Origin of the sequence: Stenotrophomonas sp. LM091 (assembly GCF_001806305.1) — a bacterium.
In the GTDB taxonomy this organism is placed as follows: domain Bacteria; phylum Pseudomonadota; class Gammaproteobacteria; order Xanthomonadales; family Xanthomonadaceae; genus Stenotrophomonas; species Stenotrophomonas bentonitica_A.
On record NZ_CP017483.1, the window covers coordinates 2,407,634 to 2,462,975 of the forward strand.

Consider the following 55,342-nt stretch of genomic DNA (forward strand, 5'->3'; position numbering starts at 1 on the left):
GAACAGGATATTGCCGAAGTTGAGCAGGCCCAGCAGGGCGCCGCCAACCCCGTTGCGCCACTGCAGGCGGGCGATGCCGCGCAGGTGGCGCCACAACTGCAGCAGGAACATCAGCACGAAGGCCAGGCTGAAACTGGCCAGCAGTGCCGCCATCGAGGGCGTGCCTGACAACGCCACCTTCTTGAGCAGGATGTCGACCAGGGCATAGCCCACCCACACCGCCAGCAGCCATGGCCAGGCCCGCCCACCGGAGGGCTCGGCCGCACCGGCGCGCGGACGCACGCTGATGCCCAGGATCGCCAGCAGGCCCAGCCCCAGGCCGGCCAGCTTCCAGCCGTTGGCGCTCTCCCCGAACACCAGGAACGCGGCCAGCAGCGAAAGCAGGAGTGACAACCGCTGGGCCACGTCACTGCGCACGATCCCGGCGCGGGTCACCGCGCGGGCCATCATCAGGAAGATCGCCGGCAGCGCCACGGCCAGGCAGAGCAGGGCCGCCCACGGTGCATGCGGGGCCTGCAGCGAAGCCAGCGAGGGCTGCAGCAGCACCGCGCTGAGCACGCTGGCGACCAGGTAATTCCAGGTCACCACCTGCGGCATGTCCAAGCGCTGGCGCGGCGCCAGCTTCAGCAGGACCGAGACCAGCACGCTGCAGAGAACGCTGAAAACCAGAAAGTGCATGTACGGATCCGGCGGAGGCGGCGGTGAAGCACGCGGAGGGACGGTATTATGACGCCATGCACAATCCCCCATTTCCCCAAGAAAGCGGTGCGCTGACGCTGGACGGTCCGGTCGGTCCGCTGGATGTCGTGGTTGATCTGCCCGAGGCCGGTGTCGCGGTGCAGCCGGTGGTGGCGATCGTCTGCCATCCGCTGTCCACCGAGGGCGGCAGCATGCACAACAAGGTGGTGACCATGGCCGCGCGCTCGCTGCGCGACCTGGGCATCGCCACCGTGCGCTTCAACTTCCGCAGCGTCGGCGACTCGGTCGGCACGTTCGACAATGGCGTGGGCGAGCAGGACGACCTCAAGGCCGTCGCCGCCTGGGTCCGTGCGCAGCGGCCGGGCCAGGACCTGTGGCTGGCCGGTTTCAGCTTCGGCGCCTACGTCTCGCTGCGCGCGGCGGGCGACCTGCAGCCGACCACCCTGATCTCGATCGCGCCGCCGGCCGGGCGCTGGGATTTCGAGGGCATGCAGCCGCCGGCCCAGTGGCTGGTGATCCAGGGCGAGGAAGACGAGATCGTCGATCCGCAGGCGGTCTATGACTGGCTGGACGGCCTGGATGCACCGCACGAACTGGTGCGCATGCCCGATACCAGCCACTTCTTCCACCGCAAGATCGTCGACCTGCGCGGCGCGCTCATCCATGGCGTCAAGCAGTGGCTGCCGGTTCCCGCGCCCGACGCGGCCCCCGACGCGGCATGAGCGACACCGTGATGACCCCGTCGCAGCGCTACGCCGATGGCGTGGCCCGGGGCGAATGGCAGAACGACCCGGCCCAGCACGCCGCCCTGGCCGAGCTGGACCGCATCCATATCGCGCTGGTCGACAGCGCGCAGGATGGCTGGCTGGATCGCCTTTCCGCATTCTGGAAGAAGCCCGAACCGGTCAAGGGCCTGTACTTCTGGGGCGGGGTGGGGCGCGGCAAGACCTTCCTGGTCGACCTGTTCTATGACGGCCTGCCGATCGAGCAGAAGTACCGCACCCACTTCCATCGCTTCATGCGCGGCATCCACGAGCGCCTGCGCGAGCACCAGGGGCAAAGCGATCCGCTGGCGAAGATCGCCCAGGAATGGCGCAGCAAACTGCGCGTGCTGGTGCTGGACGAGTTCTTCGTCACCGATATCGGCGATGCGATGCTGCTGGCGCGCCTGCTCGAGCGCATGTTCGCCGAGGGCGTGACCCTGGTGACCACCTCCAACACCGCGGTGGAGAACCTGTACCTCAACGGCCTGCAGCGCGACAGCTTCCTGCCCGCGATCGGGCTGCTGCAGACCTACTGCGTGGAACTGTACGCCGAAGGTACCGAGGACTACCGCATGCGCGCGCTGACCCGCTCGCCGGTGTACCAGGCCCCGATCGATGCCGGCAGCGATGCCTGGCTGGCCGGCCGCTGGGCCGAGCTCAGCGGTGGGCAACCGGCCAAGGCGGGCAACATCGAGATCGAAGCGCGCAAGATTCCGGTGCGCGGCCGCGGCAAGAGCATCGTCTGGTTCGATTTCAAGGCGCTGTGCGAGGGCCCGCGCGGCCCGTCGGACTACATCGAGATCGCGCACGAGTTCAACACCGTGCTGCTGGGCGACATCCCGCATTTCGACAAGCTGAATGAAGATGCTGCGCGCCGCTTCGTCAACCTGATCGACGAGCTCTACGACCGCCACGTCAACCTGGTCTGCACCGCCACCGATTCACCAGTCGGGCTGTATTCGGGCGTCCGGCTGCAGGGCGCGTTCGAACGTACCGCCTCGCGCCTGATTGAAATGCAGAGCGCCGAATACCTGGGCACCCCGCACCGCGCGTAATCCCACGCCGGGCCCGGACAGGCCGTGATGTAGATCCACGCCATGCGTGGATGTTCTCTACAACGGCGGTAACACCAGCGCGTCCCCGCGCGGCTGTTCGTGCGCGATCGGCGCGGCCGCGTCCTCGTCGCGGTCCATCACCATCATCGCCAGCGGCTTGCCCTGGTAGCGCACCTCCAGCGACTGCTGGATCGCATCCAGTGCCAGCACCTGGGTGCACAGCGACCGGGCCTGCGCCTCAAGCGCCTGCCCGCGCGCCTCCATGCGGCGCTCCAGGTCGGCCTCCATCTTCTCGGCGCGCGCCTCGATCCGATCCGAGCCGCCGGTCAGCATCGTCCACATCACCCCGCGGGCAAGCGAGGCCGACATCGACTCGGCCGCCTGCTCGATGCGCGCCTCGAACTGTTCGCCGAACAGATCCTGCTCCCAGATCCCGCGGCCCAGCGTACGGCCAACGTAATCGTGGGCATCCCTGCGCAGCCCCTCCACCTCGCGCGCCTTCCGGCGGCTGCCGGTCATGATCTCCACCGTGGCCCCCAGCGCATCGAAGGCGATGTCCGTGGCCTCCCCGGCGACTCCGGCCACCGCAGGCACCAGCTGGCGGGTGCCCCACTCGAGCTGGCGCAGGCGCTGGGCATCGGCGTCGCTGACCGGGATCGGCTGGCGGTCGATGTTCAGTTCGCCATCGTGGAAGAAGATCTCCGCCGGCACCTGCTCGCGGTTGCGCAGCCAGATCCCACCGCTGTCCACCAGCACGTTGTAAGGGGTGCTTACCCCGCACTGGCGCGAAGACAGTTCCGGCCTCTTGCTCTCGCCGGCAGCGGTGGTGCCAGCCAAGGTCAGGCCCAACATCAGACAGCCGATCAGGGGCAGGCGCATGGTCGCGTTCATATAAAGGAGACGCATCGCAGCGTGGCACCCCCGGGGCGTCCCCGGCGCGGGTCGGAAGTCACCCTGACCGGCGGCGATTCGTTAGGGTCGCGTGAGGTCCGCTGTTCCGTTTTTCGTGACCCTGCGTCGCATCCCGGATCGGCGTTTCGGCCTTGACTGCGCACTCGCTTTCGACAGGTCCAGACCGTTCGTCGGACGCCTTCCCGGCCCGGTCCTTGCGCCGCAAGGGATTGGGGAAATTCACTACATTTGGCGTTGACGACACCTGGTACCCCCACTATCTTGTGGCCGTCGGTACCGCCGACCACAAGTCGACGGGCGTATCGCCTTCACGCCGATGGCCTGAAGACCTACTGACAACCGCACGGAGTACAGCGTGTGGTGCCGGTCGCAGGATTCTCCGGGGGGAGAGGACCGGTGACGCAGGGGAACCGCCCGCAGGCTTGCCTGCCCGGGTCGCGGCTCCTGCGACGCCGTTAGTCCACCCTGAGCATCTCTGCATCGGTTCCGGCGCCTGCCAGGCAGACCCACGCTGTACCACCCCAAATCACGCCAAGAGGAAAACGCCGTGAGCACCGAAACCAGCGCAGCTATCGATAAGGAAAGCGAATTCCTGCTGACCTCGCCGCCCACGGCGACCGCCATGAGCGTGACCAAGCGCAATGGCACGACCGAACTGGTGGACCTGAACAAGATCGTGCGCGCGGTACAGCGCTGCTGCGAAGGTCTGCATGCGGTGGATCCGATGCGCGTTGCGACCCGCACCATCTCCGGCCTGTACAACGGCGCGACCACCCAGGAGCTGGACGAACTGTCCATCCGCACCTCGGCGCTGCTGATCGGTGAAGAACCCGAATACGGCCGCCTCGCCGCGCGCCTGCTGGCCAACTTCATCGCCAAGGAAGTGTCCGGCCAGGAAATCCATGCGTTCTCGCAGTCGGTTGGCCGCGGCCACGAAGTGGGCCTGATCAACGCGCGCCTGCTGGAGTTCGTGCAGGTCAACGCCCGCAAGCTCAACGACGCGATCGATCCGTCGCTGGACCTGCATTTCGATTACTTCGGCCTGCGTACCCTGTACGACCGTTACCTGCTGCGCCATCCGCACACCCGCAAGGTGATCGAGACCCCGCAGCAGTTCTTCCTGCGCATCGCCAGCGCGCTGAGCGAAGACGTGCCGGAAACCCTGGCGCTGTACAAGCGCATGGGCAACCTGGATTACCTGCCGTCCAGCCCGACGCTGTTCAACTCCGGCACCACGCATGAGCAGCTGTCCTCGTGCTTCCTGCTGGATTCGCCGCAGGATTCGCTGGAGTCGATCTACGCCAAGTACGGCGACATCGCCCAGCTCTCCAAGTTCAGCGGCGGCATCGGCGTCAGCTACAGCCGCGTGCGTTCGCGCGGTTCGCTGATCAAGTCCACCAACGGCCATTCCAACGGCATCGTGCCGTGGCTGAAGACCATGGATTCCTCGGTCGCCGCAGTGAACCAGGGCGGCAAGCGCAAGGGCGCGGCCTGCGTGTACCTGGAAACCTGGCACGCCGACGTCGAGGACTTCCTCGAACTGCGTGACAATACCGGTGACGAATCGCGCCGTGCGCACAACCTGAACCTGGCCAACTGGGTGCCGGACCTGTTCATGCAGCGCGTGGAGGCCGACCAGGAATGGTCGCTGTTCGATCCGAGCGTGGTGCCCGAGTTCACCGATCTGTTCGGCGAAGCCTTCGAGCAGGCTTACCTGCAGGCCGAAGCCCAGGGCAAGGCCCAGCGCACGATCTCCGCCCGCAAGCTGTACTCGCGGATGATGCGTACCCTGGCCGAGACCGGCAACGGCTGGATGACCTTCAAGGACAAGTGCAACCGCGCCAGCAACCAGACGCTGCGCCCGGGCAACGTGATCCACCTGTCCAACCTGTGCACCGAAATCCTGGAAATCACCTCGGCCGAAGAGACCGCGGTGTGCAACCTGGGCTCGATCAACCTGGGCAATCATTTCGACGGCCACGGCGAGTTCGATTTCGACAAGCTGGCCGACACCGTGCGCCTGGCCGTGCGTCAGCTCGACCGCGTGATCGACCTGAACTTCTACCCGATCGAAACCGCCCGCCGCGGCAACCTGCGCTGGCGTCCGGTCGGCCTGGGCTGCATGGGCCTGCAGGACGTGTTCTTCCGCAAGCGCCTGGCCTTCGACAGTGCCGAAGCCCGTACGCTGTCGAAGAAGATCGCCGAGACGATCTACTTCCACGCGCTGGAAACCTCGTGCGAGCTGGCCCAGGAACGCGGCAAGCACCCGTCCTTCGCCGACACCCGTGCCGCCAGCGGCGAGCTGCAGTTCGATGCCTGGAACGTGGTGCCCGAAGACACCGCGCGTTGGGATGCCCTGCGTGAGCGCATCAAGGAACACGGCCTGCGCAACTCGCTGCTGATCGCGATCGCCCCGACCGCGACCATCGCCTCGATCGCCGGTTGCTACGAGTGCGTCGAGCCGCAGGTGTCCAACCTGTTCAAGCGCGAAACGCTGTCCGGCGACTTCCTGCAGGTCAACCGTTACCTGGTGAACGAGCTCAAGAAGCTGGGCCACTGGACCCCGGAAATGCGCGACGCGATCAAGCTGGCCGAAGGCTCGATCCAGGGCATCACCCAGATCCCGGAAACCCTGCGCCACGTGTACCGCACCGCCTGGGAACTGCCGATGCGTTCGCTGATCGACATGGCCGCCGACCGCGGCGCATTCATCGACCAGTCCGCCTCGCTCAACCTGTTCATGGAAAGCCCGAGCATCGGCGCGATGTCCTCCATGTACATGTACGCCTGGAAGCAGGGCATCAAGACCACGTACTACCTGCGTTCGCGCCCGGCGACCAAGATCGCCAAGACGACCGTCAGCAGCTACACCCCGGTCGAAGCCGTCGCCTGCTCGCTGGAAAACCCGGAAAGCTGCGAGGCGTGCCAGTAAACAAGGCGTGCCGGCCCACCGGGCCGGCACCGCCGGGTGAACCGACCAACGTCGGCGCCTATCCGGGAACACCGGTTCCGCCGGAAAAATCACACATCCGGTAGTGACCGACCGTTGGTCGGTCGTTGCCAAGAAGGACGAAACACCATGGCCGACAAGCCTCGTCAAATGCTGCTCGATCCAGGTTTCGAACTGACGTTGCGCCCGATGCGCTACCCGCAGTTCTATGACATGTATCGCAACGCCATCAAGAACACCTGGACGGTCGAGGAAATCAATTTCCAGATCGACATCAGCGACCTGCACGGCAAGATGTCGCCGGGCGAGCGCCACCTGATCCACCGCCTGGTCGCGTTCTTCGCCACCGGCGATTCGATCGTGTCCAACAATCTGGTGCTGAACCTGTATCAGCACCTGAATGCGCCGGAAGCGCGCATGTACCTGTCGCGCCAGCTGTACGAAGAGGCGCTGCACGTGCAGTTCTACCTGACCCTGCTCGACAACTACCTGCCCGATCCGGACGAGCGCGCCAAGGCGTTCGACGCGGTGGAGAACATCGACTCGATCAAGAAGAAGGCGGACTTCTGCTTCAAGTGGATCGACTCGATCCAGAACCTGAAGCGCATCGAGACCCGTGACGAGCGTCGCCAGTTCCTGCTCAACCAGATCTGCTTTGCGGCGTGCATCGAGGGCCTGTTCTTCTTCGCGGCCTTCGCCTACGTCTACTACTTCCGTTCGCGTGGCCTGCTCAACGGTCTGGCCTCGGGTACCAACTGGGTGTTCCGCGACGAGAGCGCGCACATGGAGTTCGCCTTCGAGTGCGTGGACGTGATCCGCGAGGAAGAGCCGGACCTGTTCGACGATGCGATGAAGCAGCAGGTGTATGACATGCTGGCCGAGGCGATCGAGTGCGAAGTGCAGTTCGCCGAGGACGTGCTGTCGGGCGGCGTGGCAGGCATTTCGACGCGTGACATGCGCCAGTATCTGCAGCATTGCGCGGACAATCATTTCCATCGCCTGGGCATGGAGAAGAAGTACAACGTGCGCAATCCGCTGAGCTTCATGGAGCTGCAGGACGTGCAGGAGTTGACCAACTTCTTCGAGCGCCGTTCGTCGGCCTACCAGGTGGGCGTGAAGGGCGAAGTGTCGTTCGACATGTCGTTCTGATCTGACGCTCGCGTCGTGATTCCCAAGAGCCCCGGACCTGTTCCGGGGCTTTTTCGTCTGCGCTCTACGCGACCCATCCACCCCCCTGTCGTATCATCCGCGCCACCCCACCACTCCCGGCCCCCGCCATGACCCCGATCCCCGAAACCATCCCGCCCATCGAAGTCCGCATGGCCGAAATCGTGTTCCCCAACCACACCAACCACCTGGGCACTCTGTTCGGTGGCCAGGCACTGGCCTGGATGGACAAGGCGGCGTTCCTGGCCGCGGCCCGCTACTCGCGCCGCACCGTGGTCACCGCGCGCTCGGACCAGGTCGATTTCAAGCTGCCGATCCGCATCGGCCAGATGGTGGAAACCGTCGGCCGCATCGTCGAAGTTGGCCGCAGCTCGATGAAGGTCGAGGTCGAACTGATCGCCGAAGATCTCCACACCGGTGAGCGCAAGCTGTGCACGCGCGGGCACTTCGTGATGATCGCGCTGGATACCGACGGCCACCCGACCAGTGTCCCGTCGCTGCCGGGTGACATCCCGGGCCCGTAAGCGGCTCCCGATCTCCGGATTGCCTCACCCCCCCTGCGCCCCCATCTGCTGTCCATGAGCACACCTCTCGCCGAGTTCATCGACCGCGCCCAGCGCCTGTTCGTGCTGACCGGCGCGGGCTGCAGCACCGATTCGGGCATCCCGGATTACCGCGATGCCGATGGCCAGTGGAAGCGGACGCCGCCGGTCACCTATCAGGCATTCATGGGTGAGCTGGCCACGCGCCAGCGCTATTGGGCGCGCAGCCTGCTGGGCTGGCCACGGTTCGGTTGGGCCCAGCCGAACGGCACGCATGCTGCGCTCGCCGCGCTGGAAGCCCGTGGCCAGGTCGAGCTGCTGCTCACCCAGAATGTCGACCGCCTGCATCAGCGGGCGGGCAGCGAGACGGTGATCGATCTGCATGGGCGGCTGGACCAGGTGCGCTGCATGGGCTGCGAAGCCCGCACGCCGCGCGAGGCGTTCCAGCACCGGCTGTTGGCGCTCAATCCGGGCTGGGAGCATCTGGAGGCTGCGCAGGCGCCAGACGGCGACGCTGATCTGGACATGGATTTCTCGTCCTTCCAGGTGCCGGCCTGCCCGGCCTGCGGCGGCGTGCTCAAGCCGGATGTCGTGTTCTTCGGTGAAAGCGTGCCGCGTGAGCGCGTGGCCACCGTTCACGACCATCTGCAGCGCGCCGATGCGGTGCTGGTGGTCGGCTCCTCGCTGATGGTCTATTCCGGCTTTCGCTTCGTGCAGGCCGCGGCCCAGGCCGGGTTGCCGATCGCCGCGCTCAACCGCGGGCTTACCCGCGCCGATGCGCTGCTGAGCCTGAAGGTCGACCAGTCCTGCGCCGACGCGCTGGCCTTCCTGCTGCCGGGGACCGCCACCGCCTGAGCCGCTGCGAAACACTGATCCACTGGCACGGTTGCCTCCGCCGCCGCACAGGAGTGCAATGGCGCCCGGTTCCATTTCCTCTTCCCGAGTTCCCCCCTTGAGCCAGCTCTTTTCCTCCATTTCCTTCGGCCCGTTGTCCCTGCCCAACCGTATCGTGATCGCGCCGATGTGCCAGTACTCCTGCACCGACGGCCTGGCCAATGACTGGCACCGCATCCACCTCGGGCAGCTGTCGCAGTCCGGCGCCGGCCTGCTGATCCTGGAAGCCACCGCCGTGCTGCCGGAAGGCCGCATCAGCTGGGCCGATCTGGGCCTGTGGGATGATGCTACCGAAGCCGCGCTGGCCTCGGTCGTGGCCTCGGTCAGGCAGTGGTCGCCGATGCCGCTGGGCGTGCAGTTGGGCCATGCGGGCCGCAAGGCCTCGGTCAACAAGCCGTGGGAAGGCGGCGGCGCGATGGACCCGTCCGATCCGCGCGCGTGGCCCACGGTCGCGCCGTCCGCGCTGCCGTTCGCCAAGACCGATCCGACCCCGACCGAACTGGATCTGGCCGGCATCGATGCCATCGTGGACGCCTTCGCGGCGGCGGCACGTCGCGCCGAACGGGTGGGCATGGACCTGATCGAACTGCATGCCGCGCACGGTTATCTGCTGCACCAGTTCCTGTCGCCGCTGAGCAACCGCCGCGAGGACGAATACGGTGGTTCGCTGGAGAACCGCATGCGCCTGCTGGTGCGCGTGTTCGATGCGGTGCGCGAAGCGGTGTCCGATCGCATTGCCGTCGGTGTGCGCATCTCCGCCAGCGACTGGGTGGCCGGCGGCTGGGACATCGAGCAGAGCACGACCCTGGCGCACGTGCTGGATGCGCGCGGGTGCCAGTTCCTGCACGTCTCCAGTGGCGGCAATGACACGCGCCAGCAGATTCCGCTGTCGCCGGGCTACCAGGTGCCGTTCGCGCAGGCGATCAAGGCGCACAAGCTGCGCATGCCGGTCATCGCGGTCGGCCTGATCACCGAGCCCTCGCAGGCCGAATCGATCCTGCGCCATGGCCACGCCGATGCGATCGCGCTGGCCCGCGGCATCCTCTACGACCCGCGCTGGCCGTGGCATGCCGCCGCCGCACTCGGCGATTCGGTGGCACCGGCACCGCAGTACCTGCGCTGCGAACCGCGCGAAGCCCGCGGTGTGTTCATCGCCCCGGAACGCTGACCCGCGAAAGGTCGTGCCGGCCGCTGGCCGGCATCCCGGGTGGCCCTGCGCTCAGCCGGCGCCCACCCGCCATGCGGGCGGCAGCCCCTCGATGATGTGCTGCATCAGCGCCCGCACCTTCGGGGTCAGATCGCGGCGATCGCTGACGCACAGGAACAACCGCATCGGCTCCGGTGAGGCCTGCGTGCTCTGCGCATCGCCGGGCTCGAACAGCGCCTGCAGCTCACCGCGCGCGAGATAGGGCGCGGCGACGAACGCGGCCAGCCGGGTGATGCCGCCGCCGGCCACTGCCATCGCGGCCAGCGCATCGATGTCGTCGCTGACCAGCGCCGGGGCGACCTCGGCATCGAAACGCATGCCGTCGCGCACGAAGCCCCACGGCAGGTAGCGCCCGTCCAGCGGGTAGCGCAGCAGCAGACAGCGGTGCTCGCGCAGTGCCTCCGGCGTCAGCGGAATGCCGGCCCGCGCGAGATAGGACGGGGCCGCGCAGAACACGAACGGCACCTGCGCGATCGGGCGCGCCACCAGGCCTTCCTCCAACTGCGGCTCGATCCGGATGCTCACGTCCACGTCTTCGTGGGCGTGGTCCACGCTGCGGTCGGTGAGCAGCAGTTCGATCGCCAGGCGCCGGAAGCGCGCCTGCAGCGAGGGCAGCAGCGGCGCCAGCGCGTGCCGGCCGAAGGCGGTGCTGCTGGCGATCCGCAGGCGCCCTTCGGGCGTGGCGTCCAGATCGGTCACGGCAGCCTGGGCGCGCTGCAGGTCGCGCTCGATATGGCGCACCTGGGCCAGGTACAGCGCGCCGCGCTCGGTCAGGGCCAGGGTGCGGGTGGTGCGGTTGAGCAGGCGCACGCCCAGATGCGCCTCCAGCCGGGCGATGTTCTGCCCGACCGCCGCCGGACTGACCCCCAGCGTCCGCGCGGCCGCGGCCAGGCTGCCGGCATCGGCGGTCCGGATGAAGCTGCGGATTGACTGGAGAATGTTCATGCTGGCCGCCATTCTCGCGCTCCATTGGAAAGAATTTCTTTATAAAGCGCCAAGCCCATCCGGTCTACCCGCCCCGCTGGGGCCTGCTTATCGTGCCTGTCCCGCAACCGCCAGGTTGCCTGCTCGCCCGGCTCCGCAGCCTGGGCGACGCCGCTTCCGCGTTGTGCCGCCCCCGCTGCCGTCGCGTCCTGCGCACGGCCTGGCAGCCTTCCCCGGAGATGGACATGAACCCAGCGCTCGCCCCCCTCGATACCGACCCGCAGGAAACCCAGGAATGGCGTGAGTCGCTGGAGGCGGTCATCCACGCCGCCGGCCGCCAGCGCGCGCATTACCTGATGGACCAGCTGACCGAGCTGGACACGGCCCGCCATGGCGACCTGCATGGCCGCGTGTGGACCGCCTACACCAACACCATTCCCGTGGAACGCCAGCCGGCCTACCCGGGCGACCTCGGCATCGAGCGCCGGCTCAACGCGATGATCCGCTGGAACGCGATGGTGATGGTGCTGCGCGCCGGCAAGCACTCCAACGTGGGCGGCCACATCGCCACGTATCAGTCCGCAGCGGTGCTGTACGACGTCGGCTTCGATCACTTCTTCCGCGGCCGCACCGACAGCTTCGACGGCGACATGATCTACATCCAGGGCCACTCGGCGCCGGGCATCTACGGCCGTGCGTTCGTCGAAGGCCGCATCGCACCGGAACGGATGGACAACTTCCGCCGCGAATCCGACCGTGATGGCCTGTCCTCGTATCCGCACCCGCGCCTGATGCCGGACTTCTGGCAGTTCCCCACGGTCTCGATGGGGCTGGGGCCGCTCACCGCCGCCTACCAGGCGCGCTACATGCGCTATCTGGAATACCGCGGGTTGAAGGAGCACCAGGGCCGCAAGGTCTGGGCCTTCCTGGGTGATGGCGAAATGGACCAGCCCGAATCGCTGGCCGCCATTTCCGTGGCCGGGCGCGAACGCCTGGACAACCTGGTGTTCGTGGTGAACTGCAATCTGCAGCGGCTGGACGGCCCGGTGCGCGGCAACGCCAAGGTGATCCAGGAACTGGAAGGCACCTTCCGCGCCGCCGGCTGGAACGTCATCAAGGTGATCTGGGGCGGTGGCTGGGACGCGCTGCTGGCCAAGGACAGCACCGGCCTGCTGCGCCAGCGGATGATGGAATGCGTGGATGGCGACTACCAGACCTTCAAGTCGCAGAACGGTGCCTATGTGCGCGAGCATTTCTTCGGCAAGTATCCCGAGTTGCTGGCGCTGGTCGCGGACCTGAGCGATGACGAGATCTGGGCGCTCGCGCGCGGCGGTCACGATCCGCAGAAGGTCTACGCCGCCTACGCGCAGGCGGTCGCCGGCAACGGCCGGCCAAGCGTGATCCTGGCCAAGACGGTCAAGGGCTTCGGCATGGGCGAGGCCGGTGAAGGCCAGAATATCAACCACCAGCTCAAGAAGATGAGCGCCGATGCCGTGCGTGCGTTCCGTGATCGGTTTGATCTGCCGGTCAGTGACGACCAGCTGGAGGAGATGCCCTACCTGCGCCCGGCGCCGGGCAGCGCCGAAGCGCGTTACTTCGCGCAGCGCCGCCAGGCCCAGGGCGGCCAGCTGCCGGCGCGCCTGACCCACGTCGATCCGTTGCCGGTGCCGGCGCTGTCGGCCTTCGCCACCCAGCTGCAGGGCAGTGGCGAACGCGGCCAGTCCACCACGATGGGCTTCGTGCGCATCCTCACCACGCTGCTCAAGGACCCCGAACTGGGCAAGCTGATCATCCCCATCGTGCCCGATGAATCACGCACGTTCGGCATGGAAGGCCTGTTCCGCCAGATCGGCATCCACTCCTACCTCGGCCAGTTGTACACCCCTCAGGACGCCGGCCAGCTGAGCTACTACAAGGAAGCCAAGGACGGCCAGATCCTGCAGGAAGGCATCAACGAATCCGGTGCGATCTGCTCATGGATCGCCGCCGGCACGGCCTACAGCAACCACGGCCTGGCCACGATTCCGTTCTACATCTTCTATTCGATGTTCGGCCTGCAGCGCGTGGGCGACCTGGCCTGGGCGGCTGCCGATGCGCGCACCCGCGGCTTCCTGCTCGGTGCCACCTCCGGGCGTACCACGCTGATGGGCGAGGGGCTGCAGCACGACGACGGCCACAGCCATGTGCTGTCCTCGGTGATCCCCAGCTGCGTCTCCTTCGATCCCACCTACAACTTCGAACTGGCGGTGATCATCCAGGACGGCCTGCGCCGGATGTACGTGGACCAGGAAGACATCTACTACTACATCACCGTGCTCAACGAGGCCTATCCGCACCCGGCACTGCCCGAAGGCAGTGAAGCGGGCATCCTCAAGGGCCTGTACCTGCTGCACCCTGCCGCCGCCGACAGCGACCCTGCGCTGCGCGTGCAGCTGATGGGCAGCGGCGCGATCCTGCGCGAAGTGGAAGCCGCGGCGTCGCTGCTGCAGCAGGATTTCGGCATCGCCAGCGATGTGTGGAGCGCCACCAGCCTCACCGAGCTGCGCCGCGATGGCCTGGCGGTCGAGCGCTGGAACCTGCTGCATCCGGTGCAGGAACCGCGGGTGCCGTACGTGCAACAGTGCCTGGCCGCGCACCCCGGCCCGGTGATCGTGGCCACCGACTACATGAAGATCGTCGGCGACCAGATCCGTCCCTTCATCGACGGCCGCCGCTTCACCGCCCTGGGCACTGATGGCTTCGGCCGCTCGGACACGCGCGAGTCACTGCGTACGTTCTTTGAAGTCGACCGCCACTTCATCGTCCTTGCCGCGCTCAAGTCGCTGGCCGATGAGGGCCGGATCGAACGTGCCCAGCTGCAGGTGGCGATCGACCGGTACGGGATCGATGTGGAAAAGGTGGACCCGACGGCGGTGTAACTGCTGGCACGGGCACCCTTGGTTGCATCTGAGAGCATCGACCGCAGCCCGGCGGTGCTCGCTTACACTGGCCGGATGCGCCCCGATTCCATCCTCACCCTGTCATGCCCGGACCGTACCGGGATCGTCTACCGTGTGTCCGGCCTGTTGTTCGAGCTGGGCTGCAACATCCTCGATGCCCAGCAGTTCGGCGACGACGAGAGCGGCCGGTTCTTCCTGCGCGTGCACTTCGATCGGGCCGCCGATCAGTCACTGGGCGACGTGGAAGCCCGCATGGCCACGCTGGCCGCCGAGTTCGGCATGGACTGGCAGCTGCATGATGCCCGCCGCCGGGCACGGCTGCTGGTGCTGGTGAGCAGGCAGGGGCATTGCCTCAATGACCTGCTGTTCCGTGCGCACAGCCGGCAGCTGCAGGTGGACATCGCGGCGGTGGCCTCCAATCACGAGGACTTCGCCGCGCTGGCCGGCTCGTACGGCGTGCCGTTCCATCACCTGCCGGTCAACGCGGACAACCGCGCCGTGCAGGAGCAGCAGATCATCGACCTGGTCGAGCGCGAGCAGATCGACCTGGTGGTGCTGGCGCGCTACATGCAGATTCTGTCGCCGCGCCTGTGCGAGGCGCTGGCCGGGCGTGCGATCAACATCCACCACAGCTTCCTGCCCAGCTTCAAGGGCGCCCAGCCGTATCACCAGGCGCACGCGCGCGGGGTCAAGATCATCGGTGCGACCGCGCACTACGTGACCCCGGATCTGGACGAAGGCCCGATCATCGAACAGGACGTGGCGCGCGTGGACCATGCGATGACGCCGCGCGATCTGGTGCGGCTGGGCAGCGATACCGAATCGCAGGTGCTGGCACGCGCGGTACGCCGGCATGTGGAGCACCGCATCCTGCGCAACGGACATCGCACCGTCGTGTTCCGCTGAACTGCGGCGCCGGCGCCGGTGCCGGTGCCGCCCGTCAGACCACCGCGATCTTCGCCTTCGCCAACGTCTCGCGCACCATCCCATCGTTGGCGTCGGTCACCGGTCGGGTCAGGTCCCAATGGAATTTGACCCGGAAGCCGGACTTCACCGCGTCCTGGGCGCTCCACAGCACGCAGTAATCGCGCGCCAGGCCGCACACATGCACCTCGCGGATGCCGCGCTCATGCAGCCAGCCGGCCAGGCCGGTGGCCGGGCGGGTCCCGTCGGGACCGTGGTTCTCACGGAAGGCACTGTACGAGTCCACCGCGCGGCGGGTGCCCTTGCGCAGGATCAGGTCAGCCACCGTCCAGTCCACGCCCGGGTGCAGCACGGCACCGGCGCTGCCCTGCACGCAGTGGTCCGGCCACAGGGTCTGCGGCTGCGCGTGCAGCAGGATCGCCTCGAACGGGAGGTGGCCCGGGTGCTGGCTGGCGAAGGAGGCGTGGTCGGCCGGGTGCCAGTCCTGGGTCGCCACCACGGTGCCGTAACGGCGTTCGGCCAGCAGCGCCGCAATGTCCGGCACGATCGCATCGCCGTCCACGCAGGCCAGCGCACCACCGGGCATGAAATCCGGCTGCAGGTCGATCACGACCAGGGCGACATCGGCGGGGTAACGGCTCATGGCGGCTTCACAACGGTGGGGGCGCCCAGTCTAGCCGACGCCCCCGCAGCGGTCAGTCGGCGTCGCCCTGCCGGGAGGTGCCATCGCCGTAGTACAGCACGCCCAGTTTGATGCGCTCGCGGCCGGTCTCGCGGCGGTGGCGGTTGGCGTCGCGCAGCGAGTACACGCAGCCGCAGTACTCCTGCTGGTAGAACTGCTCGCGCTTGCTGATCTCCACCATCCGCGCGGCACCGCCGCCCTTGCGCCAGTTGTAGTCCCAGTACTGGATACCCGGATAGTGTGCGGCGGCGCGGTGGCCGCAGTCGTTGATCTGGTTCATGTCCTTCCAGCGCGAGATGCCCAGCGAGCTGCTGATCACCGCAAAGCCGTTCTCATGCGCGTACAGCGCGGTGCGCACGAAGCGCATGTCGAAGCACATCGTGCAGCGGATGCCGCGCTCGGGCTCGTTCTCCATGCCGCGCGCACGCGAGAACCAGTTGTCGGTGTCGTAGTCGGCGTCGACGAACGGCACGCCATGTTTCTCGGCGAAGCGGATGTTCTCCTGTTTGCGCAGTTCGTATTCCTTCGCCGGGTGGATGTTGGGGTTGTAGAAGAAGATCGTGTAATCGATGCCGGAAGCGGTGATCGCTTCCATCACCTCGCCCGAGCACGGTGCGCAGCACGAATGCAGCAACAGTCTGGTGTGCCCGTCGGGCAGGGACAGGGTGGGTCGGTCGATCGGTGTCAGGTCATGCAGGTTCATGCGTTTCTCGTCGACCCCACCGCCGGCAACGGCGGCGATGGGGTCCTTGGGGCGGTCTACAAAGAGGCGATCACGCGGCGTTGGCGTCTGCCGTTTCCTCGCGCAGTTCACGCGCGGCGGCCACCAGCGCTTCCAGCGCCGCGCGGGTTTCCGGCCAGCCACGGGTCTTCAGGCCGCAGTCCGGGTTGACCCAGATCTGCTCCGGGCGCAGCACTTCGGCGGCCTTGCGCAGCAGGGCCAGCATCTCGGCCTTGTCCGGTACGCGCGGGGAATGGATGTCATACACGCCCGGGCCGATCTCGTTGGGATACTGGAAGCGCACGAAGGCATCGAGCAGTTCCATGCGCGAGCGCGAGGTCTCGATCGAGATCACGTCCGCATCCATGGCGGCCACCGAGTGGATGATGTCGTTGAACTCGGAGTAGCACATGTGGGTGTGGATCTGGGTCGCATCGCGCACGCCGCTGGCACTGATCCGGAACGCTTCCACCGCCCAGTCCAGGTAGTCGCGCCACTGCGCACGACGCAGCGGCAGGCCTTCGCGGATCGCCGGCTCGTCGATCTGGATCACGCCGATGCCGGCGGCCTCCAGGTCGGTCACTTCATCGCGCAGGGCCAGCGCGATCTGCCGGCAGGTGTCCGCACGGGACTGGTCATCGCGCACGAACGACCACTGCAGCACCGTCACCGGGCCGGTCAGCATGCCCTTCATCGGCCGCTGGGTGAGCGACTGCGCGTACTGCGACCAGCGCACGGTCATCGGCTGCGGGCGCGTCACATCGCCGAAGATCACCGGCGGCTTCACGCAGCGCGAGCCGTAGCTCTGCACCCAACCATTCTTGGTGAAGGCGAAGCCATCGAGCTGCTCGCCGAAGTACTCGACCATGTCGTTGCGCTCGAACTCGCCGTGCACCAGCACGTCCAGCCCGATCTGCTCCTGCACGCGCACGCAGTGTTCGGTCTGGGTGGCCAGGAACGCATCGTAATCCGCATCGGACAGCTTGCCGGACTTGTTGCGGGCACGCGCCTCACGTACTTCCAGTGTCTGCGGGAACGAGCCGATGGTGGTGGTCGGGAAGCGCGGCAGCTTCAGCGCCGCGGCCTGGGCCAGGTGGCGCTGCGGATAGCGGCTGTGGCGCTGCGCATCGGCCGGGGTCAGCGCGGCCAGGCGGGCGGCGACGGCCGGGTTGTGCACGCGTGGCGAACGACGGCGCGATTCGATGCACTCGCGCGAATGGGCGAGCGGCGCTTCGGCACGCGCCGGTGCATCGATCGCATCGGCCAGCACGCGCAGCTCGCCGAGCTTCTGCCTGGAGAACGCCAGCCAGCTGCGCAGTTCGTCGTCCAGCTTCTTTTCGTGGTCCAGATCGACCGGGGTGTGCAGCAGCGAACACGATGGCGCCAGCCACAGCGCATCGCTGCCTACATGGCCGTGGGCGTATCGCGCCAGCACCAGCGCGTTGTCCAGGTGGGTGCGCCAGATGTTGCGGCCGTTGACCAGGCCGGCCGAGAGCACGCGGCCGGCCGGCAGCGCCTTGATCACCGCATCGAGCTGTTCCGGTGCGCGCACCAGGTCCACATGCAGGCCATCGACCGGCAACGCCGCGGCCAGCGCGAGGTTGTCCTCCAACGCACCAAAGTAGGTCGCCACCAGCACCTTGGGGCGCGCGGCCTGCGCCAGTACCGCATAGGCATGTTCGAACGCGGCGCGCGTGGCCTCGTCCAGGTCCTGCACCAGCAGTGGCTCATCCAGCTGCACCCACGCCGCGCCGGCCGCCTTGAGTTCGCCGAGCAGCTGCACGTACACCGGCAGCAGCGCATCGAGCAGATCCAGCGCGTTGCTGCCATCGGTGGTCTTGGACAACCGCAGGAAGGTGACCGGCCCGATCAGCACCGGCCGGGTTTCGATCCCCAGCGCCTTGGCCTGGCGGTATTCGGCCAGCGGCTTGTCGCCGCGCACCGTGAAGGCCTGGCCGGCCTGCAGTTCCGGCACCAGGTAGTGGTAGTTGGTGTCGAACCACTTGGTCATTTCCAGCGCATGCAGGTCGATGCCATCGCGCTGCAGGCCACGCGCCATCGCGAAGTAGCCGCTCAGCGGTTCGGCATCGGCGAGCGCGCGATAACGGGACGGGATCGCATCGAACAGGAAGGCGGCATCGAGCACCTGGTCATACAGGCTGAAATCGTTGCTCGGTGGCACATCCACGCCGGCCTCGCGCTGCAGCTGCCAGTGGCGCTCGCGCAGCTCGGCCGCGGTGTCCTGCAGCGACGCGGCGCTGCTCTCGCCGGACCAGAAGGCTTCCAGCGCGCGCTTGAGTTCGCGCTTGGCACCGATGCGCGGGAAACCCAGGTTGGTAACAGTGGTCATTGGAACGTGTCCTCATTGCGTAGGGGCATTGAGGAACGAAGGAACCGCGCGCCGTCCGGGGCCTTGCAGCCCGTTCCGCCCCGCCAGCGACCTTCGCCCCCGCGGGCGAACCGGATGCCGTGAAGCGGACGCACGGGGGCAGCGCCATGCAGACGGCAGGGCGGCAGGCCCCGGCAACCTCCCCGCGGACGTTCCAGGTCGAATCAGGGGACGGTCGTGTCCCCCGGCCGGGGCCGGTATTCGGGCTGATGGACACGGGCGCGGGCGCCCACCTACTCCCTGCCGCTTCCCAGGCCCAGGGGCCCAGTGCTGTTGACAGGTGTCGTTTCCATTCACCGCTGCGGGGCAGCTCCGGAATGGGCGCGCAAGGCGCCTTCACCGGATTCCCGTTTAAATCCATCCCTTCATCTGCATGAAGAGATGGATACCTTCGGCGAGCACAAGGTAGGCCGAAGCGGAGCGATGGTCAAGTCGTCTGCGCGATCCGCCCACTGCATCCAAACCACCGCTGCCTGCGTATCTCCCTGCAAGCCCGCCCGTTTGGACCCCCATGCGCCAGCCCTTGCCCTGCCTGATCCTGCTGCTGTCGGTGAGCGCCGCCCCCGTAAGTGCCGCCGATCAGACCGTGCAGCGCCAGGAAGGCCGCGCGTACGCCACTGCCGATGGCCGCCTGCTGTATCGCGAGACCCATTGGCTGCAGGGGCCGGCGAGCGCACAGTCGCGCCTGGTGCTGTACCGCTGCAGTGACGGGCGCCCCTTCGCGCGCAAGTGGATGACCCCGCAGGGCAGCCCGCAGACGCCGGATTTCACCCTGGACGATGGTCGCGACGGATATCAGGAAGGCGTGCGCGGCCGTGCCGCCGACCGCCAGGTATCGGTCCGCGCCAGCGCCCAGGCACCCACCTTCAGCCGCGCCATCACCCTTCCTGCGGGGGCGGTAGTGGATGCCGGTTTCGATGCGGCGGTGCGCAGCCATTGGGCCGCGCTGCAGGCCGGGCAGAGCGTGGCCTTCCAGTTCCTGCTGCCCAGTCGGCAGCGCCTGGTGCCGTTGAAACTCCAGCGCACCGGCGCGGTGAGCTGGCAGGGCGAGCCGGCCGAGCAGCTGCAGATGAAGCTCGACGCCTGGTTCGGCTTCGCGGTGCCGGCGGTCACGCTGGTCTACGCCACCGCCGACCAGCGCCTGCTGCAGTTCACCGGCACCGGCAACGTCCGTGACGAGAAGGGCAGGTACCCGCAGGTGCGGGTCGAGTTTCCGGCGGCACCGGTTGCCACGCCTGCGGCCGAGTTGTCCGCCGCGCGGACGCAGCCGCTGGTGCAGACATGCGGTGCCTGATCGCCCCCTTGCAGACGGCGCCGGGAGCAACGAGGATGCCGATACGCCCGTTATCGACATTGAGCCTGCAATGCCCGAGCTGGACGCCGCCGCCGCATCACACCGCCTGGATGAACTGCTTGCCCGGGTCGCCGGCGGGGATCGCCAGGCGTTCGAATCGGTCTATCAGCTGGCCTCTGGCCGCCTGTTCGCCATCTGCCTGCATGTGCTGCGCGACCGCGGGGATGCCGAAGAGGTCCTGCAGGAGGTCTTCACCGCGGTCTGGAACAAGGCGGCGCAGTTCGACCGCGCCAAGGCGGCGGCCATGACCTGGCTGTCGATGCTGGCCCGCAACCGCGCGATCGACCGCCTGCGGGCCGCGCCGCCGCGCGCGCTGGATGATCTGTCCGTCGCCGAGGAACTCCCAGATGTCGCGCCGCAGCCGGCCCAGGTGGCCGAGCAGGCGTCCGACCACGAGCGCCTGCAACACTGCCTGGATACGCTGGAGCCGCGCCGTCGCTCGCTGATCCGGCTGGCCTTCCTGGAAGGCGCCAGCTATGAAGAACTGGCGCGCCGCATCGGCTCGCCGCTGGGCTCGGTGAAAAGCTGGATCCGCCGCGGGCTGGGCCAACTTCGCGTGTGCCTGGAACGATGAACGTCCGCGACCTCCCTGATCTGCATGGCGACGAGCCGCCGAGCGCCGACATCCTGGCCGGCGAGTACGTGCTTGGGGTGCTCGATGCCGCCCAGCGCGCCGGCGCCGAACGGCGCATCGCCAGCGATCCCGGCTTTGCACGGTTGGTGACGCAGTGGGAGAACCGCCTCGCGCCCCTGCTCGCATCGCTCGGCAGTGAACCGGTGCCTGCGCATCTGTGGCCACGCATCCGCACCTCGCTGGGCTGGCCTGCCGCATCGGCCGGCTCCCCGCGCCTTTGGCAGCGCACCGGGTTCTGGCAGGGCATGACCGCGTTGGCGGCCGCGCTTGCACTGGTGGCAGTGTTCAGCCGCCGTGACCTGGCGCCGACCGCACCGGTGTCCACGCCGGTCGCGGTCACACCCACCACGCCGCCGACGCCGACCGAGCCGGAGCAGGCCACCAGGCCGGTCACGCCGCTGCTGCACGACGATGGCACCCCGGGCTGGCTGGCCTCGGTCGACAAAACCCAGGGCAAGGTGCTGATGGTGCCGGTGCCGGCCGCGGCCGATGCCGCCGGACGCGCGCCGGAGCTGTGGCTGATCCCGGCCGGAGGCGCACCGCGCTCGCTCGGTCTGGTCTCCATCGATCGCGCGCACACGGTTGCCGTTCCGGACGCGCTGCGTGATGCGCTTGTGAACGGCTCGGTGCTGGCGATCACGCTCGAGCCGGCCACCGGTGCGCCACAGGGCATTCCGACCGGCCCCATCATCGCCAAGGGCGACATCGCGAACCTGTAATCGCGCACGTCCGGAATTATTTTCCGGATCCGTGCATCCAAACGCCGCCGGCTCCCGTATCTCCTGATAACGCCTCAGGAGAAGCGATTCATGTCGGTCAGCCCCACCCCCGACGCAGGACGCACCGCACAGCGACGCCGCTGGGCCACGCTGTGGCGCTGGTTCGATACCAGCGCCGATGCAGCCGCCGCGGTGGACCAGCCGCAGCGCGTGGACTGGGTGCGGGCGATCCCCTTCGCGGCGATGCACCTGGCCTGTCTGGCGGTGATCTGGGTAGGTGTCTCCTGGGTCGCGGTGGGCGTGGCGCTGGCCCTCTACGCGGTCCGGATGTTCGCGATCACCGCGTTCTACCATCGCTACTTCTCGCACCGCACGTTCCGCACGTCGCGCACCGTGCAGTTCATCTTCGCGCTGATCGGCGCCTCCAGCGTGCAGCGTGGGCCGCTGTGGTGGGCCGCGCATCATCGCAACCATCACCGTCACACCGATACCGCCGCTGATCCGCACTCGCCCTCGGTGCATGGGTTCTGGTGGAGCCACATGGGCTGGTTCCTCACCGTGGAAGGCTTCCGCACCGACTGGTCGCGCATTCCCGACCTGGCCAAGTACCCCGAACTGCGCTGGCTGGACCGCTTCGACACGCTGGTGCCGATCGCACTGGCCGCAGCCCTGTTCGGCCTGGGCGCCCTGCTCGAGCGCATCGCGCCGTCCTGGGGCACCAGCGGCGGGCAGATGCTGGTGTGGGGCTTCTTCATGTCCACCGTGGTGCTCTTCCATGCCACGGTGACGATCAACTCGCTGGCGCACCGCTTCGGCCGCCAGCGCTTCAACACCGGTGATGACAGCCGCAACAACCTGTGGCTCGCGCTGCTGACGTTCGGCGAAGGCTGGCACAACAATCACCATTTCTTCCCGGGCACCGCGCGCCAGGGCTTCTACTGGTGGGAAGTGGATGTCACCTGGTATGGCCTGCGGGCGATGGCTGCGCTGGGCCTGGTGCGCGATCTCAAACCCGTGCCGGCCTGGGTGCTGGCCAAGGCGGAGCACTGACATGCGTATCGCCGTGATCGGATCGGGCATCGCCGGCCTCTCCAGTGCGTGGTGGCTGAGCCAGCAGCACGAAGTGACGCTGTTCGAGGCCAACGACTACCTGGGGGGCCACACCCACACGCATGAGGTGGAGGTCGACGGCCGCACGCACGCGGTGGACACCGGCTTCATCGTGTTCAATCCCGCGCACTATCCGCTGCTCACCGGGCTCTTCAAGGAACTCGGCGTTGCCTCGCAGCCGACCACCATGAGTTTCTCGGTGCACAGCGAGCGCACTGGGCTGGAGTACAACGCCACCTCGCTGGATACGCTGTTCTGCCAGCGCCGCAATCTGGTTTCGCCGCGTTTCTGGGGGATGCTGCGCGATCTGCGCCGGTTCTACCGCGAAGCACCGGCGCTGCTCGAGCGTGACGATGACGGCCCCTCGCTGGGCGAATTCCTGGCCAAGGGCCGCTACGGCCGCACCTTCATCGACGAACACCTGCTGCCGATGGCCTCGGCGCTGTGGTCCTCGCCCACGGCCAGTCTGGCCGCCTTCCCGGCACGCTACCTGGTGCAGTTCATGGCCAACCACCAGATGCTGCAGATGACCGGGCGCGCGCCGTGGCGGGTGGTGCAGGGTGGTTCGGCACGGTACATCGATGCGCTGCGCAGCCGCTGGCAGGTCCGCGAGCGGCTGGAGTGTCCCGTGTTCGGGGTGGAGCGCCACGAGCATGGCGTGCGCGTGCACAGCGCTGCCGGGCTGGAAGGCTTCGACCAGCTGGTGCTGGCCTGCCACAGCGACCAGGCCCTGGCCTTGCTGTCCGATGCCGATCTCACCGAGCGCGCGGTACTGGGTGCGATCCGCTACCAGCCCAACGAGGTGGTGCTGCATACCGATGCAAGTCTGCTGCCGCGTGACCGCAAGGCTTGGGCGGCCTGGAATGCGCATGTGCCGCGCGATCCGCTGGCGCCGTGCACGGTCAGCTACTGCATGAACCTGCTGCAGGGCATCGATACGCCCACGCCGCTGGTGGTCACGCTCAACCGCAGCAACGCGATCGATCCCGCCACCGTGCTGCGCCGCCTGCAGTACGCGCACCCGGTGCACGACCACGCGATGGTGCGTGCACAGCAGCGTTGGGCCGAGATCCAGGGCCATCGCCGCACCTGGTTCGCTGGCGCCTACTGGGGCTGGGGTTTCCACGAGGATGGCATCCGTAGCGCCCGCCGTGTGGTCGATGCGCTGCAGGCGCTGGATGCCGAGTCCTACTGGCCGCTGGCCGAGGCACTGCCGGCATGAGCGCCAGTGCGATCTATCGCGGCTGGATGCGCCATCGGCGGCACACGCCGCACCCGCACGCGTTCGGCTACCCGATTGCGCAGCTGCTGCTGGATCTGGACGAACTGCCGCGTCTGTTCGAGGGTCGCTGGCTATGGTCGGTGGGCCGCCGCAACGTGGTGGAGTTCCGCCGCAGTGATTATCTCGGCGCACCCGGGCAACCGCTGGCCGAGGCCGTGCGCGAACGCATCACCCAGGCCCTGGGCCGCGCGCCGCAGGGCCCGATCCGCCTGCTGACGCATCCGCGGTATGCCGGCCACGTGTTCAATCCGGTGAGCTTCTATTACTGCTACGCCGCCGACGGCACGACGCTGGACAGCATCGTGGCGGAGATCACCAACACGCCCTGGAAGGAGCGCCACGCCTACGTGCTGCCGGTGGCGCAGGCCGATGCCCAGGGCCGCGCGCTGTGCTGGTCGTTCGACAAGCAGTTCCACGTCTCGCCCTTCATGCAGATGGACTGCGAGTACCGCTGGCGCTTCACCGCGCCGGGCGATGACCTGCACGTGCACATGCAGGTGTGGCGCGAGGGCGTGTGCCAGTTCGATGCCGATCTGGTGATGCGGCGCCATCCGTTCACCGGTCGTGGCCTGGCGGGCGTTCTGCTGCGTTACCCGCTGATGACCCTCAAGGTGGTGGCCGCGATCCACTGGCAGGCGCTGCGCCTGTGGCTCAAGCGCAACCCCGTCCATGACCACCCTTCTCTTGCCGGAAAATCCCCATGAACGACATGACCCGTGCGGTGGCCCTGCCGCAGCCGTCCGCCCTTGAAGGGTTCCTGCGTGGGCGCCTGTTGGCTCAGCTCGCCCCGCTGCGTGGCGGCCATCTGCGCCTGCGCGATGCGCTCGGTGATGTAGTGATCGGTGATCCACAGGCCACGCCACAGGTGACGGTCTGGGTGGATGACCCGGCCTTCTATCGCGCAGTGGCCGCGCAGGGCAGTGTGGGCGCAGGCGAGGCGTACATCCGTGGCGACTGGCGCTGCGATGATCTGGTCGCGCTGGTGCGGCTGCTGGTACGCAACCGGGATCTGCTCGATGGCATGGAGGGCGGGCCGGCGCGTGTCGGTGGCTGGTTGCTGAAGGGCTGGAACCGGCTGCGCCGCAATACGCGCGAAGGCAGCCGCCGCAACATCGCGGCGCACTACGATCTGGGCAATCCGTTTTTCTCGCTGTTCCTGTCTCCGGACCTGATGTACTCCTCGGCGCTGTATGCGAGCCCGGACGACACGCTGGAGGCGGCCTCCGAGCGCAAACTCGCGCGCATCTGTGAGCAGCTGCAGCTCACCGCCACCGATCGCGTGGTCGAGATCGGCACCGGCTGGGGCGGCTTTGCGCTGTACGCGGCGCGGCACATCGGTTGCCACGTCACCACCACCACCATCTCGGTCGAGCAGTACACGCTGGCCCGGCAGCGGGTGGAGGCGGCCGGCCTGCAGGACAAGGTGACCCTGCTGCTCAAGGACTACCGCGATATGGAGGGCCAGTACGACAAGCTGGTCTCCATCGAGATGATCGAGGCGATCGGCGCGCAGTACCTGGACACCTACTTCGCCACGCTCACCCGGTTGCTCAAGGACGATGGCCTGGCGCTGCTGCAGGCCATCACCATCGAAGACCAGCGCTACGAGCAGGCCCGGCGCAGCGTCGACTACATCAAGCGCTTCGTGTTTCCCGGCAGTTTCATTCCGTCGATCAACGCGATCGTCGCCGCCAAGACCCGCAGCAGCGACCTGCAGTTGATCGGCCAGCATGATTTCGGCCCGTCCTATGCGCTGACCCTGCGTGCCTGGCGCCAGCGCTTCCTGGCCCAGTTGCCCGCGGTACGCGCACAGGGCTTCGATGCATCCTTCATCCGCCTGTGGGAGTTCTATCTGGCCTACTGCGAGGGGGCTTCCTGGAGCGCTCCATCGGCGTCTCGCACTTGCTGATGGCGCGTCCGGGCTACCGGCCCGCGCTGATTGCCGGGGAAGGCTGAAGTGACACGATTCTGGGCCAACGTGATCGGCAACCAGCTGGTGTGGCTGTGCGCCGTGATCGGTGCCGGCCACGGTCTGCGCTGGCCGGCGTTGGTGGCGGCTGCTGCCTACGTGGGCAGCCAGCTGGCGTTGTCGGCGCAGCCGTCGGTGGAGCTCAGGCTCATGCTGGTGGCGATCGGGTGCGGCCTGCTCGTGGATGGGCTGGCGGGTGCGTCCGGGTGGGTGACCTACGCGGCTGCCAATGAGCGCGCGTGGATCGCACCGGTCTGGATTCTGGCCCTGTGGGCCGCCTTCGCGATAACGCTGACGGTGTCGTTCGCGGTGCTGCAGCGGCATCTCATTGCCGCCGCGCTGGTCGGCCTGCTGCTGGCGCCGCTGGCGTATCTGTCCGCTGCGCGCGGTTGGTCCTCGGTGGTGTTCGCCACACCGCAGTGGCACGGCGTGCTGCTGCTCGGCCTCGGCTGGGCGGTCGCGCTGCCGCTGCTGGCCGCCTGCGCCCGCCATTGGCAGGGCCGCACGGCCCCCTTGAACACACTCACTCCTGGAGAGACACGATGAAGATGCTGTGGGTGGTGTGGCTGTATGCCGCCGTGATCATGACCTGGGGCTGGTGGTGGCAACGCCGGCATCAGAACATCGGCGTGGTCGATGTGCTCTGGGCCAAGGGCGTCGGCGCGTCGGCCCTGTTGCTGGCCCTGCTCGGCGATGGTGCGGCGATGCCACGGATCGCACTGGCGGTACTGGGTGGCCTGTGGGGATCACGCCTGGCGCTGCACCTGTGGCACCGGGTGCGCAGCGAACCCGAGGATGGCCGCTACCAGCACCTGCGCAGGCACTGGAACGGCCACCAGGGAAAGATCTTCGGCTTCTTCCAGTTCCAGGCCCTGCTGATCGTGCTGTTCGCGCTGCCGTTCGTGGCCGTGTCGGTCAATCCGCAACCGCAGGGCTGGGGCTGGCTGATCGCGGCAATGGCGATGTGGCTGCTGAGCGTGAGCGGTGAATCCATCGCCGACCGCCAGCTGGCGCGCTTCCGCGCGGATCCGGCGAACAAGGGCAAGACCTGTCGTGACGGTCTTTGGCGCTACTCGCGGCACCCCAACTATTTCTTCGAGTGGCTGCACTGGTTCACTTACGTGCTGCTGGCCGTGCAGTCGCCGCTGTGGTGGCTGGCGTGGTCGGGCCCGTTGGTGATGTACGTGTTCCTGCGCTGGGTCAGCGGCATTCCCTTCACCGAGGCGCAGGCGCTGCGCTCGCGCGGTGAGGATTACCGCGAGTACCAGCGCACCACGCCGATGCTGTTCCCGTGGTTCCCCTCCCGTTCGTCGCATGCCCGCAAGGAGTCTTCACCGTGAATGTCGCCAGTGACCAACTGCCCCTGCCGGACTACGCACCGGGCCTGACCGGCCTGGCCGAACGTGGGCTGGTGCCCGATGCGCTGTTGCGGCTGGGCATCCGCCGCCAGTGCGAGCAACGCCTGCGTGAAGAGCTTGCCGGTGGCCAGCAGGTCCAGTCGCAGCGCTTTGCCGCGCGTATTGCCGGGCTTGCCAGCAGCGCGGTGGCGCTGCACGTGGATGCGGCCAATCGCCAGCACTACGAAGTGCCGGCCGCGTTCTTCCATCGCTGCCTGGGCAAGCGCCTGAAGTACAGCAGCTGCTATTACGCCACGGGCAGCGAAACGCTGGACGAGGCCGAAGAGGCGATGCTCGCGTTGTACGGTGAGCGCGCGCAGCTGGCCGATGGACAGCACATCCTGGAACTGGGCTGCGGCTGGGGGTCGCTGACGCTGTGGATGGCCGAGCGCTACCCGAACGCGCAGATCACCGCTGTCTCCAACTCCAACAGCCAGCGCGAGTACATCCTGGGCCAGTGTCGCGCGCGTGGCCTGATCAACGTCACCGTGCTGACCCGTGACGTGAACCATCTGATGCTGGATGCGGAGACCTTCGACCGCTGTGTCTCCATCGAGATGTTCGAGCACATGCGCAACTACCCGCAGCTGCTGCAGCGCATCCACCGCTGGCTGCGCCCCGAGGGCAAGCTGTTCGTGCATATCTTCGTGCACCGCACGCTGATGTACCCGTTCGAAACCGAGGGCGATGACAACTGGATGGGCCGCCATTTCTTCACTGGTGGCCTGATGCCGGCGGCCGATACGCTGCTGTTCTTCCAGCAGCACCTGCAGCTGCAGCAGCGCTGGCTGCTCGATGGCACCCATTACGAGCGCACCGCCAATCACTGGCTGGCCAACCAGGATCGCGAGAAAGAGGCGGTGATGGCCGTGCTGCGCCAGACCTACGGCGATGCTTCGGCCGCACTGTGGCACCAGCGCTGGCGCATGTTCTGGATGGCCTGCGCGGAACTGTTCGGCTATCAGCAGGGCCAGCAGTGGCAGGTGGCCCATTACCTGTTCAACCGTCCGTGATCACCCCACGTTCCTGGAGGAAGCCGTCATGTCGATCCGCGCTCTCATTCCCCTGCTGGCTGTCGGCATGATGCTCGGCGGCTGCAGTGGCAACACCCGTCCGATCCCGCCGGTGGCGCACGTGGACGTGCCGCGCTTCATGGGCGACTGGTATGTGATCGCCCATATCCCCAGCCCGCCCGAGCGCGAGGCGTTCGACGCAGTGGAATCCTACGCACTGCGTCCGGATGGCCGCATCCAGACCACCTTCCGCTATCGCAAGGGCAGCTTCCAGGCGCCGGTCAAGACCATGCACCCGGTCGGGACGGTCAAGGACGGCACCGGCGGCGCGGTCTGGGGCATGCAGTTCATCTGGCCGATCCAGGCCGAGTACGTGATCGTCTACCTGGACGCGGAGTACCAGCAGACCATCGTCGGACGCAGCAAGCGCGACTACATGTGGCTGATGGCCCGCACCCCGACCATCTCCGACGCGGACTACCAGGCGGCGATGACCCGGGTCGCCGCGCTGGGCTATGACCTCTCCCAGGTGCGGCGCGTGCCGCAGTCCGGCAAGGCCGAATAGGCCGTTCCGTGCCGCGCTTCTCAGGCCCTGAGAAGCGCACGGGCGATACTGTCGCCATCGACCTCTTTGGCCCCTGCATTGTTGCGGGGGCAGGCGGGGAGGGTGTGCGGATCGGCCGCGCACGGGCGGACAGAGGACGGCAACGTGGCGGACAAGTACTGCGATCTGGTCATGAAGGGCGGCATCACCAGCGGCATCGTGTATCCCAACGCGGTGCTGTCGCTGGCCCGCGAGTACCGCTTCAAGAGCATCGGCGGCACCTCGGCCGGCGCCATTGCCGCTGCCGTGGCCGCTGCAGCGGCGCTGGGTGACCGGCGACGCCAGGCCGGTGATCCGGTGGCCGCGGCGGTAGGCTTTCCGGGGCTGGCCGGGGTATCGGCGCAGCTGTCCCGGCAGGGCTTCATCCACAGCCTGTTCCAGCCGGCGTATGGCGCGCGTACCGCGTACCGCCTGCTGGTGATGCTGACCGGCAAGGCTGGCCTGCTGCGCAAGATTGCCTGCCTGCTCGCCGCAGTATTCGCGATCGCACCGCTGGAACTGCTGGTCTCACTGGCGGGCCTGCTCGGGATCGGTTACCTCGCCGGGGGCATCGACGGCATCTGGGCGACGCTGCTGCCGTCGTTGCTGTGTGCCTACGGCGCTGGCGTGCTGGCCTCGGCACTGCGCGTGGCGCGCGTGGCACGGCGTAACCTGCTTGGCCTGTGCAATGGCAGCACCCAGCCGAACGCTTCCGCACCGGCGCTGACGGATTGGCTGCACACCCAGCTGCAGGCATTGGCCGGCAAGCCGGACGAACAGCCATTGACCTTCGGCGACCTGCATGCCGCACCACGTTATCCCGGCGAGCCCAGTGGCGCGCACGCGATCACGCTGCAGATGATCACCACCTGCGTCTCCCACACCGAACCGCGCACGCTGCCGTTCAATGCGGCGCACTTCTGGTTCCTGCGCGAGGAGTTCGCGCAGTTGTTCCCGGCCAGCGTAGTCGACTGGCTGGTCGCGCGCGCCGGCACTCCCGAACACGTCGAGGGGCGCGACTACTACCGCCTGGTCGATGGCGAGGACCTGCCGGTGCTGGTGGCCACGCGCATGAGCCTGAGCTTCCCACTGCTCATCAGCGCAGTGCCGCTGCACGAGCCGGCCCGGCGCGAGCGTCGCTGCGAGCCGGTCGCCGATGCCGAGCCCCGACGCGACAACACCAACGTCGCCGACAGCATGGAAGGGCTCACCAGTGGTGGCCAGAGCTGTGGTGCGGTGATCGCCGCGTTCCGTGTGTGCTGGTTCTCCGATGGCGGGATCAGCAGCAACTTTCCGATCCACCTGTTCGACGCCGCGCTGCCGCGCTGGCCGACCTTCGGCATCAATCTGGTGTATCCGCGTCACGCCGAGGCGATCAGCGTGCTGGTTCACGGCGATGCGCATGCGCGGGCGGAGCAGGCGGTTTTCCTGCCGACCGAGAACCGCCATGGCTGGCAGCGCACCTACCATTCCATCGCGCAGCCGCTGGCCGCCGCGGAGATGTCCGGCTTTCTGTTCTCGATCGTCTCGACCATGCAGAACTGGCGCGATGTGCTGCAGGCCCGCGCGCCGGGCTACCGTGACCGCATCGTGCATGTGGCGCTGGAGGGCGACGAAGGCGGCATGAACCTGGACATGCCACAGGCCGTGCTCAGCCGCATCGCCGACAAGGGCAGCATTGCCGGCGAGCGCTTCTGCGATTTCTCCTTCGCCAACCATTACTGGATCCGCTGGCGCAACCTGGCCTCGGCCTACCAGCGCTACACGCTGGATGTGGCGCGCACCGATGACCCCGCGCAGCGGGTGGCAGCGTACTCGGATGCATACCAGAGCGTTGCCACGGGAACGCCGGTGCCGCCGTCCTACCGCTTGAGCTCGGAAGACAAGCGCCGCGAATCGCAGCAGCTGTGGCGGCACATGGTCGAGCAGGGCCAGATCTGGGAAGACCTGGGGCCGGACCTCACCGACGGTGCGCCCCGGCCGCTGCCGCAGATGAAAGTGACGCCGATCTATTGAGCCGGACATGGACCGCGTCGTGATCGCAAATGCCGGCAATTGGTCGGCTGCCCATGACACGTCACATGACCGGTAGAGCCGACCGTTGGTCGGCTGCTCTTCCCGACGGGTCAGCCATTCTGGGCACCGAGGCAAGTCGACCAACGGTCGACGCTACCCACGTCCCGGCAGCTGTGGGAACGCGCGCTGCATGCAGTCTTCGCGCGGGCAGACCCGGCAGCCCGGGCCGATCGAGACCGAGTTGCCCGGGCTCTGGATATCCAGACCGCGTGTGTAGATCAACCGCTCGGCATGCTGCAGGTCGCAGCCCAGTGCCACCGCGAAGGTCTTGCGTGGCTGGCCGTGCCCGATCGGGCCGCTGCTCACCTGCCGCGCCAGCCAGAAGTGGCGGCGCCCATCCGGCATGCGCGCGGTCTGGGTCAGCACGCGGCCTGGCTGGTTGAAGGCTTCGTACACGATCCACAGCGGGCACGAGCCGCCCACCTGTGAGAAGTGGAAGTCGGTGGCCGAGTGCCGCTTGGAGACATTGCCGGCGCGGTCCACGCGGATGAAGAAGAACGGCAGGCCGGGCGCGCTGCGCCGGGCCAGCGTGCTCAAGCGATGGCAGACCGCCTCGAAGCCGACGCCGAAGCGATGGGCAAGCGCATCGATGTCATACGCGCTGTGCTCGGCGGCACGCAGGAACTGCGCGTACGGCATCACCAGCGCGCCGGCGAAGTAGTTGGACATGCCGATCCGCGCCTGGGCGATCTGCTCCGCTTCGCCGAAGCCCGCGCGTGCGATCACCGCATCGATCTGCGCGGCGTAGCCAAGCAGGGCGAGTTCGGCGGCCATCTGGAACGCCTGCTGGCCCGGTTCAAGGTAATCGGGCAGCCACAGGGTGCGGCTGCCGCCATCGTAGACGCGCTTCTCGCGGCCAGCCTGCAGCGGCCCCACTTCCACCAGCACGCCATGGCGGTCGGCCAGCAACTGGCGCAGGCGCGGCGCGACATGTCCGGCCACCAGCCCCCATTCGCTGAACAGCTGCTCGGCCAGGTCGTCCAGCTCGGGGATGTGGTTGTGCATGCGGTTGAAGAAGTCACGCACCTGGTCGCCCGCGGGCAGCGCCTGCCCGGCATGCACATCGCCCAGCTGGAACTCCAGCGCGGCGGCATGCTCGCGCAGCATCAGGTGGCGGCGGTGCAGGTCGAGCAGGGCGCGGCTGATCTGCGGCAGGTTGCCGGCCATGGCGCGCAGCTCGGTGCTGCTGACATCGGCCAGGCCCAGATCGCGCAGGGTCTCGCCCAGCGATTCCTGCAGCGCGCCGGGGTCATCGACCTCGAACAGTTCACTGACGTCACCCAGCACCTCGCGCAGCTTGCCCTGCACCGCCGGGGTCAACGGCCGCTTGTTGCGCTCGATCTGGTTCAGGTAGCTGGCCGACAGCCCCAGGGCCTTGGCCAGCGCCAGCTGGCTGTAGCCGCGCTGCTCGCGCAGTTTGAGCAGGCGCAGGCCGAGCTGGCGTTGGACAGGCTGGCTATTCACAGAATTCACAAGAATCGTAGCGGGCATTGGCCAGATTAAGCGCATACAGCCCGGAAATCGAGGGTGGCACTGTGAATAATGCCAACAACTTTCGACCCGCCGGGATTGTCCATGACTGTTGCAGCGCCCCGTATCCGCATGTTGATCGATGGCCAGTTCATCGAATCGGCCAGCTCGCATTGGCAGAACGTGGTCAATCCGGCCACCCAGGACGTCCTGGCCCAGGTCCCGTTTGCCACCCCCGGCGAAGTCGACGCCGCCGTCGCCTCGGCCAAGGAAGCGTTCAAGACCTGGCGCAAGACCCCGATCGGCACCCGTGCGCGCATCTTCCTGAAGTACCAGCAGCTGATCCGCGAGAACATGAGCGAGCTGGCCCACATCCTCAGCGCCGAGCAGGGCAAGACCGTGCCGGATGCCGAAGGTGATGTGTTCCGCGGCCTGGAAGTGGTCGAGCACGCCGCCGCGATCGGCAACCTGCAGCTGGGCGAGCTGGCCAACAACGTGGCCAACGGCGTGGACACCTACACCCTGCTGCAGCCGCTGGGTGTCTGCGCGGGCATCACCCCGTTCAACTTCCCGGCGATGATTCCGCTGTGGATGTTCCCGATGGCGATCGCCACCGGCAATACCTTCATCCTCAAGCCGTCCGAACAGGACCCGATGGTCACCATGCGCCTGGTTGAACTGGCGCTGGAAGCCGGCATCCCCAAGGGCGTGCTGAATGTCGTGCACGGTGGCGAAGACGTGGTCAACGCGATCTGCGATCACCCGGACATCAAGGCCGTTTCCTTCGTCGGTTCCACCCGCGTCGGCACCCACGTGTACAACCGCGCCTCACTGGCCGGCAAACGCGTGCAGTGCATGATGGGCGCCAAGAACCACGCCGTGGTGCTGCCGGACGCCAACAAGGAACAGAGCCTCAACGCGATGGTCGGTGCCGCCTTCGGTGCGGCCGGGCAGCGCTGCATGGCCGCCTCCACCCTGGTGCTGGTCGGCGAAGCACGCGAGTGGGTGCCGGACCTGGTGGCCAAGGCCAAGACGCTGAAGGTCAGCGGTGGCAGCGTGGCCGGTACCGATGTCGGCCCGGTGATCTCCTGTGCCGCGCGTGAGCGTGTCGAAGGCCTGATCGCCTCGGGCGTGGAGCAGGGCGCCAAGCTGGTGCTCGACGGCCGCAACCCGCAGGTCGATGGTTTCGAGAAGGGCAACTTCGTCGGCCCGACCATCTTCGCCGGCGTCAAGCCGGGCATGCGCGTGTACGACGAGGAAATCTTCGGGCCGGTGCTGGTGATCCTGGAAGCGGACACGCTGGAAGACGCCATCGCACTGATCAACGCCAACCCGAACGGCAACGGCACCGCGCTGTTCACCCAGTCCGGTGCGGCCGCCCGCAAGTTCCAGGAAGACATCGACGTCGGCCAGGTCGGCATCAACGTGCCGATCCCGGTGCCGGTGCCGCTGTTCTCGTTCACCGGCTCGCGCGCTTCCAAGCTCGGCGACCTGGGCCCGTACGGCAAGCAGGTGGTGATGTTCTACACCCAGACCAAGACGATCACCTCGCGCTGGTTCGATGACGAGACGCTGGGTCATGGCGTCAACACCACCATCAGCCTGAAGTAAGCAACCGCAACAACGGAGTTCGACCATGAGCCACTCGATGACGACGGAACTCGACGAAGCGCAGCAGGCCTATAGAGAGGCAGCGCGTGACTTCGCCCAGGCCGAACTGGCGCCGCACGCCGCGCGATGGGATGCGGAGGGCATCTTTCCGCGCGAGGCGATCGCCAAGGCAGGGGAACTCGGGTTCTGTGGGTTGTACATGGACCCCGAGGTCGGCGGCAGCGGCTTGAGCCGTCTGGACGCCGCCGTCGTCATCGAGGAGCTCGCCAATGTGGACCCGTCCACGGCGGCCTATGTCAGTATCCACAACATGGCCTCGTGGATGGTGGCCAAATGGGGCCAGGAGAGCCTGCGTGCCGAATGGGGCGCAGACCTGTCGTCCGGCATCAAGCTGGCCTCGTACTGCCTGACCGAGCCGGGTGCCGGCTCGGACGCGGCCTCGCTGAAGACCAGCGCGGTGCGTGATGGCGACCACTACGTGCTCAACGGTTCCAAGGCCTTCATCTCCGGCGCCGGTGCCACCGAGCTGCTGGTGGTGATGGCGCGCACCGGCGGCGCCGGGGCCGGTGGCATCAGCGCGATCGCGGTGCCGGCCGATCTGCCCGGCATCAGCTATGGCCGCAAGGAAGAGAAGATGGGCTGGAACAGCCAGCCGACCCGTGGCATCACCTTCGAGAACGTGCGCGTGCCGGTCAGCCATCTGCTCGGCGAGGAAGGCAGTGGCTTCAAGCTCGCCATGAAGGGCCTGGACGGCGGCCGCATCAACATCGCCGCGTGCTCGCTGGGTGCGGCGCAGGGCGCCGTGGATGCCGCCCGCCGCTACATGGGCGAGCGCCGCCAGTTCGGCAAGGCGCTGTCCGAGTTCCAGGCGCTGCAGTTCAAGCTGGCCGACATGGCCACCCAGCTGGTCGCCGCACGGCAGATGGTGCACACCGCCGCGCGCAAGCTCGACGCCGGCGCCAGCGATGCCAATGTGTGGTGCGCGATGGCCAAGCGCTTCGCCACCGATGCCGGTTTCAACATCTGCAACGACGCGCTGCAGATCCACGGCGGCTACGGCTATATCCGTGAATACCCGATCGAACGGCTGCTGCGCGATTCGCGCGTGCACCAGATCCTGGAGGGCACCAACGAGATCATGCGTGTGATCGTGGCCCGCCACCTGCTCAACACTGAAGAGGAACTGCGATGATAGAGTGGCGCCAGCATGATCACGTCGGCCTGAAGGTCGAGGCCGATGGCCACGTCGCGGTCATCACCCTCGATAACCCGCCCGCGCATACCTGGACCGTACACAGCCTCTCGGCGCTGCGCGATCTGGTCGGCGCGCTCAATGCGGACCGCGATATCTACGCGCTGGTGATCACCGGTGACGGCGAGAAGTTCTTCTCGGCCGGTGCCGACCTCAAGCAGTTCGCCTCCGGCGACAAGGCCGCCGCACGCGAAGCCGCACGTCGCTTCGGCGAAGCCTTTGAAGCGCTGTCCGGTTTCCGTGGTGTCTCCATCGCGGCGATCAACGGCTACGCGATGGGCGGCGGTCTGGAATGCGCGCTGGCCTGCGACCTGCGCATCATCGAAGAACACGCCCAGGTGGCCCTGCCGGAGGCCACCGTCGGCCTGCTGCCGTGCGCCGGCGGCACCCAGAACCTGCCGCGCCTGGTGGGCGAAGGCTGGGCCAAGCGCATGATCTTGCTGGGCGAGCGCATCGATGCGGACACCGCACTGCGTATCGGCCTGGTCGAAGAAAAGGTCGCCAAGGGCGAAGCCAAGGCACTGGCGCTGGCGTGGGCGCACAAGGCGGGCAAGCAGAGCCCGACCAGCATCGCCGCGTGCAAGACGCTGGTGCAGGCCACCCGCACCGGCACCCACGCCTCGGCGCTGGTGGCCGAGCGCGAGGCCTTCGTTGATCTGTTCGACAGCGCCGACCAGGCCGAAGGCGTGAACGCCTTCCTGGAAAAGCGCGCCGCGCAGTGGAAGAACGCATGAGCACCGCCGTCGTCAACGACGAGGCGCCGGTGCTGTTCGAAGAGCGCGCCGCCGCCAACGGCACGCGCATCGGCATCGCCACGCTCAATGCCCCGCGCACGCTCAACGGGTTCTCGCTGCCGATGGCGCACCTGCTGCGCGAGCGGCTGGAGGCCTGGGCCGTTGATGACGGCATCGCGCTGGTCGTGCTGCAGGGCGCCGGCGAAAAAGCCTTCTGCGCCGGCGGCGATCTGCACAGCCTGTACCGCAGCATGGTCGAGTACCGCTACAGCGGGAAGACCGATATCCGCGACAACGCGTACGCGGCCGAATTCTTCGACGTCGAGTACCGCGTCGACTACGCCATCCACACCTATCCCAAGCCGATCCTGTGCTGGGGCCATGGCATCGTCATGGGCGGCGGCATCGGGCTGATGTCCGGCGCCAGCCACCGCGTAGTCAGCGAGCGCTCCAGGCTGGCGTTCCCGGAGATCACCGTGGGCCTGTTCCCGGACGTGGGCGGCAGCTGGCTGCTGCCGCGCGTACCCGGCCACGGCGGGCGGTTCCTGGCCCTGACCGGTGCGCCGCTCAACGCCGGCGATGCGATCTATGCCGGCCTGGCCGATATCCACATCGCCGAGGCACAGCGCGAGACTGTGTTCAACGCGCTGGCGGACGTGCACTGGAGCCGCGAGGCCAAGCGCAACCATGAGCAACTGACCGCGCTGCTGCAGCAGCATGCCAGCGACGCTGCCACCGGCCCGCTGCTGCGCAATGCCACCACCGTGGACGCGCTGTGCGCCGGTGACGACGTTGGTGCGATCGTCGAGGCGATTCTTGCGCTGGAAACGGACGATGCCTGGCTGAGCACTGCGAAAGCCACACTTGCCGCCGGTGCGCCCGGCTCGGCGCGGCTCGCGTTCGAGCTGCAGCGCCTGGCCGAGGGTGCCTCGCTGGCCGAGGTCTACCGCATCGAATACATCGCAGCACTGCATGCGGCCGCCCATGGCGACTTCGCCGAAGGCATCCGCGCACTGCTGATCGACAAGGACCGCACCCCGCAGTGGCAGCCGCGCACGCTGGCTGAGGCCACGGCCGAGTGGGCCCGCACCTTCTTCGTTTCGCCGTGGTCCGATGCCGCGCATCCGCTGGCCGACCTCGGTGCCACCGTCCCTGAAAGGAGCCACGCATGAGCCGTATTGCATTCATCGGGTTGGGCAACATGGGTGGCCCGATGGCCGCCAACCTGGCCAAGGCCGGCCACGCGGTGCGGGTGTTCGACCTGGTGCCCGCCGCCGTGCAGGCCGCCGTCGATGCCGGCGCCACCGCCGCCAGCTCGGCACTGGATACGCTGACCGGGGCCGAGATCGTCATCTCGATGCTGCCGGCCAGCCGCCACGTGGAAGGCGTCTACCTGGGTGACGACGGCCTGCTGGCCGACATCCCCGGCGGCGCGCTGGTCATCGACTGCAGCACCATCGCGCCGGCCACCGCCCGCAAGGTCGCCGAAGCGGCCGCGGCGCGTGGCCTGCAGATGCTGGACGCCCCGGTCTCCGGCGGCACTGCCGGTGCCCAGGCCGGCACCCTGACCTTCATCGTCGGTGGTGAAGCCGAGGCCCTGGAGCGCGCGCGCCCGCTGCTGCAGGCGATGGGCAAGAACATCTTCCATGTCGGCGCCAGCGGTGCCGGCCAGGTCGCCAAGCTGTGCAACAACATGGCGCTGGGCGTGATCATGGCGGTGACCGGTGAGTCGATCGCGCTGGGCGTCGCGCACGGGCTGGACCCGAAGGTGCTCTCGCAGATGATGGCGGTCAGTACGGGCCGCAGCTGGGCGACCGAAGTGTGCAACCCGTGGCCCGGCGTGCTCGAAAACGCCCCGGCTTCGCGCGGCTACAGCGGCGGCTTCGGCAGCGACCTGATGCTCAAGGACATGGGCCTGGCGGTGGAAGCGGCGATGAGCGTCGGCGCCTCGATCCCGCTGGGCGAGCTGGCGCGCAACCTGTATTCGATGAATCACCAGGCCGGTCGCGGCAAGCTGGATTTCTCCAGCGTGGTGCAGCTGATCACGCACGACAAGTAGCGGGTAGTGCCGGCCGCTGGCCGGCAACGTCACTATCGACACTATCGACACTATCGACACCGGCGACATCCGGCTTCACCGGTACGCAACGACCGTTGGTCTTTGCAACAGAACAAGATGCATCCCATGGGTACGCCCACGGGATCCACCGCGGTGGGATGGGCGGTTGCCAGACGATCAAGTCAGGCAGCCGCCCATTTTTTTTCAGACCACCGTCAGCGTCACGTCGATGTTGCCGCGGGTCGCGTTGGAGTACGGGCACACGATGTGGGCCTTCTGCACCAGTTCTTCGACCTGCTCGCGCGGCAGGCCCGGAACCGAGATCTCCAGCGCCACTTCGATGCCGAAGCCGGTCGGGATCTGGCCGATGCCGACCTTGCCGGTGATCGCGGTCTCGGCCGGCAGGGCAACCTTGGCCTGGCCGGCCACATACTTCAGCGCGCCCAGGAAGCAGGCCGAGTAACCGGCGGCGAACAGCTGTTCCGGGTTGGTGCCCGGGCCGCCCGCACCGCCCAGCTCGCGCGGGGTGGAGAGCTGGATGTCCAGCACGTTGTCGGAAGAGACGGCGCGGCCGTCGCGGCCGCCGTTGGCAGTGGCCTGGGCGGTGTACAGAACGTTGGCAATGGACATGGGAATCTCCTGCGGAGTGAAAGGGGTGGGCCAGATGGCAGGTGTACTTTGCGCGCCTGAGCCGTACTTATGGCAACATTTCGTCCAGAAAACTTGATCTGGAGTCCGCCATGGTCGACCGACTGCAATCCCTGCTGGACCGTTTCGCGGTCTCTGCCGAAGTCTTCCACGCCGGCGCGCTGTGCGGCATCAACGATCTGCCGGGCGATGGCGAGCGTGGCCAGCTGCATCTGATCCGCGAGGGCGATGTGCGCGTCGAGCACCCGGACGGCAGCACGCTGCAGATCACCACGCCCAGCGTACTGCTGTACCCGCGCCCGCTCGCGCACCGCTTCGTCACCGATGCCACCCGGGGGGCCGACTTTGCCTGCGCCAACCTGCAGTTCGAAGGCGGCGCCAACAACCCGGTGGCCGCAGCATTGCCGCCGATCGTCTGTCTGCCGCTGGAGGGCCTGTACGGCGGCCAGCCGGTGCTGTCGCTGTTGTTCGAAGAAGCCTTCGCGCAGCGCTGTGGCCGCCAGGCGCTGCTGGATCGCCTGTTTGAAGTGGTGGTGATCCAGATCCTGCGCGCGCTGATGGAGAGTGGCCAGATTCGCGTCGGCCTGCTGGCCGGCATGGCCCATCCGCGCCTGCGCCACGCGCTGGTGGCCATGCATGAAGCACCCGCCGATGAGTGGACGCTGGAGTCGCTCGCGCAGCGCGCCGGCATGTCACGCAGCGCCTTCGCCGACAGCTTCCGCGACACCATCGGCAGCACGCCCGGACACTATCTACAGGGCTGGCGCACTCGTCTGGTACAGCAGGCGCTACGCCGCGGCCATCCGCTCAAGCGCATCGCCATTGACGTTGGTTACGGTAGCGAAGCGGCGTTGTCGCGCGCGTTCAAGGCGCAGACCGGGCAGTCGCCACGGCAGTGGAAGTAGGGCAGTGTGGCCACCGAGCGATAACGCGACGCACGCCGGTCCCGCTCAGATCGCCCACTCCCGATCCGTGGTGAACATGATGGTCAGCCAGCGGTCCGGCGACTCCTCACCCAGCGCCTCGCCGATCTCGTCGCGCAGCCGGTCCCACTCGATCAGCGCCCGCGGCGGATCATCAGCGCGCACCACGAAGAACAGTTCGATCTGCTCACCGCGCCCGACCTTGGCCACGTAGCTGCGGTACTCCAGGAAACCGTGCCGGGCCACGATATCGCGCGCAACCTCATCGACATGCGTCTGCAGATCCAGCGGCGTGATCAGCAGAATGTCCGACAGTGCCTGCCGCACCGTGCCCATCGGCGCCACCACCACGAACAGGCAGACCACCAGCAGGATCGCCGGATCGATGTACGGCACCAGCCACGCCCACGGCGTGCCGCCCAGCACATAGCCGCCGACGAAGGCGACCAGATACGCCGCCGACATGCTGGCTGCGACGACCCAGTTCTTCGCATCCAGGGCAATGAAGTCCGAGCCGATCGACCGGTTCGCCCGGCGCACGAACAGCGCCAGGCCGGTTTCGGCCACGATCGAAATCACCGCGAACAGGATCGCCGGCCCCAGCGCGATCTCACGCCCGCCGGACATCAGGGCATCCACCGCATTGACCGCCGCGTACAGCGCCGCGCCGATCATCAACGTGCCGCTGACCCCGAGCACGATCGGCTCCAGGTGCCAGAAGCCCATGGTGAAGCGCTGGTTCAAGCGCGACTGCAGGGTATCGACGTGGGTCGACAGGCTGATCAGGCGCACCACCAGCAGCGACAACCAGGTCATCACCACGTCGATCAGCCCGTAGATGCCATCGAAGATGATCAGCGAGGAGTTGGCCAACAGGCCGAACGCCACGGCCGCGGCGGCCATCGCCAGGGAGGCGGCGATCGACAGGCGCAGGACGCCTTGCTCGGTGGTGGGGTCGAAACTGGGCAGACGGAGTGCGGGCATGGATGCCTGGGAGGGACGTGCAGGGCTGCATTGTCTACCGCCGTCGTTGCAGGCGGGTACTCCGCGCGCGATCCGGCCGCCGGCTGCACTCTCGGGCAGCGTTCATGGGAAGGGGGTAAACTATTGATTGCGCTGGCATTGCCAGTGAATCCAGACAGCCCCGCGCCCCATGACCCAGCCGATCACAGACGCCGCCGCGCGTTACGCCGCCTCCCTGCGCCTGTCCGTCGCCCCGATGATGGACTGGACGGACCGCCATTGCCGGTACTTCCATCGGTTGCTGGCACCGGGCGCACGGCTGTACACCGAGATGGTGCACGCCAACGCCGTGATCCACGGCGACCGCGAGCGCCTGCTCGGCTTCGACGGCAGCGAGCATCCGCTGGCCCTGCAGCTGGGCGGCAGCGATCCGGCCCTGCTGGCCCAGGCTGCGCGTATCGCGCAGGAATGGGGCTACGACGAGGTCAACCTCAACTGCGGCTGCCCGTCCGACCGCGTGCAGGCCGGCCGCTTCGGTGCCTGCCTGATGCGCGAACCGGCGCTGGTCGCCGAGTGCGTGGGCGCGATGGTTGCCGCGGTGGACATTCCGGTCACGGTGAAATGCCGCTTGGGCGTGGATGACGACAACGACTACGAAAACTTCGTCAACTTCGTCGATCAGTCGGCCAACGCCGGGAGTGCGATGTTCGTGGTACATGCCCGCAACGCGTGGCTGAAGGGCCTGTCGCCCAAGGAAAACCGCGAAGTGCCGCCGCTGCGGTACGACTGGGCGCACCGCCTCAAGACCGACCGCCCGCAGCTGCAGATCGTCCTCAACGGCGGCTTGGCCACGGTCGAGGCAGCGCAGGCCCAGCTGCCGGCCCTGGACGGGGTGATGCTGGGCCGTGCGGCCTACCACGATCCCTACGTGCTGCATCAGCTCGAGGCCGCCCAGACCGGCGCCGCGCTGCAACCTCGCGAAGCCCTGCTGCGCGCGATGCAGCCCTACATCGAGGCCCGGCTGGCCAGCGGGCTGGCGCTCAAGCACATCACCCGCCACCTGCTGGGCCTGTTCCATGGGCAGCCCGGTGGGCGCGCCTTCCGCCAGATCCTGAGCGAGGGCTCGCACCGGGTCGGGGCCGACTGGAGCCTGATCGAGCAGGCGCTGGCAGTGACCCGGGCGCAGGCCGAACGCGTCGCCGCGTGAGCCGCGTCACCTTGTCGGCTTGACAAGCATCCCGCTTTGACCGCCAATGTTCACTTATATGAACGGCGCGGGGAGGCAGCTGGAAAAGTTCAGATCGGATTCACTGGCTAAAACCAAGAATTCGCTAAAGATTCGTAAAGCGCCGGCCCAGGCTGGCGGTTGCCGATTCACAACTTTTGAACGTTTAGCCGCGCTCCGCTAGGATCAGACCGATGTTCTCCGTGACCCGCCACCGCCGCATTGCCGCCTTCGCCCTGTTGGCGACGGGCGCCGCTGCCTCCAGCAGTGCGTGGGCACAGATGCCACCGCCGGAAGCGGCCCGTGCCGAAATGATGCGCACGGCCGAACGTGGTGGCCCGCAGGAGCGCTCGCTGTCCGACGCGGTGCGTCGGGTGCAACGTACTACCGGTGGACACATCCTCGGCGCCGAGCGCGTGCCCTTCGATGGGCGCGATATCAACCGGGTGAAGTACATGGATGATCGCGGTCGCGTCCGCTATATGGACGATCCGGCGACATCGCGTTCACAGCCCCGCACGCCGCGCTCGGATATGTCATCACTACGCGGCGATAACCCCTGAACAGGGATAGTTGTCCGCAGTCATCTGCATTACCCACTGGCCCCATGGGGCCATACCCAGGACACTAGGGAGAGTTCATGCGTATCCTTCTGGTCGAAGACGAAGCCCCGCTGCGGGAAACACTGGCAGCCCGGCTCAAGCGCGAAGGCTTTGCCGTCGATGCTGCGCAGGACGGTGAGGAAGGTCTGTACATGGGCCGCGAAGTACCGTTCGACGTCGGCATCATCGATCTGGGCCTGCCCAAGATGTCGGGCATGGAACTGATCAAGGCGCTGCGCGACGAGGGCAAGAAGTTCCCCGTGCTCATCCTGACCGCGCGCTCAAGCTGGCAGGACAAGGTCGAGGGCCTCAAGCAGGGCGCCGACGATTACCTGGTCAAGCCGTTCCACGTGGAAGAGCTGCTGGCCCGCGTCAATGCGCTGCTGCGTCGCGCTGCCGGCTGGAGCAAGCCGACGCTGGAATGCGGCCCGGTCGCGCTGGATCTTGCCGCGCAGACGGTCAGCGTCAACGGCAGCAATGTGGACCTCACCAGCTACGAGTACAAAGTGCTCGAGTACCTGATGATGCATGCCGGTGAACTGGTCTCCAAGGCCGACCTCACCGAACACATCTACCAGCAGGATTTCGACCGCGACTCGAACGTGCTGGAGGTCTTCATCGGCCGCCTGCGCAAGAAGCTCGATGCCGACGGCGAACTCAAGCCGATCGAAACCGTGCGTGGCCGCGGTTACCGCTTCGCCATTCCGCGCAACGAAGGCTGAGCTGCGGCTGGCGATAGATGATGTCCGGCCGTCTGTGGTTCTTTAAACGCTGGCGGCCGCGCTCACTGCAGGCGCGCCAGCTGCTGGCCGCCTCGGTGGGTCTGGTGGCCTTCCTGGCCCTGGCCGGCTACGCGCTGGACGCCGCCTTCGCCGATACCGCGAAGGCCAACCTGCGCGAGCGCCTCAAGAACTACGCCACCGCCTACGCGGCCGGTATCGACTTCACCCGCGACCGCTCGCTGTACATCCGCGAGCAGCCGCCGGATCCGCGCTTTGATGTTCCCGGCAGCGGCCTCTATCTGCAGGTCGTGATGCCCGACGGCAAGGGCAACTCCATGTCCGCCGAAGGGCCCATGCTGCCCACCGTAGGCGGCGGCATGCTGGCCCCGCGTCAGGAAGTCTTCGAAGGCCCGCTGCCGATGATCCAGATCGACGGGAGCGAGGGCTCGGCCTACCGCTATGGCATGGGCCTGGTCTGGGATGCCGACGCCGACCCCGCCACCGAATTCCCGTACACGATCTACGTGCTCGAAGACTCGCGCGCGCTCGGCGCGCAGCTGCGCGTATTCCGCGGGCGCGTGTGGTTCTACCTGGGTGGCATCGGTCTGATCCTGCTGCTGCTGCAGACCGTGATTCTGCAATGGAGCCTGCGCCCGATGCGGCGCGTGATCAACGAACTGACCAAGGTCCAGCGCGGTGAAACCGAGCGCATGAGCGAACGCCATCCGCGCGAGCTGGAGCCGCTGACCGACAGCATCAACGCCTTCATCGAGAGCGAACGCGAGAACCTGGAACGCCAGCGCAACACCCTGGCCGATCTCGCGCACAGCCTGAAGACACCGCTCGCGGTGTTGCGCACGCAGCTCGACAGTGGCGCGCGCGATGAGGATCTACGCGAAGAATTCGACGTGCAGCTGCGGCGCATGAACAACCTGGTGTCCTACCAGCTGGCGCGCGCGGCGTCGTCCGGCCACAAGCTGTTCTCCGCGCCGTTGCCGATCGAGTCCAACGCCGAAGAAATCGTGCGCGGATTGGAGAAGGTGTATGCCTCCAAGGGCGTGCTGTGCGAATTCGACATCGATCCGGCCGCGCGTTTCCATGGCGAGCCTGGTGACCTGCAGGAGCTGCTCGGCAACCTGCTGGAGAACGCCTTCAAGTGGGCCAAGCGCCGCGTGCTGCTGACCGCGCATCCGTTGCCGGCGCCCGGTGCGCGTCGCGCAGGCCTGGTGCTTTCGGTGGACGACGATGGCCCGGGCATCGCACCGGAAGACATCGCCAAGGTGCTGCAGCGTGGCGTGCGTGGCGATGAGCGCGTGCAGGGCCACGGCATCGGCCTGTCGATCGTGCAGGACCTGATCAAGGATTACCGTGGCGAACTGCAGGTGACGCGTTCGCCGGAACTGGGTGGCGCGCGCTTTGAAGTGAAGCTGCCGCCGGGGCCGTAAAGGCCGTACCGACCAGCAGTCGGTACCTACCCGTGGTCTGCAGGGTGCATCATCGATCTGGAGCGCCCGGCATTTCCAAGGCGCTGGTGGCCCACGACCGTTGGTCGTGGCGCGCCTCACCGCATCAGCGGTGACGGTCCATAGAACCGCTGCAGATGCCCGGCCACCGCCGGCATCTCACGCGCCAGCAGCGCCGGTGCGGAGAAGTGGTACTCGCTGACCACCGCGAAGAATTCTTCCGGCGCCTCGGACGCGTAGGGGTCGATCAACGTCTGCCGACCACTGTCCACCTCGGCGCAGAACGTGTCGTAGGCCTGCTGGAAATCCGCTGCCCATTGCGTTTGCCACGCCCGCGGCAACGGCGGCGTGCCGTCGATCGCCCCGTCCAGTGCATCGATCTTGTGCGCCATCTCATGCACCGCCACGCAGAACCCGGCCTCGGGATCGGCGATGTCGGCCTGGATGTCGGCCCAGGAGAGAATCAGCGGACCGCTGTCCCAGGATTCGCCGATCAGTGCGTCGTCCCATTCGTGCAGCACGCCGGCGGCATCCACATGGCTGCGGTGCACGCGGAACGCGTCGGGATAGACGATCAGCTGCGACCAGCCACGCAGGCCGATTTCGCCCAGTTCCAGCAACGGCAGGCAGCACAGCGCGGCCAACAGCACGCCGTCGGCCTCATCGAGCTGCAGTTCGGCGGCCGGGCTGATCGTCTTCTCGTGCAGGAAGCGGGCGGCGAGGGCGCGCAGGCGCTCGCGGCGGGCTGGGTCCAGCTGCTGCAGCCACGCGGCGCGGCGGCAGGTGCGGTCCCAGAGGGTGGGGTCGATCTCGCGTGGCGTGCGGCGCAGCCAGCCCAACAGTCGTTCGATCAGCGGAACATACCCGGCAGGAAGCTGTGCCATTTCGGCGCACGCAGGCGCGGCAGTACGTCGTCATCGCCGCCGCCGCCGGTGCTGGTACCGCTGCTGGCGCTGGGCTTGACGGTCGCCGGGGCGGCGGCCGCCGAGGCCGACGCGGGCGCACTGCGCTCGTTCTCGCTGCCGGAATAGACACACGCGCCGCGGCCCGCCGTGGTGAGCGCATCGGAAGCGTGCGCGGCCAGCGGGGCCATCAGGAGGAGCAGGCAATGGGCGAACGGGCGCATCGTCAACATCCACAGGGCGGGTCAAGTTCTCGATTCTAGCCCGATTCGCCCAGGGGATTGGAAGGCCTCCGGTGGGCGCTGGCGGCGGCTTTCCCGCATACTTTTCCCGTTTACCCGATGGAAGCTGCCGTGGACGACCGCCAACTGCTGGCCAAACTGGGCGCCGGGCGCCTGTCCGGCGACGCGCTGGCGCGCGAACTGGGCCAGACCCGCGCCGCGATTTGGAAGCGGATTCAAGGACTTAGAGCCGCCGGGGTCGATATCGACGGCCGTGCCGGTGACGGCTACCAGCTGCAGCAGCCATTGGACCTGCTGGAGGCTGATGCCATCCAGGCTGCGCTGCCGGGCCCGGTGTCCGCGGAACTGGCGTCGCTGGAGATCGCCTGGTCGGTGGCGTCAACAAACAGTGAATTGTTGCGTTGCAGCGCGCCGGAGCGCGGGGTGGCGGTGCTCCTGGCCGAGCGCCAGACCCGTGGCCGCGGGCGGCGGGGGCGGGTGTGGGCCTCGCCGTTGGCGGCGCATGTCTACCTCTCAGTATTACGCGGCTTTGCCGGTGGCCTGTCGCGGCTGGGCGGGCTCAGCCTGGTCGCCGGTGTCGCGGTGGCCGAAGCACTGCGCGAGGCGGGCTTCGGCGGTGTCGCGCTGAAGTGGCCGAATGACCTGGTCGTCGACGGCCACAAACTCGGTGGCCTGCTGATCGAAGGCGGCGGTGAATTCGCCGGCCCTGCGCGGGCCGTGATCGGGCTTGGCGTCAACGTACGCATGCCGGCCACCTTCGCGGCGGAGATCACCCAGCCCTGGACCGATCTGGACACGCTGTGTGGCGAACAGACCTCGCGCAATGCCGTGGTCGCCCGCATCCTGGCCGCGCTGCTGCCGGCACTGGACGCGTTCGAGCAGCAGGGCCTGGCGCCGTTCCTGGCCCGCTACGCCGCGCTGGACAGCCTGGCCGGGCGCGAGGTGCAGGTGGAAGAAGGCGGCGTCCTGTTTGCCGGCACGGCACTGGGCCTGGCCGACGACGGAGCACTGCGCGTGCGTATCGACGGCAGCGAACGGGTTTTCCATGCGGGCGAAGTCAGCGTGAGGGCGCAATGAGCGACTGGTTGTTTGACCTGGGCAATTCGCGCTTCAAGTTCGCGCCGCTGCAGGGCGTGCGCGCCGGTGACGTGCAGGCATGGCCGCATGGCGCCGAAGCAATGCCTGCGCTGGCACTGGAGGCGCTGCCCTCGGGCGATACCGCGTATGTCGCCAGCGTCGCAGCGCCGTCGCTGACGGCCGCCATGCTGGACGTGCTGCAGGCCCGCTTCCGCCACGTCCGTGTCGCGCGTACCGAGGCCGAGTACGCCGGTGTGCGGATCGCCTACGCCGACCCCAACCGCTTCGGCGTGGACCGCTACCTGGCACTGCTGGCCGTGGCGGCGCGTGGCCAGGCCGTGCTGATCGCCGGGGTGGGCACCGCGCTCACCATCGATCTGCTCGACGCCGATGGCCAGCATCACGGCGGGCGCATTGCCGCCTCGCCGACCACCATGCGCGAAGCGCTGCATGCGCGCGCCGTGCAGTTGCCGGCCGCAGGCGGTGACTACAGTGAGTTCGCCAACGACACCGCCGATGCGCTGGCCTCCGGCTGTGATGGTGCGGCGGTGGCCTTGATTGAACGCAGCCGCATGCAGGGCGGTGAACGCCTCGGCGCGCTGCCGCATCTGCTGGTGCACGGGGGCGGTGCACCGGCGCTGCTGCCGCTGCTCGGCGATGCCGAGTTCCAGCCCTCGCTGGTGCTTGATGGGCTGGCCCGCTGGGCCGTGCACCAACCGCCGTCGGCAGGCTAGGATCAGCCGATGCTCACCCGTGCCCTGATCGTCGTCCTGGTCATCCTCAACCTCGGTGTCGCGCTGTGGTGGCTGCTGCGCGGTGAACCGGTCAGCGCGCCGCCAGCTTCGCCGGTCGGTGTGGCCCAGCTGGAAGTGCTGCCGGCCACGCAGGCGCCGCCGGCTGCCGCAACGCCGCTGAACGCCGCGCCGGCACTGCAGGACGTCACGCCCGCTTTCGCGCCGGTGGCCCAGCCGCCGGTGCCCACGGCCGCGCCGACCACCGCCGAGCCAGCCGCCGCCGTGGCTGACACGCCTGCACCGGCGCCCGCCACCAGCGTGCCTGCACCGGCCCCGGTGGCGGCAGCTCCGGTACCGGCATCCACACCCGCTCCGATCACCGCAAGCCCCACGCCCGCCCAATGCGTGAGCCTGGGGCCGTTCGCTGACCGCGCTGCCGCCCAGGCCGCCCAGTCACGCGCCGGGGGAGCCCTGCGTGGGGCCAGGCTGCGCGAGGTCGCCGATGCCGGCGCCACCCGTTACCGCGTCCTGCTGCCGCCCGCTGCCAGTCGTGAAGAAGCGCAGGCCACGGTCAAACGCATCGTCGCGGCCGGGGTGAGTGATTACTACATCATTGCCCAGGGCGAAGAGGCCAATGCCATCGCGCTGGGCCAGTACCGCAACCGGGAAGGTGCGGACCGCCGCCTGGCGGCCCTGAGCGCGGCCGGCTTCAAGGCGACCATGGTCGCCAGCGGGGGCGATGGCAGCGCACAGTGGTGGCTGGATGCGACCCTGGCCGATGGCACCGGCGCCGCCGCGGTCCGCCAGCGCACCGGTGCGGCCCAGCAACGCTCGCTGGAATGCGCGCGCTTGCGCTAGAATCCCGGCTCCGCGACGGTCCTCCCGCCGCGATGCCCATGCCGGCATAGCTCAGTTGGTAGAGCAACCGCCTTGTAAGCGGTAGGTCCCCAGTTCGAATCCGGGTGCCGGCACCATTGATGCGCAGTCGATGACGACTGCTGCAGCGCCGCGAGTCGTATCACGCCGCGCTGGCTATGCTGGTCCTCTTTGCAATGGAGGCAACAGCGATGGCGATGTATTCCCCGGTGTCCCTGATTGGCGTGCCCACCGATATCGGTGCGGGCCACCGTGGCGCAGGACTGGGACCGGACGCCCTGCGCATCGCGGGCCTGGGTGACGCGCTCACCGCACGCGGCGTGGAGGTGCGCGACCTCGGCAACCTGGACGGCCCGCGCAACCCGTGGACGGCACCGGTGCAGGGCTACCGCCATCTGGACGAGGTGGTGGCCTGGAACCGCGCGCTGATGGAGGCGACCTACACCGAACTGCAGGCCGGCCGCATGCCGATCATGCTCGGTGGCGACCACTGCCTGGGGATCGGTTCGATCACCGCGGTCGCGCGCTGGTGCCGCGAGCAGGGCAAGGACCTGCGCGTGCTGTGGCTGGATGCGCATTCGGATTTCAACACCAGCGAGGTCACGCCCTCGGGCAACGTGCACGGCATGCCGGTGGCCTGCCTGTGCGGGCTGGGCCCGGACGCGCTGACCCGCCTCGGTGGTGATGCCCCGGCGATCCGCCCGCAGCAGGTACACCAGATCGGCATCCGCTCGGTGGACCAGGAAGAGAAGCGGCTGATCAAGCAGCACCAGGTGGATGTCTACGACATGCGCTACATCGACGAAGCCGGCATGAAGCGCACCATGGAGGCGGCGCTGGCCGGCATCGATGCCAACACGCACCTGCACGTCAGCTTCGACGTGGATTTCCTGGACCCCAGCATCGCGCCGGGCGTGGGCACGACGGTGCCGGGCGGGGTCAACTACCGCGAAGCGCAGCTGGTGATGGAGATGATCGCCGACACCGGGCGCATGGGCTCGCTGGACATCGTCGAGCTGAATCCGCTGCTGGACAACCGCAACGCCACCGCCGAACTGGCCGTCGATCTGGTCGAAAGCCTGTTCGGAAAATCGACGCTGATGCGCGATTGAGCAAGGCTGGCTGAACCGTATTTGCGTGCATTCACATCCGCTGCACGCCTCTCCCGCCAGATTGCACTTCACGCGGCGCCGTGTGGTTGAACCCACGGCACTGCAGGTCGGGAAGGGGAGCTGCGCTGGCGTGCTCTTCTGACAGGCGGGACCGGATTTCGGTATTGAATTTGAACAACCAGGAGAACCCCATGAAGCGTGTTATCGCACTGATGCTGTTGTCGATGTTCTCGGTGGCCATGCTGTCCGGCTGCAACACCGTTGCCGGTGCCGGCAAGGACGTGCAGAAGGCCGGTGAAACGGTCGAAGGCGCTGCCAAGGGCAACTGATCCAACCGATCAGTCGTCAACGGAAAAGGCCGGGATTTCCCGGCCTTTTTCATGTCCGCCAAATAGCGGTGCAGCGCGTGCAGTGGTGAATCATTCAAGCTCGTGAGCGTGCGTTTCATCGCTGCTTGACCGCGCGGCAACGCGGCCACGCGCATTCTGGACCCACGGCGAGATGGCCGTTGCAATCAAGGATGCGAACCCATGAACAAAGACATCATTTCCGGCAAGTGGACGCAGCTCAAGGGCAAGGCGCAGGCCAAGTGGGGCGACCTGACCGACGACGATTTCAAGGTGGCCGAAGGCAATGCCGAGTACCTGGCAGGGCGCCTGCAGGAACGCTATGGCTGGGCACGCGACCGTGCTGAAACCGAAGTCCGCGACTTCGAAGCGGCCATGCGCAAGGATTATCCGGATTACCACTGAGTGGTGATCCATGACGACGGCGCCGCCGTCGGGGGTTGAAACCGGAACGGGCCGCGAAAGCGGCCCGTTTTCTGTGAGGCACCTGCGCGATCAGCGGCGGCGCTGCGGCGGGGGATCGGGCACGTATTGGCCCGGGAAGGCCTGCGGCTCGTCGCGCACCGGCGCGCGTGACCTTGGAATGATCCCGCGTGCCACCAGATTGCGCTCGCTGTCGTAACGCACCTGCACCTGCTGCGTCGGAAAGGCCGTGTCGCGTTCGAACGCGGTGTTGCGCACCCGCGACGGCTCGCGCTGGCCGTGGCCGGTGCCCAGTTGCGGTGCCGGGGCGGTGGAACCGGTCACCCGCACACGCTCCGTCGTCGAGGAGCGTGCCTGTGGGCGTGCCCTGGCATCGGCGGAGTCGGCCACGGCGGGGGCGGCTTCCCATGACACCCGCCCCGCCTCGCGGAACACGGCCACGCCGATCACGCCGATGTTGGCCGGGCGTCCGGTGCGGCCGGCGTAGCTGCGGTCCGGATCGGTGAACACGAACTGGGCGACCTCGTCGGCGGATTTGCGCCAGCCATGGATGTCGGTGGTCTGCCACGGGTTGAGCACGTAGCCGGTCTGGTGGGGCGCGGCCACCTCGCCGCTGATGGCATTCAGGCCATCGACCGAGAGCACCACCAGCACGCGCTCGGCGCTGCCGTTGCGCAGGCGCACGCTGTAACGGTGGCCCTGCTGGCCCGCGATCCAGCGCTGGCCGTCCTGGCGGTACTGGGTCAGGGCTTGGCCGCTGTCGCGGTCGATCACCGTCAGGTGGACCGGCCCGGTGTCGTAACGAAGCGGCAGCGCCGGCTTGAACCCGCACAGGGCCAGCACGGCAAGCAGGGGCAGGATCAAACGTTTCATGGCAGGGCTCCGCAGGGCAGGTGCACGATCAAACGCACGGGCCGGGCCAACGGGGTCGAGCGCGGGCAGGTAAACTGGGGCGGTTCATCTGTCCGCATTGATTCCCCATGACTACCCGCGTCCTTACCGGCATCACCCCCTCCGGCACGCCCCACCTGGGCAACTACGTCGGCGCCATCCGTCCGGCGATCACCGCCAGCCAGGCCTCGGAAATCGAGAGCTTCTTCTTCCTGGCCGACCTGCACAGCCTGATCAAGGCGCAGGAGCCCGAGCGCACCCAGCGCTCCACGCTGGAGATCGCGGCAAGCTGGCTGGCGTGCGGGCTGGATCCGGACAAGGTGTGGTTCTACCGGCAGAGCGACATCCCGGAAACCACCGAGCTGATGTGGTTCCTGACCGTGATCGCCAGCAAGGGCATCCTCAACCGCGCGCATGCCTACAAGGCCGCCGTGGACAAGAACCGCGAAGAGCAGCTCGACGACGATGCCGGGGTCAGCGCGGGGCTGTTCATGTACCCGGTGCTGATGGCCGCCGACATCCTGATCTTCAAGGCCAACCGCGTGCCGGTCGGCCGCGACCAGATCCAGCACATCGAGATGGCGCGCGATTTCGCGCAGCGCTTCAACCACGTCTACGGCCAGGAGTTCTTCCCGCTGCCGGAGGTGGTGATCGATGAGCAGGTCGCTACGCTGGCGGGACTGGACGGCCGCAAGATGAGCAAGAGTTACCACAACACCATTCCGCTGTTCGCCCCGCGCGCGGAGTTGAAGAAGCTGGTGTTCTCGATCCTCACCGATTCGCGCGCGCCGGGTGAGCCCAAGAGCACCGAAGGCTCGGCGTTGTTCCAGATGTACCAGGCCTTCGCCACCCCGGAGCAGACCGCTGCGTTCGCGCAGGCCTTCGCCGAGGGCATCAGCTGGGGTGATGCCAAGCAGCAGCTGTTCGAGCGGATCGACAGCGAGATCACCCCGCTGCGCGAACGCTATGACGCCCTGATGGCCGAGCCGGAGAAGATCGAGGCGCTGCTGCGCCGTCGTGGCCAGCAGCTGCGCGAGCAGTTCGCCGTGCCGCTGCTGAAGGAGCTGCGCCATGCGGTTGGCCTGCGCGATCTGTCCACCGCCGGTGATGTACCCAGCGAGGAAAGCGGCGCCGCGCGCGCGGCACCGCCGCTGTTCAAGCAGTACCGCGAAAAGGACGGCCGCTTCTACTTCAAGCTGCAGGCCGGTGACGGCACGCTGCTGATCCAGAGCGAGGGCTTTGATTCGCCGCGCGACGCCGGCCAGCTGATCGGCGTGCTCAAGCAGACCGAGCATGGCGACGGGCTGCAGAGCGAATTGTTCAAGCTCGAGGCGGAGGTGGATGTCGTGCTCGCCGCACTGCAGGCACTGCGCGAGTAACGCCGCCTGCTGGCCAACACCCAGCCACCCGCAGCCCCACGTAGTGCCGGCCGCTGGCCGGCAACCAGGCGAGCGCGCCATCACACAGGCTTCGGCCGTTGGCCGGTGCCACCGCTATGGCATGATGCCCCTGCACGCCGCGGGGCGTGTTCCTGCACGGGAGACTGCGATGGCCTGGTTGTCGTTGTTGTTGTTCCTGCCCTGGTTCGTGCTGCTGGGCACGCTGTACTGGCTGTTCCCCCGCCAGCCGCGTGGCACCGCGCGCCGCGTGTTCGACGGCGCCGCGCTGGTGCTGGCCTTCGTGCTGAGCATCCTGGCGATGCTGTGGGGCCACCATATCGGCGTGGTCCAGAACGATGCCGGTCCAATCTGGCGGCAGGTACTGGCCGTGCTCTATGCCTACGGTGCCTTCCTGGCGGTGATGGTGGCCGCGGTGCTGCTGCGCGGGCCACTGCTGAGCGCGACTGCGACCAAAGCCGCATCGAAGCCGCTGCACTGATCGACGTAAGATGGGGGCGTTTCGTGCCAGGGATGCGTTGATGCACTCCGACCCCAGCATTCATACGATCGACACCGCGTTCCAGCGGGATGATTTCGATGCCGCCTACCTGATCGTCGAGAACGGCCGGGCAGCGTTCATCGATTGCGGCACCGGCCTGGCCGTGCCGGCGATGCTCGCCGCGCTGACGCGCGCCGGCTGCACGCCCGAGCAGGTCGACTGGCTGATCCTGACCCATGTGCACCTCGACCACGCCGGCGGTGCCGGCCTGCTGATGCAGCAGCTGCCCAACGCCACCGTGGTGGTGCATCCGCGTGGTGCGCCGCATATGGTCGACCCGACCCGCCTGATCGCCGGGGCCACCGAGGTCTACGGTGAGGCGGAAATCGCGCGCAGCTATGGGCCGATCCTGGCCGTTGCCGCTGACCGGGTGGTGATCGCCGAAGATGGGCACACCGTGGATCTGGCCGGGCGCACGCTGCTGTGCGTGGACACGCCGGGGCACGCCCGCCATCACCTGTGTGTGTGGGATGCGCGCAGCCGCAGCTGGTTCACCGGCGACACCTTCGGGCTGTCCTACCGCGAGCTGGACAGCGCGCAGGGCGCCTTCATCGTGCCCACCTCCTCACCGGTGCAGTTCGATCCGGAGCCGCTGAAGCAGTCGATCGCAAAGATGCTGGCTTACGATCCGCAGGCCATGTACCTGACCCACTACGGGCGCGTGGCACCCCCGCGCAAACTGGCTGACGATCTCGTCGAACAGATCGATGCCATGGTCGAGATCGGTCGCCAATGCGATGGTCGGCCGGATCGGCATCGCTGCCTGGTCGCGGCGTTGACCGCGCTGTACCTGGAACGCGCGCAGGCGCATGGCTGCCCGCTGGATGATGAAGCGGTGGCCCGGGTGCTGGCGATGGATATCGAACTCAACGCCCAGGGCCTGGCGTGCTGGCTGGATCGCGACCGCCGCTAGTGCACGGTCACGGGGGTGTCACGTTACACTCCGGTGTCCTGTTTTCCGTCCTGGTGTCTGCCGTGAATCCGATGCGCATGCTGCTGCTGTCGTCCTGCCTGTTCGTGGGCGGCCTGGCCCACGCCGCCAATGACCTGCCCGGCGGCGGCATCGATCCGGAGGCACTGTCGCGACATGTGCGGATCCTGGCCTCGGACGAGTTCGAAGGCCGCGCCCCGGCCACGCCCGGTGAAGAGCGCACCGTCCAGTACCTGATCGAAGAGTTCAGGAAGTACGGCCTGCAGCCCGGCGGCGTGGATGGCGGCTGGGTGCAGCCGGTGCCGATGGTGCGTGCGCAGGTCGATGGCCCGGTGCGTGCGCAGCTGCGCCAGAAGGGCAAGCAGCGCGCCCTGGTCAATGGCGAGGACGTGACCCTGCAGAGCCTGCGGCCGCAGGATGCGGTGGCGATCAAGAACGCCCCGCTGGTGTTCGTCGGCTACGGCATCGATGCCCCGAGCGCCACTGGAACGATTACAAGGACGTCGACCTGCACGGCAAGATCGCCGTGGTGCTGATCAACGACGCCGATTTCGAGGCCGACCAGCCGGGCGCATTCGATGGCAAGGCCGTGACCTACTACGGCCGCTGGACCTACAAGTTCGAAGAAGCCGCGCGCCGCGGTGCGCAGGGCGTGCTGATCGTGCACGAGACCGCACCCGCCGCGTATGGCTGGGCCACAGTGAAGAGCTCGGGCACCTCGCCGCTGTTTGATATCGAACGCACCCGCGAGCAGGCCCTGGCCCAGCACGTGCCGGTACGCGGCTGGATGCAGCGCAGCCTGGCCGAGCAGCTGTTCCGCGATGCGGGCCTGGATTTCGAGGCCGAGAAGCGCCGTGCCATGACCCCGGCCTTCAAGCCGGTGGCCTTGGGCGATGCGCAGCTCTCGGTGGACTTCAAGCTCAAGCGCGAGCAGGTGATCACCCGCAACGTGGTGGCCAAGCTGCCGGGCGGCGCGCACGCCGATGAAGCGGTGATCTTCTCCGCGCATTGGGATGCTTTCGGTATCGGCCAGCCCGATGCCAAGGGCGACCGCATCCGTCGCGGTGCGATCGACAACGCCACCGGCGTGGCCACCGTGCTGGAGCTGGGCCGCGTCTTCGCTGCCGGCCCGCAGCCGCAGCGCACGCTGTACTTCGTCGCGCTGACCGCCGAAGAGAAGGGCCTGCTCGGGGCCAGCTACTACGCCGCGCACCCGCTCGCCCCGCTGGACAAGACCGCCGCCGTGTTGAACATCGAGATGTTCAGCCCGGATGGCCCGACCCGCGACATC

The 55,342-nt window shown here is 67.6% G+C and carries 51 protein-coding genes, 1 tRNA gene, 2 pseudogenes and 1 riboswitch (2 of these 55 cut by a window edge); of the genes and pseudogenes, 42 read left to right on the forward strand and 12 right to left on the reverse strand.

Annotation, left to right across the window (positions count from 1 at the left end; translation table 11 throughout):
* Positions 1-678 carry the 5' portion of an EamA family transporter gene (locus tag BIZ42_RS10445; RefSeq protein WP_070426396.1) on the reverse strand. Its footprint begins 189 nt before the window's first position, so the window shows 678 of its 867 coding nt (coding positions 1-678); it begins with the start codon at positions 676-678; its stop codon lies beyond the left edge, outside the window.
* Between the two features lie 56 nt (positions 679-734).
* Here BIZ42_RS10445 and BIZ42_RS10450 point away from each other — a divergent pair, with 56 nt between their 5' ends.
* Together BIZ42_RS10450 and zapE are read left to right on the forward strand one after the other, a co-directional pair.
* Entirely contained in the window at positions 735-1,421 is a 687-nt protein-coding gene (locus BIZ42_RS10450) for a CocE/NonD family hydrolase (protein WP_070426397.1), read from the forward strand.
* The gene (zapE, locus tag BIZ42_RS10455; RefSeq protein WP_046272294.1) at positions 1,418-2,518 is read left to right on the forward strand and encodes a cell division protein ZapE; all 1,101 of its coding nucleotides are present in this window, start codon (positions 1,418-1,420) and stop codon (positions 2,516-2,518) included. The genes BIZ42_RS10450 and zapE overlap by 4 nt, the downstream gene beginning before the upstream one ends.
* A 57-nt stretch (positions 2,519-2,575) precedes the next feature.
* Here zapE and BIZ42_RS10460 read toward each other — a convergent pair whose 3' ends face one another.
* Complete coding sequence (locus BIZ42_RS10460; RefSeq protein ID WP_083279935.1) at positions 2,576-3,397, reverse strand: DUF2884 family protein; 822 nt, start codon at positions 3,395-3,397, stop codon at positions 2,576-2,578.
* Positions 3,398-3,977: 580 nt separating this feature from the next.
* Here BIZ42_RS10460 and BIZ42_RS10465 point away from each other — a divergent pair.
* From BIZ42_RS10465 to BIZ42_RS10485, 5 genes are all read left to right on the forward strand, one after another.
* On the forward strand, positions 3,978-6,362 hold the full coding sequence (locus tag BIZ42_RS10465) for a ribonucleoside-diphosphate reductase subunit alpha (protein WP_070426398.1): 2,385 nt from the start codon (positions 3,978-3,980) through the stop codon (positions 6,360-6,362).
* Positions 6,363-6,509: 147 nt separating this feature from the next.
* Complete coding sequence (locus tag BIZ42_RS10470; protein WP_019184840.1) at positions 6,510-7,529, forward strand: ribonucleotide-diphosphate reductase subunit beta; 1,020 nt, start codon at positions 6,510-6,512, stop codon at positions 7,527-7,529.
* 128 nt (positions 7,530-7,657) lie between these two features.
* The gene (locus tag BIZ42_RS10475; protein ID WP_070426399.1) at positions 7,658-8,071 is read left to right on the forward strand and encodes an acyl-CoA thioesterase; all 414 of its coding nucleotides are present in this window, start codon (positions 7,658-7,660) and stop codon (positions 8,069-8,071) included.
* Positions 8,072-8,125: 54 nt separating this feature from the next.
* Complete coding sequence (locus tag BIZ42_RS10480; protein ID WP_070426400.1) at positions 8,126-8,944, forward strand: NAD-dependent protein deacetylase; 819 nt, start codon at positions 8,126-8,128, stop codon at positions 8,942-8,944.
* A 58-nt stretch (positions 8,945-9,002) separates the two neighbouring features.
* Positions 9,003-10,151 (forward strand): NADH:flavin oxidoreductase/NADH oxidase, encoded by a 1,149-nt coding sequence (locus BIZ42_RS10485; RefSeq protein WP_070426401.1) that lies wholly within the window; start codon positions 9,003-9,005, stop codon positions 10,149-10,151.
* A 51-nt stretch (positions 10,152-10,202) separates the two neighbouring features.
* Here the strand turns inward: BIZ42_RS10485 and BIZ42_RS10490 are convergent, their stop codons facing one another.
* Complete coding sequence (locus tag BIZ42_RS10490; RefSeq protein WP_070427505.1) at positions 10,203-11,135, reverse strand: LysR substrate-binding domain-containing protein; 933 nt, start codon at positions 11,133-11,135, stop codon at positions 10,203-10,205.
* Between the two features lie 224 nt (positions 11,136-11,359).
* Here BIZ42_RS10490 and aceE point away from each other — a divergent pair, with 224 nt between their 5' ends.
* Together aceE and purU are read left to right on the forward strand one after the other, a co-directional pair.
* Positions 11,360-14,032, forward strand: a complete 2,673-nt coding sequence (gene aceE / locus BIZ42_RS10495; RefSeq protein WP_070426402.1) for a pyruvate dehydrogenase (acetyl-transferring), homodimeric type — start codon at positions 11,360-11,362, stop codon at positions 14,030-14,032.
* A gap of 75 nt (positions 14,033-14,107) precedes the next feature.
* Positions 14,108-14,959 (forward strand): formyltetrahydrofolate deformylase, encoded by an 852-nt coding sequence (purU, locus tag BIZ42_RS10500; RefSeq protein ID WP_019184834.1) that lies wholly within the window; start codon positions 14,108-14,110, stop codon positions 14,957-14,959.
* 34 nt (positions 14,960-14,993) lie between these two features.
* Here the strand turns inward: purU and BIZ42_RS10505 are convergent, their stop codons facing one another.
* From BIZ42_RS10505 to metE, 3 genes are all read right to left on the reverse strand, one after another.
* Positions 14,994-15,620: a nicotinamidase gene (locus BIZ42_RS10505; RefSeq protein ID WP_070426403.1), complete on the reverse strand. Its 627-nt coding sequence runs from the start codon at positions 15,618-15,620 to the stop codon at positions 14,994-14,996.
* A gap of 52 nt (positions 15,621-15,672) precedes the next feature.
* Positions 15,673-16,362 carry an epoxyqueuosine reductase QueH gene (locus BIZ42_RS10510; protein WP_070426404.1) on the reverse strand — a complete coding sequence of 230 codons (690 nt, stop codon included), beginning with the start codon at positions 16,360-16,362 and terminating at the stop codon, positions 15,673-15,675.
* A gap of 70 nt (positions 16,363-16,432) precedes the next feature.
* Positions 16,433-18,730: a 5-methyltetrahydropteroyltriglutamate--homocysteine S-methyltransferase gene (metE, locus tag BIZ42_RS10515; RefSeq protein WP_070426405.1), complete on the reverse strand. Its 2,298-nt coding sequence runs from the start codon at positions 18,728-18,730 to the stop codon at positions 16,433-16,435.
* Between the two features lie 213 nt (positions 18,731-18,943).
* Positions 18,944-19,177: riboswitch (cobalamin riboswitch) on the reverse strand.
* 103 nt (positions 19,178-19,280) lie between these two features.
* Between metE and BIZ42_RS10520 the strand changes: the two genes are divergently transcribed.
* The 12 genes and pseudogenes from BIZ42_RS10520 to BIZ42_RS10575 all read left to right on the forward strand — a co-directional run bounded on the left by BIZ42_RS10520 (position 19,281) and on the right by BIZ42_RS10575 (position 30,846).
* Positions 19,281-20,063, forward strand: coding sequence for a hypothetical protein (locus tag BIZ42_RS10520; protein ID WP_083279837.1), 783 nt, complete (start codon positions 19,281-19,283; stop codon positions 20,061-20,063).
* A 70-nt stretch (positions 20,064-20,133) separates the two neighbouring features.
* Positions 20,134-20,697: a sigma-70 family RNA polymerase sigma factor gene (locus BIZ42_RS10525; protein ID WP_070426406.1), complete on the forward strand. Its 564-nt coding sequence runs from the start codon at positions 20,134-20,136 to the stop codon at positions 20,695-20,697.
* Positions 20,694-21,476, forward strand: coding sequence for an anti-sigma factor (locus tag BIZ42_RS10530; RefSeq protein ID WP_070426407.1), 783 nt, complete (start codon positions 20,694-20,696; stop codon positions 21,474-21,476). Before BIZ42_RS10525 ends, BIZ42_RS10530 begins: the two co-directional genes overlap by 4 nt.
* 90 nt (positions 21,477-21,566) lie before the next feature.
* The gene (locus BIZ42_RS10535) at positions 21,567-22,526 is read left to right on the forward strand and encodes an acyl-CoA desaturase (RefSeq protein ID WP_070426408.1); all 960 of its coding nucleotides are present in this window, start codon (positions 21,567-21,569) and stop codon (positions 22,524-22,526) included.
* Between the two features lies 1 nt (position 22,527).
* The gene (locus BIZ42_RS10540) at positions 22,528-23,808 is read left to right on the forward strand and encodes an FAD-dependent oxidoreductase (RefSeq protein ID WP_070426409.1); all 1,281 of its coding nucleotides are present in this window, start codon (positions 22,528-22,530) and stop codon (positions 23,806-23,808) included.
* Positions 23,805-24,572: a DUF1365 domain-containing protein gene (locus BIZ42_RS10545; RefSeq protein ID WP_070426410.1), complete on the forward strand. Its 768-nt coding sequence runs from the start codon at positions 23,805-23,807 to the stop codon at positions 24,570-24,572. Before BIZ42_RS10540 ends, BIZ42_RS10545 begins: the two co-directional genes overlap by 4 nt.
* Positions 24,569-25,824, forward strand: a pseudogene (locus BIZ42_RS10550) (cyclopropane-fatty-acyl-phospholipid synthase family protein). Before BIZ42_RS10545 ends, BIZ42_RS10550 begins: the two are co-directional and overlap by 4 nt.
* A gap of 1 nt (position 25,825) precedes the next feature.
* On the forward strand, positions 25,826-26,383 hold the full coding sequence (locus BIZ42_RS10555; protein ID WP_070426411.1) for a DUF2878 domain-containing protein: 558 nt from the start codon (positions 25,826-25,828) through the stop codon (positions 26,381-26,383).
* Positions 26,380-27,177, forward strand: coding sequence for a DUF1295 domain-containing protein (locus tag BIZ42_RS10560; protein ID WP_070426412.1), 798 nt, complete (start codon positions 26,380-26,382; stop codon positions 27,175-27,177). The genes BIZ42_RS10555 and BIZ42_RS10560 overlap by 4 nt, the downstream gene beginning before the upstream one ends.
* Positions 27,174-28,247, forward strand: a complete 1,074-nt coding sequence (locus BIZ42_RS10565) for a class I SAM-dependent methyltransferase (protein ID WP_046272309.1) — start codon at positions 27,174-27,176, stop codon at positions 28,245-28,247. The genes BIZ42_RS10560 and BIZ42_RS10565 overlap by 4 nt, the downstream gene beginning before the upstream one ends.
* 28 nt (positions 28,248-28,275) lie before the next feature.
* Complete coding sequence (locus BIZ42_RS10570; protein WP_070426413.1) at positions 28,276-28,812, forward strand: lipocalin family protein; 537 nt, start codon at positions 28,276-28,278, stop codon at positions 28,810-28,812.
* A gap of 144 nt (positions 28,813-28,956) precedes the next feature.
* On the forward strand, positions 28,957-30,846 hold the full coding sequence (locus tag BIZ42_RS10575; RefSeq protein ID WP_083279838.1) for a patatin-like phospholipase family protein: 1,890 nt from the start codon (positions 28,957-28,959) through the stop codon (positions 30,844-30,846).
* 153 nt (positions 30,847-30,999) lie between these two features.
* Here BIZ42_RS10575 and BIZ42_RS10580 read toward each other — a convergent pair whose 3' ends face one another.
* Positions 31,000-32,370 carry a short-chain fatty acyl-CoA regulator family protein gene (locus tag BIZ42_RS10580; protein WP_019185503.1) on the reverse strand — a complete coding sequence of 457 codons (1,371 nt, stop codon included), beginning with the start codon at positions 32,368-32,370 and terminating at the stop codon, positions 31,000-31,002.
* 111 nt (positions 32,371-32,481) lie between these two features.
* On the opposite strand from BIZ42_RS10580, the gene BIZ42_RS10585 reads away from it, so the two are divergent.
* Genes BIZ42_RS10585 through mmsB form a run of 5 tightly spaced genes read left to right on the forward strand, consistent with a single transcriptional unit; the run spans position 32,482 to position 38,032 of the window.
* Positions 32,482-33,987, forward strand: coding sequence for a CoA-acylating methylmalonate-semialdehyde dehydrogenase (locus BIZ42_RS10585; RefSeq protein ID WP_046272312.1), 1,506 nt, complete (start codon positions 32,482-32,484; stop codon positions 33,985-33,987).
* Between the two features lie 25 nt (positions 33,988-34,012).
* Positions 34,013-35,179 (forward strand): acyl-CoA dehydrogenase family protein, encoded by a 1,167-nt coding sequence (locus BIZ42_RS10590; protein ID WP_019185505.1) that lies wholly within the window; start codon positions 34,013-34,015, stop codon positions 35,177-35,179.
* A complete protein-coding gene (locus BIZ42_RS10595) occupies positions 35,176-35,973 on the forward strand; it encodes an enoyl-CoA hydratase (RefSeq protein ID WP_070426414.1) in 798 nt (265 codons plus the stop codon). Before BIZ42_RS10590 ends, BIZ42_RS10595 begins: the two co-directional genes overlap by 4 nt.
* Positions 35,970-37,145, forward strand: coding sequence for an enoyl-CoA hydratase/isomerase family protein (locus tag BIZ42_RS10600; RefSeq protein ID WP_070426415.1), 1,176 nt, complete (start codon positions 35,970-35,972; stop codon positions 37,143-37,145). Before BIZ42_RS10595 ends, BIZ42_RS10600 begins: the two co-directional genes overlap by 4 nt.
* On the forward strand, positions 37,142-38,032 hold the full coding sequence (mmsB, locus tag BIZ42_RS10605; protein WP_046272315.1) for a 3-hydroxyisobutyrate dehydrogenase: 891 nt from the start codon (positions 37,142-37,144) through the stop codon (positions 38,030-38,032). The genes BIZ42_RS10600 and mmsB overlap by 4 nt, the downstream gene beginning before the upstream one ends.
* Before the next feature lie 204 nt (positions 38,033-38,236).
* On the opposite strand, the gene BIZ42_RS10610 is transcribed toward mmsB, so the two are convergent.
* Positions 38,237-38,662 (reverse strand): organic hydroperoxide resistance protein, encoded by a 426-nt coding sequence (locus BIZ42_RS10610; protein ID WP_070426416.1) that lies wholly within the window; start codon positions 38,660-38,662, stop codon positions 38,237-38,239.
* 110 nt (positions 38,663-38,772) lie between these two features.
* Between BIZ42_RS10610 and BIZ42_RS10615 the strand changes: the two genes are divergently transcribed.
* Positions 38,773-39,585 (forward strand): AraC family transcriptional regulator, encoded by an 813-nt coding sequence (locus BIZ42_RS10615; RefSeq protein ID WP_070426417.1) that lies wholly within the window; start codon positions 38,773-38,775, stop codon positions 39,583-39,585.
* 45 nt (positions 39,586-39,630) lie between these two features.
* On the opposite strand, the gene BIZ42_RS10620 is transcribed toward BIZ42_RS10615, so the two are convergent.
* Complete coding sequence (locus BIZ42_RS10620) at positions 39,631-40,587, reverse strand: cation transporter (protein ID WP_070426418.1); 957 nt, start codon at positions 40,585-40,587, stop codon at positions 39,631-39,633.
* Between the two features lie 169 nt (positions 40,588-40,756).
* On the opposite strand from BIZ42_RS10620, the gene dusA reads away from it, so the two are divergent.
* The 4 genes from dusA (at position 40,757) to BIZ42_RS10640 (ending at position 44,560) form a co-directional block, all read left to right on the forward strand.
* Positions 40,757-41,773 carry a tRNA dihydrouridine(20/20a) synthase DusA gene (gene dusA / locus BIZ42_RS10625; RefSeq protein WP_070426419.1) on the forward strand — a complete coding sequence of 339 codons (1,017 nt, stop codon included), beginning with the start codon at positions 40,757-40,759 and terminating at the stop codon, positions 41,771-41,773.
* Positions 41,774-41,985: 212 nt separating this feature from the next.
* A complete protein-coding gene (locus tag BIZ42_RS10630; protein WP_046272358.1) occupies positions 41,986-42,354 on the forward strand; it encodes a hypothetical protein in 369 nt (122 codons plus the stop codon).
* Positions 42,355-42,431: 77 nt separating this feature from the next.
* Complete coding sequence (locus tag BIZ42_RS10635; RefSeq protein ID WP_019185514.1) at positions 42,432-43,115, forward strand: response regulator transcription factor; 684 nt, start codon at positions 42,432-42,434, stop codon at positions 43,113-43,115.
* A gap of 20 nt (positions 43,116-43,135) precedes the next feature.
* Positions 43,136-44,560: a sensor histidine kinase gene (locus BIZ42_RS10640; RefSeq protein WP_019185515.1), complete on the forward strand. Its 1,425-nt coding sequence runs from the start codon at positions 43,136-43,138 to the stop codon at positions 44,558-44,560.
* Positions 44,561-44,676: 116 nt separating this feature from the next.
* Here BIZ42_RS10640 and BIZ42_RS10645 read toward each other — a convergent pair whose 3' ends face one another.
* Positions 44,677-45,462, reverse strand: a complete 786-nt coding sequence (locus tag BIZ42_RS10645) for a M90 family metallopeptidase (RefSeq protein ID WP_019185516.1) — start codon at positions 45,460-45,462, stop codon at positions 44,677-44,679.
* The gene (locus BIZ42_RS10650; protein ID WP_026070147.1) at positions 45,429-45,704 is read right to left on the reverse strand and encodes a hypothetical protein; all 276 of its coding nucleotides are present in this window, start codon (positions 45,702-45,704) and stop codon (positions 45,429-45,431) included. The genes BIZ42_RS10645 and BIZ42_RS10650 overlap by 34 nt, the downstream gene beginning before the upstream one ends.
* A gap of 129 nt (positions 45,705-45,833) precedes the next feature.
* On the opposite strand from BIZ42_RS10650, the gene birA reads away from it, so the two are divergent.
* The 7 genes from birA to BIZ42_RS10685 all read left to right on the forward strand — a co-directional run bounded on the left by birA (position 45,834) and on the right by BIZ42_RS10685 (position 50,273).
* Positions 45,834-46,799, forward strand: coding sequence for a bifunctional biotin--[acetyl-CoA-carboxylase] ligase/biotin operon repressor BirA (birA, locus tag BIZ42_RS10655; RefSeq protein ID WP_026070148.1), 966 nt, complete (start codon positions 45,834-45,836; stop codon positions 46,797-46,799).
* A complete protein-coding gene (locus BIZ42_RS10660) occupies positions 46,796-47,533 on the forward strand; it encodes a type III pantothenate kinase (protein WP_070426420.1) in 738 nt (245 codons plus the stop codon). The genes birA and BIZ42_RS10660 overlap by 4 nt, the downstream gene beginning before the upstream one ends.
* A 9-nt stretch (positions 47,534-47,542) precedes the next feature.
* Positions 47,543-48,391 carry an SPOR domain-containing protein gene (locus tag BIZ42_RS10665; protein ID WP_070426421.1) on the forward strand — a complete coding sequence of 283 codons (849 nt, stop codon included), beginning with the start codon at positions 47,543-47,545 and terminating at the stop codon, positions 48,389-48,391.
* 40 nt (positions 48,392-48,431) lie between these two features.
* Positions 48,432-48,507: transfer RNA gene (locus BIZ42_RS10670), tRNA-Thr, on the forward strand.
* Between the two features lie 93 nt (positions 48,508-48,600).
* Complete coding sequence (gene rocF / locus BIZ42_RS10675) at positions 48,601-49,521, forward strand: arginase (RefSeq protein ID WP_019185521.1); 921 nt, start codon at positions 48,601-48,603, stop codon at positions 49,519-49,521.
* Between the two features lie 191 nt (positions 49,522-49,712).
* Positions 49,713-49,850, forward strand: coding sequence for an entericidin A/B family lipoprotein (locus tag BIZ42_RS10680; protein ID WP_019185522.1), 138 nt, complete (start codon positions 49,713-49,715; stop codon positions 49,848-49,850).
* 201 nt (positions 49,851-50,051) lie between these two features.
* Positions 50,052-50,273 carry a CsbD family protein gene (locus BIZ42_RS10685; RefSeq protein WP_019185523.1) on the forward strand — a complete coding sequence of 74 codons (222 nt, stop codon included), beginning with the start codon at positions 50,052-50,054 and terminating at the stop codon, positions 50,271-50,273.
* Positions 50,274-50,363: 90 nt separating this feature from the next.
* Here BIZ42_RS10685 and BIZ42_RS10690 read toward each other — a convergent pair whose 3' ends face one another.
* Positions 50,364-51,164 (reverse strand): hypothetical protein, encoded by an 801-nt coding sequence (locus tag BIZ42_RS10690; RefSeq protein ID WP_070426422.1) that lies wholly within the window; start codon positions 51,162-51,164, stop codon positions 50,364-50,366.
* A gap of 107 nt (positions 51,165-51,271) precedes the next feature.
* Between BIZ42_RS10690 and BIZ42_RS10695 the strand changes: the two genes are divergently transcribed.
* From BIZ42_RS10695 to BIZ42_RS10710, 4 genes and pseudogenes are all read left to right on the forward strand, one after another.
* Entirely contained in the window at positions 51,272-52,561 is a 1,290-nt protein-coding gene (locus BIZ42_RS10695) for a tryptophan--tRNA ligase (RefSeq protein WP_019185525.1), read from the forward strand.
* A 169-nt stretch (positions 52,562-52,730) separates the two neighbouring features.
* The gene (locus tag BIZ42_RS10700) at positions 52,731-53,060 is read left to right on the forward strand and encodes a hypothetical protein (protein WP_019185526.1); all 330 of its coding nucleotides are present in this window, start codon (positions 52,731-52,733) and stop codon (positions 53,058-53,060) included.
* A 40-nt stretch (positions 53,061-53,100) separates the two neighbouring features.
* Positions 53,101-54,033: an MBL fold metallo-hydrolase gene (locus tag BIZ42_RS10705; protein ID WP_070426423.1), complete on the forward strand. Its 933-nt coding sequence runs from the start codon at positions 53,101-53,103 to the stop codon at positions 54,031-54,033.
* A 71-nt stretch (positions 54,034-54,104) separates the two neighbouring features.
* Positions 54,105-55,342: pseudogene (locus BIZ42_RS10710) on the forward strand (M28 family metallopeptidase); it runs 414 nt beyond the window's last position.

What these genes read in the sequence shown, in the direction of transcription:
- BIZ42_RS10615 (WP_070426417.1), top strand. Translation starts at nt 38,773, where the DNA reads ATGGTCGACCGACTGCAATCCCTGCTGGACCGTTTCGCGGTCTCTGCC.
- BIZ42_RS10690 (WP_070426422.1), bottom strand. Translation starts at nt 51,164, where the DNA reads ATGAAACGTTTGATCCTGCCCCTGCTTGCCGTGCTGGCCCTGTGCGGG.
- BIZ42_RS10545 (WP_070426410.1), top strand. Translation starts at nt 23,805, where the DNA reads ATGAGCGCCAGTGCGATCTATCGCGGCTGGATGCGCCATCGGCGGCAC.
- BIZ42_RS10610 (WP_070426416.1), bottom strand. Translation starts at nt 38,662, where the DNA reads ATGTCCATTGCCAACGTTCTGTACACCGCCCAGGCCACTGCCAACGGC.
- BIZ42_RS10560 (WP_070426412.1), top strand. Translation starts at nt 26,380, where the DNA reads ATGAAGATGCTGTGGGTGGTGTGGCTGTATGCCGCCGTGATCATGACC.
- BIZ42_RS10640 (WP_019185515.1), top strand. Translation starts at nt 43,136, where the DNA reads ATGTCCGGCCGTCTGTGGTTCTTTAAACGCTGGCGGCCGCGCTCACTG.
- BIZ42_RS10570 (WP_070426413.1), top strand. Translation starts at nt 28,276, where the DNA reads ATGTCGATCCGCGCTCTCATTCCCCTGCTGGCTGTCGGCATGATGCTC.
- aceE (WP_070426402.1), top strand. Translation starts at nt 11,360, where the DNA reads ATGAACCCAGCGCTCGCCCCCCTCGATACCGACCCGCAGGAAACCCAG.
- BIZ42_RS10700 (WP_019185526.1), top strand. Translation starts at nt 52,731, where the DNA reads ATGGCCTGGTTGTCGTTGTTGTTGTTCCTGCCCTGGTTCGTGCTGCTG.
- BIZ42_RS10645 (WP_019185516.1), bottom strand. Translation starts at nt 45,462, where the DNA reads ATGGCACAGCTTCCTGCCGGGTATGTTCCGCTGATCGAACGACTGTTG.
- BIZ42_RS10665 (WP_070426421.1), top strand. Translation starts at nt 47,543, where the DNA reads ATGCTCACCCGTGCCCTGATCGTCGTCCTGGTCATCCTCAACCTCGGT.
- BIZ42_RS10525 (WP_070426406.1), top strand. Translation starts at nt 20,134, where the DNA reads ATGCCCGAGCTGGACGCCGCCGCCGCATCACACCGCCTGGATGAACTG.
- BIZ42_RS10490 (WP_070427505.1), bottom strand. Translation starts at nt 11,135, where the DNA reads ATGAACATTCTCCAGTCAATCCGCAGCTTCATCCGGACCGCCGATGCC.
- purU (WP_019184834.1), top strand. Translation starts at nt 14,108, where the DNA reads ATGCGCCCCGATTCCATCCTCACCCTGTCATGCCCGGACCGTACCGGG.
- BIZ42_RS10680 (WP_019185522.1), top strand. Translation starts at nt 49,713, where the DNA reads ATGAAGCGTGTTATCGCACTGATGCTGTTGTCGATGTTCTCGGTGGCC.
- BIZ42_RS10540 (WP_070426409.1), top strand. Translation starts at nt 22,528, where the DNA reads ATGCGTATCGCCGTGATCGGATCGGGCATCGCCGGCCTCTCCAGTGCG.
- zapE (WP_046272294.1), top strand. Translation starts at nt 1,418, where the DNA reads ATGAGCGACACCGTGATGACCCCGTCGCAGCGCTACGCCGATGGCGTG.
- BIZ42_RS10535 (WP_070426408.1), top strand. Translation starts at nt 21,567, where the DNA reads ATGTCGGTCAGCCCCACCCCCGACGCAGGACGCACCGCACAGCGACGC.
- BIZ42_RS10520 (WP_083279837.1), top strand. Translation starts at nt 19,281, where the DNA reads ATGCGCCAGCCCTTGCCCTGCCTGATCCTGCTGCTGTCGGTGAGCGCC.
- metE (WP_070426405.1), bottom strand. Translation starts at nt 18,730, where the DNA reads ATGACCACTGTTACCAACCTGGGTTTCCCGCGCATCGGTGCCAAGCGC.
- BIZ42_RS10585 (WP_046272312.1), top strand. Translation starts at nt 32,482, where the DNA reads ATGACTGTTGCAGCGCCCCGTATCCGCATGTTGATCGATGGCCAGTTC.
- rocF (WP_019185521.1), top strand. Translation starts at nt 48,601, where the DNA reads ATGGCGATGTATTCCCCGGTGTCCCTGATTGGCGTGCCCACCGATATC.
- BIZ42_RS10480 (WP_070426400.1), top strand. Translation starts at nt 8,126, where the DNA reads ATGAGCACACCTCTCGCCGAGTTCATCGACCGCGCCCAGCGCCTGTTC.
- BIZ42_RS10705 (WP_070426423.1), top strand. Translation starts at nt 53,101, where the DNA reads ATGCACTCCGACCCCAGCATTCATACGATCGACACCGCGTTCCAGCGG.
- mmsB (WP_046272315.1), top strand. Translation starts at nt 37,142, where the DNA reads ATGAGCCGTATTGCATTCATCGGGTTGGGCAACATGGGTGGCCCGATG.
- BIZ42_RS10450 (WP_070426397.1), top strand. Translation starts at nt 735, where the DNA reads ATGCACAATCCCCCATTTCCCCAAGAAAGCGGTGCGCTGACGCTGGAC.
- BIZ42_RS10595 (WP_070426414.1), top strand. Translation starts at nt 35,176, where the DNA reads ATGATAGAGTGGCGCCAGCATGATCACGTCGGCCTGAAGGTCGAGGCC.
- BIZ42_RS10695 (WP_019185525.1), top strand. Translation starts at nt 51,272, where the DNA reads ATGACTACCCGCGTCCTTACCGGCATCACCCCCTCCGGCACGCCCCAC.
- BIZ42_RS10530 (WP_070426407.1), top strand. Translation starts at nt 20,694, where the DNA reads ATGAACGTCCGCGACCTCCCTGATCTGCATGGCGACGAGCCGCCGAGC.
- BIZ42_RS10510 (WP_070426404.1), bottom strand. Translation starts at nt 16,362, where the DNA reads ATGAACCTGCATGACCTGACACCGATCGACCGACCCACCCTGTCCCTG.
- BIZ42_RS10475 (WP_070426399.1), top strand. Translation starts at nt 7,658, where the DNA reads ATGACCCCGATCCCCGAAACCATCCCGCCCATCGAAGTCCGCATGGCC.
- BIZ42_RS10590 (WP_019185505.1), top strand. Translation starts at nt 34,013, where the DNA reads ATGAGCCACTCGATGACGACGGAACTCGACGAAGCGCAGCAGGCCTAT.
- BIZ42_RS10485 (WP_070426401.1), top strand. Translation starts at nt 9,003, where the DNA reads ATGGCGCCCGGTTCCATTTCCTCTTCCCGAGTTCCCCCCTTGAGCCAG.
- BIZ42_RS10505 (WP_070426403.1), bottom strand. Translation starts at nt 15,620, where the DNA reads ATGAGCCGTTACCCCGCCGATGTCGCCCTGGTCGTGATCGACCTGCAG.
- BIZ42_RS10620 (WP_070426418.1), bottom strand. Translation starts at nt 40,587, where the DNA reads ATGCCCGCACTCCGTCTGCCCAGTTTCGACCCCACCACCGAGCAAGGC.
- BIZ42_RS10660 (WP_070426420.1), top strand. Translation starts at nt 46,796, where the DNA reads ATGAGCGACTGGTTGTTTGACCTGGGCAATTCGCGCTTCAAGTTCGCG.
- BIZ42_RS10600 (WP_070426415.1), top strand. Translation starts at nt 35,970, where the DNA reads ATGAGCACCGCCGTCGTCAACGACGAGGCGCCGGTGCTGTTCGAAGAG.
- BIZ42_RS10650 (WP_026070147.1), bottom strand. Translation starts at nt 45,704, where the DNA reads ATGCGCCCGTTCGCCCATTGCCTGCTCCTCCTGATGGCCCCGCTGGCC.
- BIZ42_RS10685 (WP_019185523.1), top strand. Translation starts at nt 50,052, where the DNA reads ATGAACAAAGACATCATTTCCGGCAAGTGGACGCAGCTCAAGGGCAAG.
- BIZ42_RS10470 (WP_019184840.1), top strand. Translation starts at nt 6,510, where the DNA reads ATGGCCGACAAGCCTCGTCAAATGCTGCTCGATCCAGGTTTCGAACTG.
- BIZ42_RS10460 (WP_083279935.1), bottom strand. Translation starts at nt 3,397, where the DNA reads ATGCGCCTGCCCCTGATCGGCTGTCTGATGTTGGGCCTGACCTTGGCT.
- dusA (WP_070426419.1), top strand. Translation starts at nt 40,757, where the DNA reads ATGACCCAGCCGATCACAGACGCCGCCGCGCGTTACGCCGCCTCCCTG.
- BIZ42_RS10630 (WP_046272358.1), top strand. Translation starts at nt 41,986, where the DNA reads ATGTTCTCCGTGACCCGCCACCGCCGCATTGCCGCCTTCGCCCTGTTG.
- BIZ42_RS10635 (WP_019185514.1), top strand. Translation starts at nt 42,432, where the DNA reads ATGCGTATCCTTCTGGTCGAAGACGAAGCCCCGCTGCGGGAAACACTG.